Below are 57,671 nucleotides of genomic sequence, written 5' to 3' on the forward strand. Positions count from 1 at the left end.
ATTCGCCACCCTCGGCCGCCCATTGGCTCGGCACCGACGAGTTCGGACGCGACCTGCTCTCCCGCATCATCCAGGGCGCGCGCACCTCGCTCAGCGTCAGCGTGCTGTCGATCTCGCTCTCGGTCGCCGTCGGCGCATCGCTCGGCGCAGCCGCCGGTTATTTCGGCGGCGTCTTCGACCGGATCGTCACCGTCATCGTCGATCTGACCTGGTCGTTCCCGGAAATCCTGCTGGCGCTGATCCTGATCGCCATTCTCGGTCCGGGTCTGCACAGCACGGCCATCGCGATCGGCATCGCCTATCTCGCCCAGTTCACGCGCCTGACGCGGGCGCAGGTGATGACCCTGAAGAACGAAGTCTTCATCGAGGCATCGATCAATATCGGCGCCAGCCCGGCCCGCATCCTGTTCTGTCATCTGCTGCCGAATGCGATCACGCCGGTGATCGTGGCGGGAATGCTGGCGACGGGCGATGCCATCGTTCTCGAGGCTACGCTCGGCTTCTTCGGCCTGGGCGCTCAGCCGCCCCTGCCGAGCTGGGGGGCGATGATGAGCTCCGGTACGGCGCAGATCTTCATCGCACCCTGGATCATCATATTTCCCGGCCTCGTCATCGCGGCGACGGTCATCGCCATCAACCTGTTCGGCGATGCCCTGATCGAGGCGCTCGATATTCGCCGGCCGCTGCGGGACGGCTGAGACCCTGCCGTCCGCCGCTTACTGTCCGTTCCGATCCGCCAGAAGAAACGTATGAGGAAGCGCCATGTCCTTCACTGTCCTGACCGCCGAATTCTCGCATGAGAGCAATACGTTCAGCCGCAAGCCGGCCGATTACGCCGCCTTCGCGTCCCGCAATATCCAGCTTGGCGACGAGGCCGTTGCGGCCCGCAGCGAGGCGAACACGCCGATCGCCGGCTTCCTCGATATCGGCCGCCCCAATGGCTGGACGGTGATCCACACGATCAGCGCCTCGGCGCAGCCCTGCGGGCCGGTGACGCGCGATGCCTATGAGCGGATCGCCAGCGTCATCATCGAGGCCGCAAAGCAGAACAAGGACCGGCTGGACGGCATCCTGCTCGGCCTGCACGGCGCCATGGTCACCGAGTTCGACCAGGATGGCGAGGGCGAACTGCTGGAGCGTCTGCGCGCCGTGGTCGGGCCGGACCTGCCGATCGGCATCACGCTCGATCCGCATGCGAATGTCACCTCCAAGATGGCCGCGCTCGCCAACATCATCGTCGCCTACAAGACCTATCCGCATGTCGATGTGCGCGACTGCGCCAGGCAGGCCGCCGGCATTCTGCAGCGCGCCATGACCGGCGAAATCAGGCCGGTCACCATTCGCGCCCATCGCCCGATGCTGGAAGAGATCAATGGCGGGCGCACCGATATCGGGCCGATGGTCGAGCGCATCGCGCGGGCACGTGCCTATGAGCAGAAGCCCGATGTCTTCGCCGTCAGCGTCAACGGCGCCTTCGGCAATGCCGATATCGAGGAGGTCGGCCCGACCGTCCTGGTGACGGGGCAGGGGGATCTGTCCGCCCACCACGCCTTCGCCGAGGAGCTTGTCCATGACATGTGGACGCGGCGCTTCGAGAGCGTGAACACCTATCTCACGGTCGAGGAGGCGGCCCGGCAGGCCAATGCCTTCGACTCCAAGGACGGCCCGCTGGTCATTGCCGATTACGCGGATAATCCGGGCGGCGGCGGCTATGGCGACTCCACCGAATTGCTGCGCGCGATGATCGCGGCCGACGTCCAGGATGCCTGCTTCGGCCCGATCATCGATCCGGAAGCCGCCGAGGAGCTGCATCGCCACGCGGTCGGTGACCGCGTCTCGATCCGGCTCGGCGGCAAGACCGATCCGCGCGTCGGGGGCGCACCGCTTGCGCTCGAAGGCACGCTTCTCTTGTTGAGCGATGGCGACTTCGTCGGTGACGGGCCGATGCTCGGCGGGCTGAAGGGAAGCTGGGGCACGACTGCCGTGCTGCGTGTCGGCGGCATCGACATCCTCGTTGCTACCTTCCCGGCCCAGATGCTCGACCTGCAGCAGTTCCGCGCCTTCGGGATCGACCCGGTTGCGAAACGGGTGGTCGGGCTGAAATCCATGCAGCATTTCCGTGCCGCCTTCGAGCCGATCGCCGGCAAGGTCGTGGTCTGCGACAGCGGTGCACTCTGCACGCCCGACCTGACCAAGCTGCCCTACAAGCATGTCCGCCGGCCGATCTTCCCGCTCGACCGCGACATGCAGCTCGCCGGCTGACCTGAGATAAGGGCGCGGCGCCTCACTGTCCCTCGGAGCGGCGACACGCAACTCCGGGGCCAGCTGGCGGCCCGCCAGCGGCATCCCTGCGTGCCATCCCGCCACCGGGTCGCTAGGTCCGGCTGTATCGGTCTTCATGTCACGCGCATCGGTTGCTTGCCGGTTGCGCTCGCATGGTCGATGGGTGACCAAGGCGGATGAGGGCTGGCCCAACGTGAATCTGAAATTCCTGGAAACCTTCGTCTGGGTTGCAAGGCTGCGCAGCTTTTCCGTCGCTGCGGACAAGCTCTGCACCACGCAGGCGTCGGTCTCCAACCGCATCGCCACCCTGGAGCGTGATCTCGGCGTCCGCCTGTTCGAGCGCGACCTGCGCAATGTCAGCCTGACACCGCACGGCCAGCGCGCCCTGGCGCAGGCGGAAGCGATCGTGCGCATGGTCAATGACTTCCAGCGCACGATCGGCGACGCCAGCAATGAGCGCGGGACGGTGCTGATCGGCGCGATCGATTCTGTCGTGTATGCTTGGCTGCCGCGGCTGATCGAGCGCGTGAAGGAAGCCTATCCGAACGTCACGATCGACCTGAACGTCGACACCAGCCTGAACCTGGCGCGCCAGATCCAGGACGGTCAGATCGATCTCGGCCTGGTCATGGGGCCGGTCGTCGCTCCCCATATCCGCAATATCGAGCTCTGCACCTTCGAATGCCTCTGGATCGCCTCGCCGAAGCTGCCCCTCAAGCCCGGCAGGCTCGCGATCGCCGATCTCGTCGACTATCCGATCTTTGCCTATTCAAAGGGCTCCCAACCGCATCAGGCCGTGCTGCGGGTGATCGAAACGGCGGGAGTTGACCCCAGCGCGATCCGCATCTTCAACTCCAACTCGCTCGCCACCATCACGCGGCTGATCCGCGACGGCGTCGGCATCGCCGTGCTGCCGCGCGTCGTCGTGCAGGAGTTCCTGGAGACGGGTGATCTACGCGTTCTCGATGTCGATGCGCGCTTGCCGCCGCTGAATTTCCACGCGGTTTTCGCCGATGATCCGGGCAACACATTACCGGCGCTGATCGCGGACATGGCCGTCGAGATCGCGGCCTCCAACTGACCATACGGCGGATGCCCAAGGAAACGGCAGGGCATGGCGCTGGCGTTCTCATAAGCAATTCTTGTCGAGGCGAACAAGAATTTCGCGTTTGCCGGGCCGGCTCGCGTTTGTTCTGCTGCGGCAACACCTGCAGGGAGAACGCCGTTGAAAGTCTCGCTCATCCAGATGAACTCGCAGGACGACAAGTCCGCGAACCTCAAGACGGCCCGGGCCATGATCGAGAAGGTCGTCGCCGAGGACCATCCCGATCTCATCGTACTGCCGGAATACTACGCCTTCCTGGACGGCAGTCCGGCGGCGATGCGCGAGAGCGCCGAGACCTTTCCGAACGGCGAGAGCTATCGCCTGATGTCGGGCCTGGCCGAGAAGCACGGCGTCACCATCCATGCCGGCAGCGTCTGCGAGCGCGACGGTGACGACTATTTCAATGCGACCCTCGTCTTCGGTCCCGATGGCAAGCAGATCGCGCATTACCGCAAGATCCACCTGTTCGATGTCGATGCTCCCGGCGGCTCGAGCTACCGTGAGTCCAACATGGTCTCGCGTGGGAAGGAGGTCGTGACCTATAAGGTCGGGGACGCCACGGTCGGCTGCGCCATCTGCTACGACATCCGGTTCCCGGAGCTCTTCCGCAAGCTGCGCGACGCCGGTTCCGATCTGATCGTGCTGCCCGCCGCCTTCACCCTGATGACCGGCAAGGACCATTGGGAACTGCTGGCCCGGGCCCGCGCGGCCGAGACGCAGACCTGGTTCCTGGCGACCGGACAGACCGGCACCCATGCGCAGGGCAAGAACGCCTGCTACGGCCATTCCATGGTCATCAACCCCTGGGGCCATATCGCCGCCCAGGCTTCCGACGGTATCGGCACGACGAGCGCCAGGCTCGATTTCGACTACACCGCCAAGGTCCGCGCTGCGGTCCCCGTCGCCAATCATCACGTCATCGGCTGACCGGAGCGCAGCATGTTCATCGTCAATCCCATGCCGGCGCAGATTCCGGCCAGCCTCGTTGCGCTGCTCGAGAAATGCGAAGTCGCGACCATCGGTCATGTCCTGCATTCAGGCTTCGTCGACCGCGAGATCCGCGCGGTGCTGCCGACCAAGCGCATCGCCGGCACGGCGGTCACCATCCGCATCCCACACGCGGATTCGACCGCGTTGCACTACCTGACCAAGCTCGTCCGTCCGGGCGATGTGGTCGTGATCGACCGCTGCGGCGACACCAAGCATGCCTGCTGGGGCGGCGTCGTCACCCACGCCATGAAGAATGCCGGAGTGGCTGCCGGTGTCATCGACGGCCCGGCCACGGATTTCTCCGAGATCGTCAAGACCGACATGCCGATGTGGTGCCGCGGTCCGTCGCCGATCACGACCAAGATCCTCGGCACCGAGGGCGCGATCAACGTTCCGGTCAGCGTCGGCGGCCAGACGATCGAGCCGGGGGATGCCGTGCTCTGCGACGAGAGCGGCATTGTCGTCCTCAAGGCCGCGACGGCCGAAGCCTATGCCCGCCGCGCCATCGAAATGCAGGAGCAGGAACTCGTCCTGCTCGAGCGCCTGCGCAAGGGCGAGAAGCTGCCCGATATCTCCGGCGCTACCGCCATGGTCGAGGGCAAGCTCGCCAGGGTCTGAATGTCCGACATGTCGAAGCGGGCGGCACAAAGCCGCTCGCGCAACCATAAACAGAGGGGAAGTCGCATGAAGACATATGCCAAGATCGCGATCGGAGCCGGGCTCGCGACCGCACTCCTGTCAAGCACCGCCATGGCCCAGCAGACCGTGACGGTGATGGCCTATTCCGGTCTCTTCCAGGAGCGCTACACCAAGGCGGTGGTCGAGCCCTTCATGAAGGCCAATCCCGGCATCAAGGTCGAATATTTCCCGATGCCGAACTCGGCCCAGATGCTGGGCAACCTGCGCGCCCAGAAGGCCGCGCCGCAGGCCGATGTCGTGATCATGGACGTCTCGGTCTCGAAGGCTGCGACCGACGAGAAGCTGCTCACCAAGATCGACGAGAAGAACACCCCGAACGTCGCCGATCTCTACCCCAGCGCGCGCATTGCCGATGTCGACGGCGTCGCCGTGACCTTCGACAACCTCGTGCTGCTCTACAACACCGATACGGTGAAGGAGACGCCGAAGTCCTGGATGGACCTCGCCGACAAGAAGTTCGCCGGCAAGGTCGCAATCCCCGGCATGCCTGACATCCAGGGCCTCTCGCTCGTGCTGATCACCGACAAGGCGCGCGGTGGCACCGACTATCTCAAGAATGTCGACAAGGGCATCGCCGCGCTCGGCGAGATCGCGCCCAACGTGCAGACCTGGGAGCCGAAGCCCGAGGTCTATGTCACGATCATCTCCGGCCAGGCGACGGTGGGCGCCGGTTGGAACGCCCGTGCGCAGGTGAACATCGACACCTCGAACGGCAAGCTCGGTGCGACCCTGCCGAAGGAAGGCAGCGTCTTCCAGATCAACACCGTCAACCAGGTCGCCGGCGGCCCCGGCAAGGATGCCGGCGCGAAGTTCATCAACTACGCGCTCAGCCCCGAGGCGCAGAAGGCTTTCACGGAAGCGATGTTCTACGCGCCGACCAATGCCAAGGCGCAGATCTCGGACGCCGCGATCGCGCGCACGGCGGTGAAGTCGATGGACAAGGTCATCCCGGTGGATTGGATCGCACTCGCCAAGGTCCGCGAGCCGATCATGGACCAGTGGCGCCGCAAGGTGATCCCGCTGAGCCGCTGAGCCAAAGGAGGATGTCGACCATGACCAGCCGAACCGATGCACCAGAGGGCTTCCTTTCGATCCGGAGCCTGACCAAGCGCTATGGCGACTTCGTCGCGGTCGACAATCTCGATCTCGAGGTGCCGAAGGGCGAGCTTGTCGCCTTCCTCGGCCCCTCGGGCTGCGGCAAGACGACTTCGCTGAGAATGATCGCGGGCCTCGTGCCCGCGACCTCCGGACGGATCGTCGTCGGCGGCAGCGACCTGACCGAGGTCGCGACGCATCGGCGCGACATGGGTCTGGTCTTCCAGAGCTATGCGCTGTTCCCGCACATGAGCGTGGCGCGCAACGTCGCTTTCGGCCTCGAGATGCGCAAAGTCGACAAGGGCGAGATCGCCAAGCGGGTGAAGGAGGCGATCGCGCTCGTCCACCTCACCGGCAAGGAGGAGCACCGGCCGGCCCAGCTCTCCGGCGGCCAGCAGCAGCGCGTGGCGCTGGCGCGTGCGCTCGTCATCCGTCCMTCGATCCTGCTCCTCGACGAGCCGCTCTCCAATCTCGATGCCAAGCTGCGCGACGAGATGCGCAACGAGATCCGCGACATCCAGAAGCGCCTCGGCATCACTGCGATCTTCGTGACGCATGATCAGGTCGAGGCGCTGACCATGTGCGACAAGGTCGTGGTGATGAATCAGGGCCGGCTCGAACAACTCGGAACCCCGGTCGAACTCTATGAGACGCCGAATACGGCCTTCGTCGCGAGCTTCGTCGGCCGCAGCAATCGCCTGACGGCTGTCGCCCGCAATGGCGCGGCCGAGTTCGCAGGCCAGCGCATAGCCGCTCCCGCCGGCCTCGAGGGACCGGTGCAGGTGATGATCCGCCCGCATCGCCTCGGGCTTTCGCCGGACTCTGCTGCAGCCGCGGATTCCGCGCGCCAGCACGTTTCGGGCACCGTCGCCCGCGCGATCTTCGCCGGCGACATCCTGCAATATGACGTCGATGTCGGTGGCCAGATCGTCTCGGTCGAGCTCGCGACCCGCGGCGGCGAGAGCGTGATCGAGCCGGGCCGCCCGGTGACCCTGTCCTGGCGGCCGCAGGACATCTTCGTCTACGGAGCGGCAGCATGAGCGCCGTCGCGCCAGCCGCAGCGATGGCGGCCCCGATGCCGGCCGCGGAGCGGAGCAGCGGCCTGCCGCTGGTCGTGCTGCTGCTCCTGCCGATCGCGCTCGTGAACGCCTTCGGCTTCCTCGCACCCGTCTTCAACCTCCTGCGCATGTCGTTCTACGAGTCGCAGGCGACGGGCGCGATGGTCGAGGTCTATACGCTCGCGACCTGGGCCTCGGTGCTGCGTGACAGCTTCTACGCCGAGCTCATTCTCAACAGCATCCTGGTCAGCCTCGGAATCACGCTGATGACGCTGGTCTGCTCCTATCCGATCGCGCTCTATCTTCATCGCTCCAGCGGCACATGGCGCACGATCCTGCTCGTGCTGGTGATCTCGCCGCTGCTGACTTCGGCGGTGGTGCGGACCTATGGCTGGGTCGCGATCCTCTCGGAAAACGGACTCGTCAACAATGCGCTCGGTGCCATCGGCATCGCGCCGCTCAAGCTGATGTTCAACAAGACCGGCGTGGTGATCGGGCTGACCGAGATCCTGATGCCCTACATGATCCTCGCGCTGCTTGCCGGCTTCGGCCGGCTCGATCCGCGTGTCGAGGAGGCTGCGTCCACGCTCGGCGCGCCGCCGTGGAAGGTGTTTCGCCATATCGTCGTGCCGCTGACCCTGCCGGGCATCGCGCTTGGGTCGCTGCTCTGCTTCGTGCTGGCTGTCTCATCCTTCATCACGCCGAAGCTGCTCGGTGGCGGCCGTGTCTTCCTGCTTGCGACCGAAATCTACGACCAGGCCATCGTGACGCTGAACTGGCCGCTCGCCGCGACGCTCTCGATCCTCGTGCTCGTCATCTTCGGCGGTGCTCTCGTGCTCTACACCCGCGCCCTGCGCGCAATCATGTGAGGGGAGGACATCATGGACGAACGCCCGATTTCTCCCGCCCTGAAGATCCTCGCCGGTGCGATGTTCATCTTCCTGCTGGCGCCGTTGATCGTCGTCGTACCGATCTCGTTCTCCGGCGACAGCTACATGATGTTCCCGCCTTCGAGCTGGAGCACCAAATGGTACCCGGCGATCTTCGCGGACGGGAAGATGGTCTCCGCTTTCTGGACGAGCCTGTTGCTCGCCTTCCTGGTGACCGTGCTCAGCCTGCTGATCGGCCTGCCGGCGGCCTATGCCCTGGTCAGGCTCAAGCCGCGCGGCGCGGAATTCCTGTCGAGCCTGTTCACCGCGCCGCTGCTGCTGCCGACGATCGTGCTCGGCCTGGCGATCCTGATCGTGTTTTCCGGATATGGCCTACTCGCGACCTTCCAGGGTCTCGTTGCAGCGCATCTGGTCGTGACCTTGCCCTACGCCATCCGGGTGCTCTCGACCGCTCTCGCCACCCTGCCGATCCCGGTCGAGGAAGCGGCCGCGACGCTGGGCGCCTCGCCGCTGACGGTGTTTCGGCGCGTCACCCTGCCGATGATGCGCTCGGGCATTGTCGGCACCACGGCGCTCTGCTTCCTCGTCTCCTTCGACGAGGTCGTGCTCTCGCTCTTCATGACCGGCCCCCGCATCTCGACGCTGCCGGTTGCGATGTATCACCGCGTCGAACAGCAGGCCGATCCGCTGGTCGCGGCCTTGTCCGTGCTGCTCGTCGTGCTCACGCTCGTCGTCGTTCTGGTTGTCGACCGGACCTCCGGCCTCGCCAAGACCTTCGTCAAATGAACACCTTGGTCGCATCAGGACGGCCGGACAAAGGGAGCCGCATGGTCTCGAGCTGTCATGAAGCAGGCCGCTAGCCCGGCCGAACACTGAAGGCGGTCGGGCAGGGCCCGCCGCCGCGCCGAAACGCCCACTCTTCGAACCTGGCCTGCTCGCGGCGCGAGCGGGAACCCTGGAGTTTTGCCTGATGGAACAGGATATCCGCATCGCCGTCGATATCGGCGGCACCTTCACCGATATCGAGATCCTCGATGCCGGTACCGGCGCGATCCACCAGATCAAGACCCCGAGTACACCGAAGGATCCGTCCGTCGGCCTCCTCACCGGCATCCGCCAAGCGTCGGAGCGCTTCGGTTTCCCGCTGGAAGCAGTGCAATATCTGCTGCACGGTACCACGATCGCGACGAACGCGGTGCTGGAACGCAAGCTGCCACTCGGGGCAGTGGTCACCACGACGGGCTTCGAAGACGTGATGCAGATCGGCCGGCACGGCCGCAAGGACGTCTACGCGATCACCCTGGAGCAGCCGGAGCCGCTCGTCGCCCGCCGCTTCTGCTTCGGCGTCGAGGAGCGCGTCGGTGCAGACGGGCGGATCATTACTCCGCTGCATGAGGACGGCGTTCGCAGGATCGCGTCCGAAATCGCCAGGGCCGGCGTCAGGTCGGTCGCGGTCTGCCTGCTGCACGCCTATGCCAATCCGGCCCATGAGCGGCGCGTTGGCGAGATTCTGTCTGACTTGCTGCCGGGCGTCGCCATCTCACTCGCCAGCGACATCTCGCCCGAGATCCGCGAATATGAACGCATGTCGACCACGGCGCTGAACGCGCTGCTGGTGCCGATCGTCCAGAGCTATACCGACCGTCTCGCCGGGCGCCTCGCCGAGGAGGTGCCGCAGACTCAGGTCTACCTCGTCCAGTCCAATGGTGGTGTGTCCGGCCTGGCCAAGGCCGGGCGTGAGCCCGCCCGCCTGCTGCTCTCCGGCCCTAGCGGCGGTGCCGCGGCGGCCAGGCGCCTGTCGGCCGAGCTCGGCGAGCCCAATCTCGTCGCGGTTGACATGGGTGGGACCTCGTTCGACGTCTCCGTGGTCCATGACGGCGTGGTCTCGATGGTCAATGAGGGGGAGGTCGATGGCCTGCCCGTGCGGCTGCCGATGATCGAGATGCGCACCATCGGCGCCGGTGGCGGCTCGATCGCCTGGGTCGATGACGGCAATCGCCTGCGCATCGGCCCGCACAGCGCCGGAGCCGATCCCGGCCCGGCCTGTTACGGCAAGGGTGGTATCGCGCTCACCGTGACCGACGCCAATCTCCTGCTCGGTCGGCTCGACGGCAAGAGCTTCATGGGCGGGGCGATGCCGCTCGACCGTGAGGCCGCGCGGCGCGCTGCCGAAACCGTGGCGGCGCCGCTAGGGCTCTCCGTCGACAGGACCGCGGCCGGCGTCATCGACGTCGCGAATTCGGCGCTGGCCATGGCGATCCGGCTCTCGCTCTTCGAGAAGGGGCTCGACCCCGAGGATTTCGCCATGCTGTCCTTCGGCGGTGCCGGTGGTGTCCATGCCTGCGAGGTGGCGGAGGAACTCGGCATCCGCCGTGTCATCTTCCCCGCCCATGCCTCGACGCTCTCGGCCTGGGGCATCCTCTGGTCCGATATCGCCCATGATCTCGGCGCCACGCAGATCGGCCTCTTCGATGAACTCGCGCCGGGCCTGGAAGCGACCGCGTCCCGCCTCGTCACGGAGGCGGAAGCGCTGCTCGCCGAGGACGGTGTCGCGCCCGCGGCACGCCGTTTCGAATGGGCCGTCGACCTGCGCTATGCCGGTCAGGCCTTCGACCTGCGTGTGCCGCTGGACGAGGCTGATTTCTCGGCCGCTGGTGTCGCCAAGGCGAGTGCCTCCTTCCACGCCCTGCACAAGCAGCGCTTTTCCTATGACGAGCCCGAGGTCCTGGTCGAAATCGTCGCCCTGCGCCTAAAGGCAGTGGGAGCGCTGGCCAAGCCCGTGCCGGCGCGCCAGGCCGCCGGCTCCGCGAAACCGGCCGCACAGTCGCGCCCGGTCCATGGCCGGGGAGCGGCAGTCGACACCCCGGTCTGGGAGCGCGATGCAATCGGCACCACCGATCCCGTCAGCGGCCCGGCCGTCGTCGAAGAGCCCTACACCTCGATCTACCTGCCGGCCGGCTGGAACATCGTCACCCATTCCGCCGGCGCCCTGATCGCCGACCGCATCACCGCGCAGTGAGGCCCGACACCATGAGCGACATTTTCAAGGGCATCGACCCCGTCCGCCTCGAAGTCATCCGCAATGCGCTGGTCGCTGCGGCCGAGGAAATGAGCATCACGATCTGGCGCACCAGCCGCTCGACCGTGGTTCGCGAAATCCTGGATTTCTCGACCGCCGTCTTCGATGCGCAAGGCCGCAACATCGCCCAGTCCGCGCGCATCCCGGTTCACCTGAACTCGATGTCGGACTGCCTGCGCACGATCCTCGATCGCTTCATTCCACTCGACCAGTGGAACGACGGCGATGTCATCGTCACCAATGATCCCTATTCCGGCGGCCAGCATCTGCCTGATATCCAGACCTTCCGGCCGGTTTTCGTTGATGGCGAACGGGTCGGCATCGTCGGTACGCTCTGCCACCATGTCGATGTCGGCGGCGGTGCGGCCGGCAGCTACTATGCCAATGCGACGGAGGTCTTCCAGGAAGGCATCCGCATCCCGCCGCTGCGCCTCGTCGACAGAGGCGTGCTCAACACCGGCGTCTTCGAGATGCTGCTGCACAATGTGCGCCAGCCCGACGAGACGCGCGGCGACCTCAACGCGCAGATCGCCGCACTCGGCATCGGCGAGCGGGCCGTGGCGCGCATGGCCCGCAAATACGGCTCCGCCTCGCTCGCAGCCGCAATGTCGGCCATCCTCGACGGCTCCGAGCGCATGGTGCGCGCCGCGCTGAAGGCGCTTCCCGACAGCGAATCCTCCTTCGTCGAACTGGTCGATGATGATGGCCAGTCGGAAGAGCCGATCCGCCTTGCGGTGAAGATCATCAAGCGCGGCGAGACCATCACGCTCGATTTTGAGGGGTCGAGCCCGCAGGTGAAGGGGCCGGTCAACAACACCCCCGCCATGACCTGCTCGGCCGTCTACTACGCGCTGCTGGCGGCACTCGGCGGCGAGATCCCGGCCAATTCCGGCTGCTATCGCGCCGTCACCGTGAAGCTGCCGGAAGGCAGCGTGGTCAACGCGGTCTTCCCGGCGCCCGTCGCCGGCCGCATGGTCGTCAACCATCGCATCGCGACCGCCGTCTTCGGCGCGCTGGCGCAGATCATGCCGGAGCGCATCCCGGCTGCCTATTACGCGATCTCCTATGTCTACGCGCTGCAGACGACGAACCCGAAGGGCAAGCGCCAGGTCTATTTCGACATTGAGGTTGGCGGTTGGGGCGGACATGCCAGAGGCGACGGCGCGAGCGCGCTCTCCTGCGGCCTGCACAACAATACCAATGCCCCGATCGAGATGGTCGAGGCCAAGTACCCGGTGACCTTCACCAGATACGGGCTCATTCCCGACTCCGGCGGCGCCGGTGAATTCCGTGGCGGGCTGGGCCTCGTGCGGGAATGGCGATTGGACGCGGCCGAGGGCTCGCTCTCGACCAATTTCGAGCGTTTCCGGCATGCGCCCTATGGCATTGGCGGCGGAGAGCCCGGTTCGCTCAGCCGCACCACCGTGACGCGCGCGGACGGCTCGAAACTTTCTCTCCAATCCAAGGTCTCGGGCATCCCGTTGAAGGCCGGCGACACCGTCACCATCGAGACATCCGGCGGCGGCGGCTTCGGCGATCCGGCGCGGCGCGATCCGAAGCGCCTCGCCAAGGACCTCTCCGACGGGCTGGTGACGCCGAAGGCCGCGTCCCGGTTCTACGGCGCCGAACAGGACAAGGAGGAGGCGGCATGAACACGCAGAGTTCCGCCGACGGCGTTCAGATGACGCTCGCCCAGGTCGAGGCGCTGACGCGGCGCGTGCTGCTCGCCTGCGGGGTCGATCCGCGCAACGAAGCGCCGATCACGGCTTCCGTCGTCGCGGCGGAGGCCGAAGGCGTGCATAGCCACGGCCTCGCGCGCCTGCCGACCTATTGCGAACACGCCCGCGTCGGCAAGATCGACGGGAAGGCGCGCCCCGTGCTCGATAGCCCGAAGCCGGGCCTGGTCCGCATCGATGCCAAGGGCGGCTTTGCCCATCCGGCGATCGATTTCGGCCTGCCGGCTTTGTGCGAGGCGGCAAAGGCCCAGGGCATCGCCGCCCTCGCCGTCACCAACTCCTATAATTGCGGCGTGGTCGGCTATCATGTCGAACGCATCGCGCAGAATGGCTTGCTGGCCCTGGCCTTCGTCAACGCTCCGGCCTCGATCGCGCCGGCGGGCGGTGCCACGCCGGTCTTCGGCACCAATCCGATCGCCTTTGCGGTGCCACGTGCGGGGCGCGAGCCGTTGGTGCTCGACCAATCCTCCAGCGTCGTCGCCAAGAGCGAAATCGTCGTCCAACAGCAGCGCGGCGAGGCGATCCCGCTCGGCTGGGCGTTGGACAGGGACGGCAATCCGACGACCGATCCCAAGGCCGCGCTGGCCGGTGGTTCGATGGTCCCGTCCGGCGGCTACAAGGGCGCCGGCCTTGCCTTGATCGTCGAGGTCTTCGCAGCCTGGCTGACCGGCGCCAGTCTCTCGATCGATGCGTCCTCCTTCGCCGACAATCTCGGCGGCTCGCCCCGCACCGGCCAGTTTTTCATCGCGATCGACCCTGGCGAACTGGTGGGCGAGGGCGCTTCGTCCCGCCTCGAGCGCCTGTTCGATGCGGTGGCCGGTCAGCCCGGCGCCCGCCTGCCGGGCGAGCGTCGCGCCGGCGCCCGCACACGCACGGCGACCGACGGCATCATCATTTCGCGCAAGCTCTTCGACACGATCGAGGCCTACGCCAGACCGGCATAGGCTCTGCATGGGGTGGCGCGGCTTGCGCTCCGGCACGGCCGCTCCCACACTCGTACGGGCAGGATCCGGGGGACAGCTTGATGACATACCGCGTCACGGTCGGAGGGCATGTCCACGTCTTTGCCGATCTGAAGCAGTTGATGGCGAAGGCGACGCCACTGCGTTCCGGCGACATGCTGGCCGGCATCGCCGCCGCCAGCATGGAAGAGAACATGGCGGCGAAGATCGCGCTCGCCGACCTGCCCCTGCGAACCTTTCTCAATGAGGCGCTGGTGCCTTACGAGGACGACGAGGTCACCCGCCTGATTCTCGATACCCATGATGCGGCCGCCTTCGCGCCGATCGCGTCGCAGACGGTCGGCGAGTTCCGAGACTGGCTCTGCTCGGAGAAGGCGACGCCGGAGGTCCTGGCCGCTATCGCACCCGGCGTGACGCCCGAAATGGCAGCCGCCGTTTCCAAGCTGATGCGGAACCAGGATCTCATCCTGGTTGCCCGCAAATGCCGGGTCGTCACGCGCTTTCGCGACACGATCGGCCTGCCCGGCACGATGGCCGTGCGCCTCCAGCCGAACCATCCGACCGACGATGCCGCCGGCATCCTCGCCTCGACGATCGACGGGCTGCTCTATGGCTGTGGCGATGCCGTGATCGGCATCAACCCGGCGTCCGATTCCCTGCCGGTGCTCGGTGATCTCGTCCGCCTGCTCGACGAGTTGATCCACCGCTTCGACATTCCCACGCAAAGCTGCGTGCTGACCCATGTCACCAGTGCGATCGCGCTGATCGGGCAGGGCGCGCCGGTCGATCTCGTCTTCCAATCCGTCGCCGGCACGCAGAAGGCCAATGAATCCTTCGGTATTTCGCTGTCTGTGCTCCAGGAAGGCCTGGAGGCCGGGCGTTCGCTGAAGCGCGGCACAATCGGCGACAACGTGATGTATTTCGAGACCGGACAGGGCTCCGCGCTCTCGGCCGACGCCCATCACGGCGTCGACCAGCAGACGCTGGAAGCGCGGGCCTATGCCGTCTGCCGGCCCTTCGAGCCGCTGCTGGTGAACACGGTCGTCGGCTTCATCGGCCCGGAATATCTCTATGACGGCAAGCAGATCATCCGTGCCGGGCTGGAGGATCATTTCTGCGGCAAGCTGATGGGCGTGCCGCTCGGATGCGACGTCTGCTACACCAACCATGCCGAGGCCGATCAGGACGACATGGACACGCTTCTGACCCTGCTCGGCACGGCCGGGGTCAATTTCGTCATGGGCGTGCCCGGCGCCGACGACGTCATGCTGAATTACCAGTCCACCTCCTTCCACGACCAACTCTATGTCCGCGAGGTGCTCGGGCTGCGACGCGCACCCGAGTTCGAGGCCTGGCTGCGACGCATGGACATCACGGATGAGGCCGGGCGGTTGAGCAGCGGGCGGGGTGGGCAGGCCTTGCTGGCGGCCATGCAGGGGCAGGCGGCGTGAGCGGCGACGACATGCTCCCGGCCGACGAGCGCTGGGCGGCGCTGACGCGGCTGACGCCGGCCCGCATTGCGCTCGGCCGCGCGGGTGCTTCCTTGCCGACGCGCGAGGTCCTGCGCTTCGGCCTCGCCCATGCGCAGGCACGCGACGCGGTTCATATCCCGTTCCGCCCCGAAGAGGTCGCGGCCGAACTCGCAGCGCTATCGCTGGAGACGGTGCAGGTTGAGAGCGCCGCCCCCTCGCGCGATCTCTATCTGCGGCGACCCGATCTCGGGCGGCGTCTCTCTCCCGAGGCGCAGGCGATGCTGCAGGCCCGACGCGGTGCGTTCGATTTCGCCTTCGTCGTCGCCGATGGCCTGTCCTCGACGGCAGTCCAGCAGAATGCGGCGCCGCTCATCGCCGCGATGCTGCCGTTACTGCAGCGCCAGGGGCTGACACTCGCGCCGGTCGTGATTGCGAGCCAGGCACGCGTCGCGCTGGGCGACGAGGCGGCCGAGGCACTGGGCGCCCGCCTCGTCGCGGTGCTGATCGGCGAGCGACCCGGCCTGTCCTCACCGGACTCGCTTGGCGTCTATCTCACCTTCGCGCCGCGGCGCGGCCTGAGCGATGCCACGCGCAATTGCGTCTCGAACATCCGCCCGGGCGGGCTCTCCTTCGAACACGCGGCCGTCAAGCTCGCCTGGCTTACACGGGAAGCGCTCAGGCGTTCGCTGACAGGCGTCGAACTCAAGGACGAGAGCGAGCCTGCATTGGAGGCGGGTCAGGCAGCGACCAGGCCTTCAATCACGACGGGATGAATCCGTCTTGATGTCGACCTCATCGCGACTCTGCCGCAACCTCGAGCCGGCCCCCTGCATGCCCCAGCCAGGCTGACCGCAGGTTCCTGCGCCGCGGGGTCGTCAACGTCGTCGGGCATCGTCCCGGATCATCTGGGCACCCTTTTCAGCAATCATCATCGTCGGGGCGGCCGTATTGCCCGAGGTGATGCGCGGCATCGCGGAAGCGTCGATGACGCGCAGGCCCTCGACACCGCGCAGGCGCAGGCGTTCGTCGAGCACGGCGCCGGCATCGTCGTCTCGTCCCATCCTGGCGGTTCCGGCCGGGTGGAAGATCGTCGTGCCGAGCCGGCCTGCCGCCTCCAGAAGCTCCGCATCCGACGTCACCGAGGGACCAGGCACATGTTCCTGGGGCTTGAATCGTGCGAGCGGCTGCTGCGCGACGATCCGGCGCGCGAGCTTCAGCGCATCGACCGCGACCTGCCTGTCCTCATCCGTTGCGAGATAGTTCGGCGAGATAGCGGGAGCGTCGCTCGCGTCGGGGCTCTTCAGATGCACGCTGCCACGGCTCGAAGGTCTCAGGTTGCAGACACTGGCGGTGAAGGCGCCGAACGGGTGCAGCCCGTCGCCCCATTTGTCGAGCGAAAGCGGCTGGAAATGGAATTCGAGATTGGCCGTGGCGTAATCCGGCGAGGATTTGGCGAAGGCTCCGACCTGCGAGGGCGCCATGGTCAGCGGCCCGGTGCGCAGCGCCGCATATTCCAGCGCCATCAGCGGCCTGCGCCAGAGTTTCGCATAGTCGCTGTTGAGGGTGCGCACGCCCTCCACCTTGTAGACGGGCCTGATCTGCAAATGGTCCTGAAGGTTCTCGCCGACGCCCGGCAGATGGCGCCGCGTCTCGATGCCCAGAGCCTGGAGCCGTTCGCCGTCGCCGATGCCTGATCGCTCGAGAATGGCAGGTGAGCCGACTGCGCCGGCGCTCAGCACGACCTCGCCACTCACGTCCACCCGCAGATTCTCACCCTGATGGATGAATTCGACCGCGCGAGCGCGGCCCTCCTCGATGATGATGCGCTCGACCAGCACATGGGTTTCCAGCCGGATATTGGAGCGGCCAAGCGCCGGAACCAGGAAGGCGCGATAGGAACTCACCCGCCGGCCGCGCTTCTGGTTGACCTGAAAATAGGCCGACCCTTCATTGTCGCCGGTGTTGAAGTCGTCGATCTTGGCGATTCCCGCCGCTTGTGCCGCATCCCGGACGGCATCGAGAATCGCCCAGCGCACGCGCGGGTTCTCGACGCGCCATTCGCCGCCGGAGCGATGCAATCCGCCGGGCGGCGGCGCGATATGGTCTTCGTGCTTCAGGAAATAGGGCAGTACGTCGTCCCAGCTCCAGCCCTGCAGGCCGAGTTGCCGCCAGCCGTCATAATCGGCCGCCTGGCCGCGCATGTAGATCATCGCATTGATCGCCGAACAGCCGCCGACGACCTTGCCGCGCGGATAGGCGAGCGCCCGGCCGCCCAGCCCCGCCTGCGGCTCGGTCTGGAACCGCCAATCGGCACGCGGATTGCCGATCGCGTAGAGATAGCCGACCGGGACGTGGAACCAGATCCAGTCGTCCATGCCACCGGCTTCCAGCACGAGCACGCGCTTGGATGGATCGGCCGAGAGCCGGTTCGCGAGCAGGCAGCCCGCCGACCCCGCACCGATCACGACATAGTCGAAGGTGCCGATATTCCTGCGATCAGACATGGCATCCTGCTGGCAAAGGAGAGGCGTGGGCTTTGCCACCTTTCGGGAGCGGCGCCCGAACCATCAGGAAGACCGAAGGAAAAGCCAAGCCCCGGGGCAAGGGCGCGCATGCGTCTTTAGTTCTGATTGCGCCAGTCCTGTGCTGCCTGGCTCAGATGGGCCGAGAGCAGGGCGACGGCACGCGGCCGATCCCCCGCGGCCAAAGCGTCGAGGATGGCGAGATGGTCCTCGCAGGACTGTTTGATCTGGTCAGGCGTCAATTGCGGGAAGTCGACGAACTGATGCATGCGCCGCAGGGCATTCTGGCGCTTGACCGCCTGCAGGAAGAAGCGGTTGCGTGACCATGAGGCGAGCGTCTCATGGAATTCCGCATTCACCTGGAACCACATGTCCGGCGCGATCTCGGAGGCGGGCTTGCGCATCAGCGCCTCATGCGCGTTGCGCATCTTTTCCAGAGCGGCGCCATCGATGCGGTAGTCGGGTTGGCTGAGCGCCGCGGTCTCGACCGCCTCGCGGAAGGCATAGCTCTCGAGGATAGCCTGCGGGTTATCGAGGCTTTCCGAGAACTGCCAGCCATGGCCGCGCTGGCGCTGGACGATTCCTTCCGCGGAGAGGCGCAACAAAGCGCGCCGCATTTCGCCGCGCGACGCGCCGAAATGCACAAGCAACGCGTTCTCCGTCACCGATAGCGGGATCAGGCCCGAGGCGCGGTCGTTCAGGATCTTCCGGTAGAGCTCCGCGCCGCCGTCAGCGTCATTGCTGCATTCCGCGATGACCGCGGCATCGATCGGGCGGTTGAGCTTGAAGCCCGAGCCGAGCTCCCGCCGCAGAATGCCGCGTTCGCTGAGATCGATCAGGGCGCGGCGCACAGGCGTTCGTGAAACACCGAGGCGCGCGGCCAGTGGCTTTTCTCCGACCGCGGCATCGACCGCCCATCCTTCGTCCCGACCGAGCCGCAGGATGTCACCAATGATTTCGCGATGCAGTCCGCTCGACACGTGGGCGTCTCCGAAGCTTCCCTTTCTTGCCATTGACAATAAGGTTTGGCGATGGTCCAGTGTATATAACTGCAATAAAAAACACAGAGCCTGTGGATGATTGCACCATTTCCCTTCGTCTCGGTATCTGGGTCGCCTTACGAGCGAGGGCGGCAACATGGTGCGGCGGTGACAGATCGCGTGCATCGCAGCGCACGGTTCTACGCAGGCCAGCTCGACAGGCTCGGATCGAAGCCAGGTGAACGTGAAGCGTTGATCGCCGAGTTCAGCCGGGGAATTGCTGCCTTCGACGAGGCCTATCTCGAGGAAATGCGCGGCATTGCCGATGGGGCCGGCCTCGACCTCTCGGCGATCATCATGATCAATGCACGGACCGAGATCGTCGCCAAGGCGCGCCTCCTTGCCTCCCGCCCCATCGATGAGGACGATGAGGAGGAGGAGGAGGAGAAGATGGCCGATGGCTGCACCGGCGCCATCATCCTGCCGGAGCGAAGCTGGAGCGGGAGCATCATCCAGGGGCAGAACTGGGACTGGCAGCCGGAATGCGCGGAAACCGCGATCGTGTTGCGCGTGCACCGGCAGGATGGGCCCGATCTGCTCACTTTCGTCGAGGCGGGCGGCCTTGGCCGTCACGGCATGAACGAAGCCGGCATCTGCGTGACCGGCAATTATCTGCGCAGTGATCGCGACTACCGCCAGGAAGGCGTTCCGCTCGCCTTGGTGCGCCGCAAGGCACTGGAGCAGGAGCACCTGGCACTGGCGATGAAGGTGATGGCGACCACGCCGAAGGCCTGTTCGACCAATATGATGCTGAGCCAGGACCGGGGCTTTGCCATCGACCTCGAATGCGCCCCGGACGAGGCCTTTCCGGTCTACCCGGAAGATGGGCTCATCGTGCACGCGAATCACTGGATCAGTCCGGTCGCGCTTGCCAAGCTACGCGATACCGGCTTCGGCTCACCCGACAGTCACTACCGCGACTGGCGTGTCAGGCGATTGCTGACCGAGCCGCAGCGTTTCCTGACGCGGGAGGACCTGAAGGCCGCGCTCTTCGACGATTTCCTGTCGCCCTATGCCGTCTGTCGCCCGCCACGAGCCGGAGCGACCGGTGATTTGACGGCGAGCGTCGCGATGATCGTGATGGAGCCCGGGCTCGGCATCATGGAGGTGGCGCCGCTGCCCGCGCTCAACCGACACTTCACCCGCTACAGCCTTTCCGGCGATCCGGTCGCCGTCGCGGCTGCGGCCTGACACGGGGATTGGGAGGTCCTTGCTCATGAGACGTGCTTCACGAACGCGCATTGCGGCGATGGCGCTGCTCGCGGCACTGTCGAGTGCTCCGGTGGCAGCGCAAACCCTGACCATCGCTCTCAGGGCCGATATTCGCGGCACGAATCCGGGCGTCAATCGCGACGACGACAGCGACGCGGTGACCCTCCACATGGTCGAAGGGCTGGTCGCCTATCGCGAAGGCGGCACCGTCGGGCCCATGCTGGCGGAGAAGGTCGAGACCTCACCGGATGGGTTGAGCTACACCTTCGAACTGCGCAAGGGACTGACCTTCCACAACGGTGCGCCGCTGACCGCCGCGGACGTCGTCTGGAGTTGGCAGCGATATATGGACCCGAAAACGGAATGGCGTTGCCTTGCCGATTTCGACGGCCGCAGCGGGCTCAAGGTCGAAGCGGTCGAAGCCGTGTCGCCAACCACCGTGCGAATGCGCATCAACCAGCCCAACGCGCTCTTTCTGTTCTCGCTGGCGCGCACCGATTGCGGCAGCGCCGCAGTAATCCATAAGGATTCGTTGAATCCTGACGGGTCGTGGAAAGCACCGGTCGGGACCGGCCCGTTCAAGTTCGGCGAGTGGCGGCGGGGCCAGCAGATCAGCCTGATGCGCTTCGCTGGCTACCAGTCGCTGCCCGGCGGCCTCGACGGCTTTGCCGGCAGCAAGCGGCCGCTCGTTCCGGAGGTCAGGTTCCTGGTCGTCCCGGATGCAGCCTCGGTGAAGGCCGGCCTGATCGCAGGCCAGATCGACATCGCCGAAGTGCTGGGCTCTGATGTCTCCGAGCTGAAGAAGGCTCCCGGTATAACGGTCCAGACCGCGACCACGGCAGCGCGCCATGCACTGCTCTTCCAGACCAATGACCCGATCTTCAGGACGCCGGCGATGCGCCAGGCGCTTGCGGCGGCCATCGATTTCAGCCAGCTCGTCGCGATCGTCTCCGATCTCGGCGTGCAGCCGAACAACTCCACGATCCACGCCAAGTCGGCCTATCACAGCGACGTGCAGAACCTCTCGCACGGCTACGATCCGGCGCGTGCGAAGAAGCTTCTCACCGAGGCCGGCTACAAGGGCGAGCGGCTGAAGATCACCACCAATAACCGTAAATCGGCGCCAAGCTTCAACATCGCAGTCGTGCTGCAGTCGATGTTCCAGGCCGTCGGCGTCAACTCGGACATCGATGTCGTGGAGTGGGCGACCCATATGGATCGCTTCCTCAAGGGCAATTACCAGCTGATGGTGCATTCCTACTCGGCGCGGCTCGACCCGGCGCTGAGCTTCGAGCATTTCACCGGGCCGAAGGCGGACCAGCCCCGCAAGGTCTGGGATGACCCCGCTGTGATTGCGCTGCTCGACAAGGCCTCGAAGATCGAGAGCCCGGCCGAGCGTCAGAAGATCTTCGACGAACTGCACAAGCGGATGATCGACGACGTGCCGCTGGTGATGCTGTTCAACTCGATCGAAGCCTGGGCCTCGACGGCGCGCGTCTCCGGCTTCGTGCCGTGGGAGTCGCGCGTGCGGGCCTGGGAGGTTGCTATCAAGTCCTGAAGAGCCGATGCATCAATCGATGCTGCGCAGGGCAGTTGCGATGGTCGCGAAAACCAGGTCGATCTCGCCTTCCGAGACGATGAGCGGCGGCGACAGCACGATCGTGTCGCCCGACCCGCGCACCAGCACACCTGCCTCATAGCAGGCCTTGGCGCAGGCCGCTCCGCGCGCGCCGGGCTGCCCTGGCCGCGGTGTCAGCTCCACGGCGCCGAGCAGGCCGATGCTGCGGATGTCGGCAACATGCGGGGAGCCTTTGAGCGCCAGCGCACGCTCCTGCCAATGCGTGCTTGCCGCCTTTGCGCGCGCCACGATGCCCTGTTCGGCAAAGACATCGAGCGTGGCGAGCCCAGCGGCACAAGCGAGCGGGTGAGCCGAATAGGTATAGCCGTGGAACAGCTCGATCACCTCGGGCGGGCCGGCCATGAAGGCATCATAGACCGTATTCGAGACGATGACGCCGCCCATCGGCACCGCCCCATTGGTCATGCCCTTGGCGCAGGTGATGAGATCGGGCGTCACGCCGAATGCCTGCGCCGCGAATGGGGTGCCGAGGCGTCCAAAGCCCGTGATGACCTCGTCGAAGATCAGGAGCACGCCATGCTTGTCGCAGATCGCGCGCAGGCGCTCGAGATAACCCTTCGGCGGCGCGTAGACGCCGCCCGAGCCGGTCACCGGCTCGACGATGACGGCCGCGACGCTGGCCGGGTCGTTCATCTCGAGCACGCGCTCGAGTTCCTCGGCATAGGCCGCGCCGGTGTCCGGCTGGCCGCGCGAGAACGCCATGCCGGCATCATAGGGTAGGGCGAGATGGGCGACTTCCGGCAGCAGCGGGCCAAAGCCGCGCTTGTGCCGGCCGAGGCCTGCCACGGAAAGCCCGCCAAAACCCATGCCGTGATAGCCCTTGGCCCGGCCGATCAGCTTGGTGCGGCGCGCGTCGCCGCGCGCATGGTGATAGGCGCGTGCGATCTTGAGCGCGGTATCGACCGCCTCGGAGCCGGAATTGACGAAGAAGACGTGATCGAGCCCCTCGGGCGCGAAATCGCACAGCCGTGCCGCATAGGTCTGCGCGGCAGGATGGCTCATCTTGAACGAAGAGACGAAATCGAGGCGCCCAGCCGCCTCACGGATCGCCTCGACGATGCGCTGCTGGCCGTGGCCGGCATTGACGCACCAGAGGCCTGCCATCGCGTCGAGGACCTGGCGCCCTTCGGGAGTGAAGTAGTGCATGCCCTCGGCGCGCTCGAACAGCATCGGCTCCTGCTTGAAGCCGCGCATCGGCGTGAACGGCATCCAGAAGGCGTCCGGAGCGTTGCTGCGGTCGGTTTCGCTGCGAAGGGCGGTGGCTGGCATGAAGCGATCCTCGGGCGGGGCGATCCCATCACGGGCGCGCCATTGGCGAGAGGCGATACTGTCTTTATTCCGTACGAAAGACAATATCACTTCACATGCCTTGCTAGCCGGGCGTGGGCGGCGGTTGCCGGACTCTCCGCTTGAGTTCGCTGGCGCGCTGCAAATGCCGGCGCATCAGGACCGAGGCGATTTCCCGGTCTCCGGCTTGCAGGCGTTCGAGGATCTCGATGTGCTCGGTGCAGCTGACCTGGACCCGTTCGGTGCCGGAGCCCCAATCATAGTTGGAGAGCCGTCGCATCTGGTTTTCCCGGCGGATGGCGGAGTGGATGAAGCGATTGCCCGATGCGGCCGCGAGACCTTCGTGAAAGGCCGCGTTCATCTCGTAGAAGGCGACGCTGGAGGACTCGCGCCAGGGCTGGGTCAGGGTGTGGCGGTGCCGCCTCAGCATCTCCGCCGCCCAGTGCTCGTCGAGGCGAAAGCCAGGTTCGAGAAAACCCATGGGTTCGAGCAGCATGCGGAAGCGATAGCGCTCCATTCGCAGCGACGAATCCGAGGATTCATGCAGGAAGCGCCAGCCATAGCCCGGCTTGCGCTCCACCATCTCCAGCTCGGCCAGGCGTTTCAGGGTGCGCTGGATTTCCGGTCGCGCCATCTCGTATCGGCGCATCAGCTCCAGCTCGGAAACGTCATCGCCAAGCGCGCCGCTCTCGCGGTCGCGTGCGATCCTGACCAGAGCGAGGTCGGTCTCGTCGGGCGAGCCGCCACTGTCTGCCGGAAGCGGAAGCGCGCTGACCAGCTCGACGCCCTTGTTGGGGTGACGAAGCACGATTCCCTGGCCTTCGAGGTGGCTGAGCGCCGCCCGCACCGGGGTCCGCGAGACATTCAGGCGCTTGGCCAGATTGTTCTCGTTGAGCCATGCGCCCGCCGCGAGGCCATCCTCGCGCGCCAGTTGGATGATGCGCTCGGCCAGATCCTGCTGGAGCCGCGTCGGTTCGGCCATGAATTTCCTCTTGATTGTCTTACTGCGTGATGAAATACATTAACTGTTAGCCGGGCGCCAGAGCCGGCGCGGAGATTTGGTCCATGGTTGAGCCCTTTCCATTCATCGATGTTTCGGGATCGCCCTATGAGCGCGGCCGGCAGCATGGCGCAGCGGTCCCCACGCGCGTCAAGCGCAGCATCGAGCTCTATGGCGGCCAGCTCACCGATCTCGGCTACGATGCCGTTGCCAAGTCGCGATTGATCGCCGAATTCGCCCGCGAGATCGAGGCTTTCGGCGCCCACTATGTCGAGGAGATGCGCGGCATAGCCGACGGTGCCGGCGTCACGCTCGAAGATATCGTGATGGTCAATGCCCGCACCGAAGTCATGGCCAAGGCACGGCTCGAGAAGGCCAAGCCGGTCGAGGCCGGCGAGGAGCTCGACGATGGTTGCACGGGCGCGGTCATTCTGCCCGAGCGCAGCGTGACGGGCGAACTCATCCACGGCCAGAACTGGGACTGGAAGGCGGAATGCGCCGAGACCGCCATCGTGCTGCGCGTGCGCCGCGATGACGGCCCGGACTTCCTGACCTTTGTCGAGGCGGGCGGTCTTGCTCGCTGTGGCATGAACGCCGCCGGCGTTTCGATCACCGCCAACTATCTGGAATCCGAGCGCGACTTCACCCAGGCTGGCGTGCCGCTGGCGCTGATCCGGCGCAAGGTGCTGGAGCAGGAGCATTTCGCCATGGCGATGAAGGCCGTGGCGACGACGCCGAAGGCCTGCTCGAACAACATGATGCTCTCGACGGTCGCAGGCTTCGCCATCGACTTCGAATGCGCCCCTGATGAGGCCTTCCCGATCTACCCGGCCGATGGCCTGATCGTTCATGCCAACCATTGGGTCGGCTCGATCGCGCTCACCAAGATCAAGGACACCGGCATTCCGCGGGTGCCGGAGAGTTTCTATCGCGACTGGCGCGTCCGCAAGCTGCTCGACGATGCCGGCCGCAAGCTCAGCGTCGCCGATCTCAAGAATGCGTTCTTCGACGACTTCCTGTCGCCCTATGCCGTCTGCCGCCCGCCGCGTCCCAACGAGACCGGCAATCTCTCGGCCACGGTGTCGATGGTGATCATGCAGCCGGCGAAGGGCATCATGGAAGTGGCCCCGCTGCCGGCCCTGAACCGGCAGTTCACGCGCTACAGCCTGACTGACGATCCGGTGACGCTGGCCGAAGCCGCCGAGTGAGTTCTTTGCATGCGTCGGAGCCGTAGAGGGCGGCCCGACGCCATTCGCTAACAAAAAATCAGGAGGGGATCGAACATGGCTTTCAAACCGATTGCGGCAGCAGCGCTTGCCAGTGCGGCAATGACCTCGCTGCTGGCAGGTCTCGGCCCGTCGCTCGCGGCGCCAACGAGCATTCGCGCGCATCTCAATGCCGATATCCGCAGCATCAATCCGGGCGTGAACCGGGACGACAATACCGACGCCGTCGTGCTGCATATGGTCGAGGGCCTCGTCGCCTATGGCGATGATGCCGAGGTCAAGCCGCTCCTTGCCGAGAAGGTCGCGCTGTCCGAGGACGGGCTGAGCTACACCTTCACACTGCGCAAGGGGGTGAAGTTCCACAATGGCGCGCCGCTGACGGCTGCCGACGTCGTCTGGAGCTGGAACCGCTACATGGACCCGAAGACCGAATGGCGCTGCCTTTCGGAATTCGACGGGCGAGGGCGGGTCAAGGTCGAATCCGTAACGGCGCCGGATGCTTCGACGGTGGTGTTCAAGCTCGACAAGCCGAGCTCTCTCTTCCTTGCCAGCATCGCCCGCACCGATTGCGCCATGACCGGGATCATGCACAAGGATTCGGTGAAGGCGGATGGCAGTTTCGACAAGCCGATCGGCACGGGGCCATTCAGCTTCGGCGAATGGCGCCGCGGCGAATATATCCGGCTCGTGCGCAATGCCGACTACGCCAGCCTTCCCGGCAAGATCGATGGCTATACCGGCAGCAAGCGTCCGCTGGTGGATGAAGTCCGCTTCCTGATCGTGCCTGACAGCTCCACCGCCAAGGCCGCATTGCTGCGTGGCGACATCGACGTCATCCCCGACGTCGCCAACGCTGAAGTCGGCGAGCTGCGCAAGAACCCCAAGGTCGAGGTCTCGCTCGTCTCGAACATGGGATTGGTCGGCCTCCTGCTGCAGACCCGCGATCCGTTGCTGCAGAACCAGAAGCTGCGCCAGGCGATTGCCGCGGCGCTCGACGTCAACGAGATCGTCTCCGCCGTCACGGACGGCCTGGGCAAGCCGAACAATTCGATCGTCCCTGCGATGTCGTCCTATTACGGGCCGGTGCAGAAGCAGGGCTACAAGCACGATGTCGCGGCTGCCAAGAAGCTGCTTCAGGAAGCCGGCTACAAGGGCGAGCCGATCGTGATGCTCGCCAACAAGCGCTATCCGCAGAGCTTCGATTCCGCGGTGATCGCGCAGCAGATGCTGCAGGGCGCCGGCATCAATGTCTCGATCGAAGTGCTGGAATGGGCGACGCAGCTCGACCGCTACAGCAAGGGCAACTACCAGATGCAGGCTTTCCCCTATTCGGCCCGCCTCGACCCCGCACTGAGCTTCGAGTCGATCGCCGGTCCGAAAGCGACCCAGCCGCGCAAGGTCTGGGACGATCCGGACTCGCTCGCGCTGCTCGACAAGTCGATGGTGGTTTCGGACAAGGCCGAGCGCCAGAAGCTGTTCGACGAACTGCACACGCGCTTCATCGCCCAGGTGCCAATGGTCATGCTCTATAATGGGCTCGATGCCGGCGTCTATGCGAAGCGCGTGAAGGGCTACCAGTCCTCGATCCTGTCCAAGCCCAGGCTCTGGGAAGTCAGCGTCACCGACTAAAGGTCCCCCGGCTCTCTCTCGGGTGCATCCTTGAGAATATGAGCTGCAATCAACTGCGAGAGGCGCGCAATGTCGCGCTTCTCGATGGCTTCGATCATGGCGTGATGGTCACGGTCGCTGCGCAGCAGCGAGTCGTGGGAGGCCCATACCGTGACGTTCGACCCGCGCCCGCGATCACGCAGGTTCCAGATCAGCTCCTCCAGCACGGGGTTGCCGCTGAGATGATACATCACTTCGTGAAATTCCGCGTTGACCCGGCTCTGGTCGGCGCGCGTGCCCTCGCGCACCGCCACGCCGAACTCCTCGGCGAGGCCACGAAGCGTCGAGAGGGTTGCCGGCGTCATCCGGCCAACGATCGCGGTCGCGACGGAGGTCTCGATCACGATCCTGACGGACCGGATATGGCGCAGGGTCTCTCGATCGATCTCGGCCACGCGGTAGCCCCGGTTGGGGACATGTTCGATCGCCTTGCGCACGACGAGTTCGTCGAGCGCGGTGCGAACATCAAAGCGCGTCGCGGCGAATTTCTGCTCGATGTCGATCTGGCGGAGCCATTCGCCGGACCGGAAGTGGCCGAGCTTGATCGCCTCGGCGATCTCTCCAGCCAGGGCGTGTTTCGATTTCGGCTTACGCTTCACGGTCGTCATCGTCATCCCCTAGCTCATCTCGCCGCGATTTCGCTACCGGGCGAAGCGACCGATCCAAGCTTGCCAGCCTGAATGCAACGTGCAACATAATTGGCGCCAATTTAAAAGCCAATAAAGGATATCCGATGGCTGCGATGACTGCGACGCGTGAAGCGCCCGAAGCCGGGAAGGCCGACAAGGCTGCCGCGCTCTACGACATGGACCGGACCACGGTCTTCGCCAGCCGACACGATCCCCGCTTTGCCTATTGCCTCTACGTGCCGCCGTCAGTGGGGCAGGGCGGCGAGCCGCCGGCGCTGGTCGTCGCCATGCATGGCACCGGCCGCAGTTTCATCACCTATCGCGATGCCTTCACCGAGTTCGCGCGCTGGAACAACTGCATCGTGCTCGCGCCGCTCTTCCCGGTCGGGGTGCGGGGCGACGGCTATCGTGACGGCTTCAAGTACATGCGCGAAGCCGACATCCGCTACGATCACGAACTGCTTGCCATCGTCGATGAGGTCGGCGAGCGCTACAATCTCGACTTCAAGCGCTTTGCCCTGTTCGGGTATTCCGGCGGCGGGCACTTCGCACATCGCTTCATGCTTCTGCATCCCGACCGCCTCTGGGCTGCCTGCATCGGAGCACCGGGTTCGGTCACGCTGCTCGATCCGACGCGCGACTGGTGGGTCGGCACGCGGAATTTCGCGGCGCTGTTCGGGCAGGAGATCGACTTGGCCGCCCTCGCCAAAGTGCCGGTCCAGATGATCGTCGGGGCTGCCGATCTGGAAACCTGGGAAATCACCCACAAGGAAGGCGGCCGCAACTGGATGCCGGATGCCAACCATGCCGGCAAGACCCGCCCTGAGCGGCTCGCCAGCCTGCAGCGCTCCTTCGAAGCCGAAGGCGTGAAGGTGCGCTTCGATCTGGTGCCGAACATGCCGCATGACGGCGTCAAGGCTGTGCCGCGCGTCGAGGAATTCCTGGCGGAAACGCTGACCCGCCTGCGTGCAGATGCTGCGCCTCTCACCGTGCTGAAGGGGAAATGAAGTGAACCTGACGTCGTCCCTGGCTATTGCTTTGACCCTTGTTGCTGCGCCGGTTCTGGCCCAGCAATCGACGATCAATGTCGCGCTCAATGCGGACATCCGTTCGACCAACCCGGGCGTCAACCGGGACGACAATACCGATGCCGTCGTGCTGCACATGGTCGAGGGCCTGGTCGGCTACCGCGAGAACGGCGCGGTCGCGCCGTTGCTGGCGGAGTCGATCGCGGTCTCGCCCGACGGGCTCACTTACACCTTCACGCTGCGCAAGGGCGTGAAGTTCCACAATGGCGCGGTCATGACCTCGGCCGACGTGCTGTGGAACTGGAACCGCTACATGGACGCGAAGACCGACTGGCGCTGCCGGGCGGAATTCGACGGCCGGACCGGCATGAAGGTCACCAGTGTCGACGCACCTGATCCGTCGACCTTCGTCATGAAGCTGGAAAAGCCCAGTGCGATGTTCCTCGACACCATGGCGCGCACCGATTGCGCCATGGTCGCGATCATCCACAAGGACTCGGTGAAGGCCGACGGCAGCTGGGACCGGCCGATCGGCACCGGCCCCTTCACGCTCGGCGAATGGCGCCGCGGCGAATTCGTCTCGCTGAAGCGCTTCGACGGTTACGTCTCGCCCCCGGGCGAGCAGCGCGACGGCTATGTCGGCCGCAAGCGTGCCCTGGTGCCGGAGGTGAAATTCCTCTCCATCGCCGATGGCGCCACGATCAAGGCCGGCTTGATGTCGGGCGCATTGCATGTGGCAGACGTCCCTGATTCCGACGTGCCGGAAATGAAGAAGATCCCCAATCTCGAGGTGATGAGCGCCCCGAGCGCGACGAAGCACGCCTTCCTGTTCCAGACGCGCGACGCCCTGCTCGGCGATGTCCGGATGCGCCAGGCGATCGCGGCCGCGCTCGATCTCGACCAGATCGTCGCGCACACCTCGAACGAGCTCGGCAAGACCAACAACTCGGCGATCTATGTCACGTCGCCCTATTACAGCGAGGTGCAGCGCCAGCGTTACACCCAGGACCTCGCCAAGGTGAAGAAGCTGCTCGCCGAGGCCGGCTACAAGGGCCAGCCGATCAAGCTGATCGCCAATAAGCGCTCGACGGTGCCGAGCTTCCCGGCCGCGGTCGTGGCCCAGGCCATGCTGCAGGCCGCCGGCATCAACAGCGAGATCGAGGTGCTGGAATGGGCGACCCAGCTCGACCGCTATTCCAAGGGCAACTTCCAGATGATGTCCTTCAGCTATTCCGCCCGCATCGATCCTGCCCAGAGCTACAACCAGTTCAGCGGACCCAAGGACGCATTCCCGTCCAAGGCCTGGGACAGCCGGCGTGCCGACGAGCTGATCGAGAAGGCGACTCTCGTCGGCGATCCGGCCGAGCGCCAGAAGCTGTTCGACGAGCTCCACAAGCTGATGCTCGCCGAAGCTCCGCTGATCTTCCTCTACAATCAGGTCGACACGGCCGGTGTCTCCAGGAAGCTGCGCGGCTTTGCCCCCTGGGTCGCTGGGAAGCCGCGGCTCTGGGAGGTCAGCTTCGCCAATTGAGGCGTTGCTCCTGGCCCGCGCCGGACCCGGGCCAGCTCATCTCAAAACCAAGAAGAACGACGACAACAGGAACATCGACATGAACCGCATCTATGCCTCGGCCTTCGCACTGGCGACCTCAGCGCTCGTCGCTGGTCCGGCCGCCGCCCAGTCCGTCACGGTCGCGGTCGCTGCCGATATCCGCAGCTCCAATCCCGGCGTGAACCGCGACGACAACACGGATGATTTCGTCCTGCAGCTCGTCGAGGGCCTGGTCGGTTATGCCGAGGATGGCACGGTCGGGCCGCTTCTCGCCGAGAAGGTCGAGATGTCGGCCGACGGCAAGGCCTACACTTTCACGCTGCGCAAGGGCGTGAAGTTCCACAATGGCGCGGAGCTGACCTCGGCCGACGTCGTCTGGAGCTGGAACCGCTACATGGATCCGAAGACGGAGTGGCGTTGCCTGTCCGAATTCGACGGTCGCAATGGCCTGAAGGTCGAGGCGATCGAGGCTCCCGACGCCAACACCGTCGTGATGCGCATCAACTCGCCCAGCGCGCTCTTCCTCGACGCGCTGGCACGCACCGACTGCGCCATGGCCGCCGTCATCCACAAGGACTCGCTGAAGGCGGACGGTTCCTGGGACAAGCCGGTCGGCACCGGGCCGTTCAAGATCGGCGATTGGAAGCGCGGCGAGTATTTCACCATGACCGCCTTCGACGGCTATGTGTCGCCGAAGAGCGACAAGCGCGACGGCTATATCGGCCTGAAGAAGCCGCTCATCAAGGACGTGAAGTTCCTTGTCGTGCGCGATCCCGCGACGGTGAAGGCCGGCCTGATCTCAGGCGCCATCGACATGGCCGAAATCCTGCCGAGCGATGTCGAGGAACTGCGCAAGAATCCCAAGCTCGACGTGAAGGTCGCCCCGAACGCCGTGCGCCACACCTTCCTGTTCCAGACGAACGACGCGCTGATCAAGAACGTCAAGCTGCGCCAGGCCATCGCCGCCTCGCTCGACATGACCGAGCTGGTCGCAGCCGCCTCCAGCAATCTCGGCACGCCGAACAATTCGGCGATCTATCCGAGCTCGGCCTATTTCGGACCGGTCGAGAAGCAGGGCTTCAGCTATGACCCGGCCAAGGTGAAGAAGCTGCTCCAGGAGGCCGGCTACAAGGGCGAGAAGATCTCGATCATCGCCAACAAGCGCCCGACCGTGCCGAGTTTCCCGGCCGCCGTCGTGGCTCAGGCGATGATGCAGGCCGCCGGCATCAATGCCGAGATCGAGGTCCTGGACTGGGCAACCCAGCTCGATCGCTACAACAAGGGCAATTACCAGATGCAGTCCTTCTCCTATTCGGCACGCTTCGACCCCGCACTCGGGTTCGAGCAGTTCGCCGGGCCGAAGGACAAGCAGCCGCGCAAGGTCTGGGACAATGCCGAGGCGCAGGCACTGATCGACAAGTCGATGGTCGTTTCGGACAAGGCCGAGCGCCAGAAGCTCTTCGACGACCTGCACAAGCGCATGATCGAAGAGGTGCCGCTGATCATCTACTTCAACGGCCTCGACGTGATCGCGCATTCCAAGCGCGTGCGCGATTTCCAGCCGTGGCAGTCGAAGATGCGGATGTGGGGCGTCAACCTCGCCAATTGAGGCGCAGGTCTGACGGGGAGGGGAAGCACCAATGCTGCGTTTCGCGCTCACGCGCATCCTGATGGCGTTGCCGACACTGTTCATCGTGGCAGTCTCGGTTTTCGTCCTGATCCGGTTGATCCCGGGTGATCCGGCCCAGCTCATGCTGGGCGACCTCGCCGATCCGGCGAGCCTGGCCGATCTCCGGGCACGCCTGGGCCTCGATCGCAGCCTGCCGATGCAGTTCGCGATCTGGTTCGGCAATCTGCTGCAAGGCGATCTCGGCCAGTCGATCAATTCGCAACAGGCGGTCCTGCCGCTCATCGCCCAGCGCTTCTTCATCAGCGCGCAGGTGGTGCTGGTTGCGGTGCTGTTCGCCTGCCTGGTCGCCGTACCGGCCGGCGTGATTGCCGCCTGGCGCCAGAACAGCTCGCTCGATCTCACCCTGGTGGGGCTGGCGACGCTGCTGCTCTCGATCCCGACCTTCTGGCTCGGCCTGCTCCTGCTGCTGTTCTTCGGGCTGAAGCTCGAATGGCTTCCGGTCGTCGGCTATGTCTCGATCGGCGAGGACACGACACGCGGCATCCTCTACCTCGTCATGCCGATCCTGACGCTGTTCCTGCACGAGATCGGCGTGATCCTGCGCATGGCGCGCGCCTCGACGCTGGAGGTGCTGCGGCTCGACTACATCACCCATGCCCGCGCCAAGGGCCTCTCGGAAGGCGCCGTGCTCTGGCGCCACGCCTTCAAGAACGCCTTCGGGCCGACCTGGACGCTGATCGGGCTCGTGCTCGGCAACCTGCTCGGCGGCATCGCCGTGGTCGAGACCGTCTTCACCATTCCCGGCCTCGGCCGTCTGCTGGTCGATTCGATCTTCGCGCGCGATTACCCGGTGATCCAGGGCTGCCTGCTCTTCGTCGCCTTCACCTATGTCCTCGTCAATCTGGTGATCGACCTGTGCTATCCCATCTTCGACCCGCGGGTGACAGCCGAATGAAGCTCCCCGCACCCAACGCCCTGCTGGGCGGTCTGCTCATCGGTGTCCTGCTCGTCGTCGCCCTGACCGGCGCGGTCTGGACCCCCTACGATCCCCTGCAGCTCTCGTTCCGCGCCAAGCTCGCGGCGCCGAGCGCCATGCACTGGCTCGGCACCGATGAGTTCGGCCGCGACGTGCTCTCCCGCCTGATGGCGGGCGCTGCGACCAGCGTCTGGATCAGCCTGCTGACCGTCACGCTCGCCGTGACGCTGGGCACCGTGATCGGCGTCTTCAGTGGCTATCTCCGCGGCTGGTTCGACCGCATCGTCATGGCCTTCAACGATGCGCTGCTCGCCTTTCCCGGAATCCTGCTGGCGCTCGGCCTGCTCGCGGTGGTGGGTGCCAACAAATACGGCATCATCGTCGCGCTCGGCATCGCCTATGCGCCCTCGGTCGCCCGCATCGTGCGCGGCACGGTGCTTTCGCTGCGCGAGCGCGAATACATCGCCGCCTCCCGCGTGATGGGCAATTCCGAGGGCTTCACCATGGCCCGCCACATCCTGCCGAACTGCATCGCGCCGCTGACCGTGCTGGCGACCTCGATGTTCGGCTATGTGCTGCTGGCGGAGAGCGCGCTCTCCTTCCTCGGCCTCGGCGTGCCGCCACCGGCCCCGACCTGGGGCAACATGCTCGCCGGTTCGCGGCCCTATATCGGCCAGGCCGTCTGGCTCGGCATCTTCCCCGGCCTGTGCATTTCGCTGACGCTGCTCGGGATCAATCTTCTCGGCGATGCGGTGCGCGACAAGCTCGACCCGCGCATGAGGGGAATGTGATGGCCTCGTCCGAAACACTTCTGCGCGTCGACGACCTCACGCTCGAGATCGGCAGCACCGGCAAGCGCGTCGTCAACGGCGTCAGCTTTTCCGTCTCGCCAGGCGAGATCGTCGGCATCGTCGGCGAGTCCGGCTCCGGCAAGACCCTGGCTGCGCGCGCCCTGATGGGCTTCATCCCGCCCGCAGTCAGGCGCGTCGCCGGGTCGATCAAGTTCGAGGGCCAGGAGGTCACGACCATGGAACCGAAGCAGCTGCGCGCCATGCGCGGTTCGCGTGTCGGCATGGTCTTCCAGGAGCCGATGACCTCGCTGAACCCGTCGATGCTGATCGGCCGGCAGCTCGACGAGGGCCTGGCGCTGCATCGCAAGCTCAGCACCAGCGAGCGCAAGGAGTTGATCCTCGACATGCTCCGGCGTGTCGGCATCCGCGATCCCGAGGGCGCGTTGACCTCCTATCCGCATCAGTTCTCCGGCGGCATGCGCCAGCGCATCATGCTGGCCTCGGTGATGTTGCTGAAGCCGGCGCTGCTGATCGCCGACGAGCCGACGACGGCACTCGACGCTGTCGTGCAGCGCGACGTGCTGGAGCTGATGGTCGACCTGACCAAGGCCAACAACACCGCCGTGCTGATGATCAGCCACGACCTCGGCATGATCGCGCGCTATTCCGACCGCGCCATCGTGATGTGCCAGGGCGATGTCGTCGAGCAGGGCCGGACCGAGGAGCTGCTGGCGCGGCCGAAGCACCCCTATACGCGCAAGCTGCTGGCCGCGATGCCGCATCGCGGTCCGGCGCGCGCGCTGCCGGAAGCCGGAACGCCGATCGTCTCGGTGCGTGATCTCGTGATCGACTATGGCGGACGCCAGGGCTTCTTCCGCAAGGAGGCGCCGAAGCGCGCACTGCATGGCATCAGCCTGGATGTCGCGCCGGGCCAAGTCGTCGCCGTCGTCGGCGGCTCGGGCTCGGGCAAGACCACGCTCGGCCATGCGATCGCCGGCCTGATCAAGCCGACCAGCGGCGAGATCCGCTTCGAGGGCAAGCCGATCGACAAGAGCGAGACGGCCTATTGGGATTACCGGCTGAACTGCCAGATGGTCTTCCAGGATCCCTATTCCTCGCTCGATCCGCGCATGACCATCGGCGATCTCGTGGCCGAGCCGCTCCGGCTGGTGCCCGGCATGACGGCGGCCCTGAAGGCGGCGCGGCTGCAGGAGGTGCTGGCGGAGGTCGGCCTCGCCGACGGCTTCGCGTCACGCTATCCGCACGAGCTCTCGGGCGGCCAGCGCCAGCGCATCGCGATCGCACGCGCCGTGGTGCGCCGTCCGAAATTCGTGATCGCCGACGAGCCGGTCTCGGCCCTCGACGTGACGGTGCGGGCGCAGGTGCTGGAGCTCTTCGCCGAGCTGCAGCGCAAGCACGGCTTCTCCTGCCTGTTCATCAGCCATGATCTCGGCGTGGTCGAGCAGGTCGCCGACCGTGTCGTGGTGATGAACGAGGGCCGGATCGTCGAGGACGGGACCCGCGACGAGATCTTCGACCGGCCGCAGCATGCCTATACCCGCAAGCTGCTCTCTGCCGTGCCCGGCCTCGAAACCGCGCCGGACGGAGGCGTGCGCCTGTTCTGGCGGCTGGTCGACGAAACCGAAGCCGCGCTCGCCTGATCCCCAGCTTCCGGCGGCGGGCGCTACGCGCCCRCTCGCTCTCCTGCTATGAGGCAGGCCCCTGGCAGGGAGCGACGGATCAAGGCGATGCAGGTGAGGGTGATGTCCGGCAGGCGTAGCGGCGACGGGAGTATTCGCCGGTGAGCATGGTTCTCGCCTGCGATCTCGGCGGCACCAGTTTTCGCGCAGCTCTCGTCGACGAGGCGGGGCAGCTTCGGGCCCGCCATAGCATCGTCATGCGGGTGCCGATCGAGCAGGGCGGCGCCGCCGAGATCGATCCCGACCACTGGTGGAGCGCGCTCCGCGAGAGCGCAGCCGTGCTCCAGGCTTCCCATCCCACGCTCTTCGGGCAGATCGAGGCATTGGCGATCTCGGCGCTGACGCGCACGCAGGTCTTCGTCGATCGCGACGGCCAGGTGCTCCGTCCCGCCATGCTATGGCGCGATACGCGCGCCGACACGACGCTGCCCTCGCTTCTGGCCACGTGCCCGAAGGAGCATCCGGAGACAGCGGGCCTCAATGCCTTCCACCCGCTCGCGCGGCTTTGGTGGCTGAAACAGTCCGAGCCGGGCATCCTCGCGGCCACGGCGCATGTTCTCGATCCCAAGGACTATCTGAATCTGCGCCTGACCGGGGTCGTGGCGAGCGATACCGTTTCGCTCGCGCGGCTGGAGGCGGCCGCAGCGGCCGCGCCCGCCGGCGGTTCGCTGTTCGACGCTGCCGCCCTGCCGGTGACGCTTCTTCCGCCGCTGCGCCAGCCGGTTTCGATCATGGGCCATGTCCAGCCGGGGCTGGAAGGCGCACTTGGCCATCTTGCCGGCCGGCCCGTGATCGCCATGGCGAACGACACCTGGGCGAGCGTGGTCGGATTGGGCGCCATGCGTCCGGGTTTTGGCTACAACCTGTCCGGGACGACGGAGGTGCTGGGTCTCGTCAATGCACGGGCTGCCTGGGCCGAAGGGCTGATGACGGTAGACTGGGGCGCCGGCCTCACCCAGCTCGGCGGCCCCAGCCAGACAGGGGCCGACACGCTGGTCTGGCTGCTCGAGCTGCTCGGTCGCTTCCAGGGCGAACCGGCGCAAGCCGGTCGCGAGCTTGGCCGCGTCCTTGCGGAACCGCGCGATGCCGCCCCGGTGATCTTCCTGCCCTATCTCCAGGGCGAACGCGTGCCGTACTGGGACCCGTCACTGCGCGGGGCTCTCGTCGGGCTCAATCGCCGCCACCGCGCGGTTGACCTCGCCTGGGCGGTGATGGAGGGCGTCGGTTTCCTCAATCGTGTCGTGCTGGAGCGTGCCGAGGCAGCGTCAGGCCGGCCGATCGCGGAACTTCGCTTCGGCGGAGGCGGCGCTGCCAATCGCCATTGGTGTCAGATCAAGGCGGATATCCTCGGCCGTCCGGTCGGCGTCGTCGAAGGCGAGGAGCATGGTCTGCTCGGTGCTGCCATCGTCGCCTGGACCGCTCTCGGACGCTTTCCGGATCTCGCCGCAGCGCAGGAAGCGCTTGTCAGACTGGCGCGGGTCTACCAGCCGAACCCGGCCTCACGCGAACCCTATGATCGGCTGTTTGGCCTCTTCCGACAGGCAGAGCAGGCTCTGGCTCCAATCGGGCGTCAGCTCGCCGGTTGGCGCGAGTGAGGGGCCGCACGTGCAGCATGGGCCTGACGTTGCGCAATTGGACGTGGAGAATTCGCTCTCAACCCGTTGCGCCGGCTCGCATTCGCGTTGGCCCCGCACTAGGGTTGAGTTGTTCCATTCGGTACGGCTTCGGCCGGTTCGGATGGAATGCCCGCTCGCCCGCTGTCATGACATGATGCCCCGACACTCGATCCCGTCTCCCCATCAGCCCTTTGCGACGCCCGGAGGCCGCATGGCGCTTCCGTTGCGGGGAACGCACTGAATGCGCACGCTTGTCGAACGGCATGGCACTGCATTGGCGGGGCTCGCCCTGATCGGGTTCTTCGTCGCGTTTGCGCCGAATTTCGCAAGCCCGGGCAATCTCCTGAACATCGCCAAGGACACGAGCTTCCTCGCCATCCTTGCACTCGGCTTTGCGCTCGCCCTGACCATCGCCGAGCTCGATCTGTCGATCGCCGAGGTCGCGAGCCTGGCTGCAGTCGCCGCTGGCTGGTTCATCCAGGCGGGCTATGACCCCGCGATCGCGGTCCTGGCCGCTCTTGCGGTGGGCGCCGGGCTGGGGGCCTTCAACGGTTTCGGCGTCACGGTGCTGAAGGTTCCTTCGCTGATCGTGACGCTCGGCACGGCCGCCATCGCCAAGGGGCTCGCCTTCATGATCACGCAGGGCGTCGCCTTCGTCGGGCGCTGGCCGGCCGGATTCACCGGCCTGGCACGCGGCACGACGCTCGGCCTGCCCAATCTGATCTGGTTCCTGCTTGCGGCGACCGGCATCTCCTATGTGCTGCTGAAATGGACCCGGACCGGCGCCCATATGGCGGCAACCGGCGAGGCTGATGAGGCGGCGCGGCTCGCAGGCATCGCGACCATGCGGATGAAGCGGCTTGGCCTGCTGCTGGCCGGCGTTTTCGCCTCGATCACCGCCGTGCTGCTCGCCGCGAGCCTCTCCTCCGCCGCTCCGAACATGGCCGGCGACTATTTTCTCTACGCCATTGCCGCCGTGCTGCTCGGCATGACGATGTTCGAGCCCGGCAAGCCCAATGTGGCCGGGACGGTCTTTGCCGCGCTTGTGCTCAAGGTTCTTGGCAACGGGCTCGTGCTGATGGGCGCAGCCTATTACGTGCAGGATATCGTGCTTGGCATCATCATCATCGGCTCGGTCGCATTCTCGGCCAGCGTGGTGCGGAAGGCAGCCTTCAAGGTTTGAACGCAACAACGCCGCGCAGCCATCCGCGCGGTCCGGAGGGGGTAGTCATGAAGTTCGTGAAGATGGTTGCAGCCAGCTGTCTGGCGCTGGCCTGGGGCGTCGGCAGCGCCTCCGCATTCGAGCTCGGCGTCATCGGCTTCCAGTTCACCTCGGAGACGCATGCGCGCGTTGCAAATGCGGCTGCGGCTGCGGCCAAGGCCAAGGGCTGGAACGTCACCCTGCTGAATTCCGAAGGCGCGCTGCCGAAGCACGCCGAGCAGTTCGAGGCGCTGATCGCCAAGAAGGTCGACGCCATCATCGTCGCCATGGGCAAGCCGGTCGAGGCGGAAGCCCAGTTCAAGGCCGCGAAGGACAAGGGCATCCCGGTCATCACAGTCCAGTCCGGCGCCGGGCCGTACTCGCTGTTCGACATCCAGACCAATGAATACAAGGTCGGTGCGGACGCAACCCTCTATCTGCTCGGGCAGATGGGCTACACCGGCAACCTGATGTCGGTGCGTTTCGACGGCAATATCGCCTCACGCATTCGCGGCAAGGTGCTCGACGTCGTCCTGTCCGAGAACACCGCGGTCAAGGAAGTCGGAAAGCACGGCATGGCGCGCACCCAAAGCTGGCGCGACGATGTTCGCAGCGGCGTGCAGGCGCTGCTCCTGCGCAATCAGGGCAAGATCAACGGTATCTGGGCCTCCTTTGACGGTCAGGCCTACATCATCGACGATCTGCTCAAGGCCCAGGGCGTCAAGAAGGGCGAAATTCCGCTCGTTTCCGTCGATGGCGGCGCCGAAACCTATCGTCGCATTGCCGACCCGGACAGCACCTTCCTCGCGACCGTCACCGTTCCCTTCGAGGAAATGGGCGTGAAGGCTGTCGAGGCTGTCGAGGCCATCGCCGTGAAGAAGCAGCCGGTGAGCGCCATCACGACCGGCCCCTATCTCTTCATGGACGCGGTCGTCGTCGACAAGAACAACGTCAAGGACTTCCTGAAATAGGGCGCCCCTCGTCCGGGCCGGCCTTTGCAGCCGGCCCGTTTGCGCGCCCTCCGGAGAGCATGCGGATGACAGAAAAGGCGGCCTCGGAGCCCATCTTCGCGATGCGCTCGGTCGGCAAGAATTACGGCGCCGTCCAGGCACTGAGCGGCATCGATCTCGACGTCCATGCCGGCGAGGTCCTGGCGATCTGCGGCGACAACGGCGCCGGCAAATCGACGCTGATCAAGATCATGTCGGGCGCCGAGGCGCCGACCGCCGGCACCATTCGCCTGCGTGGCCGCGAGGTGCATTTCCGCTCGCCGCATGACGCGCTCGAGCAGGGCGTGGCGACGATCTACCAGGAGCTTGCCCTCGCGCCGCGCCTGTCGATCGCCGCAAATGTCTTCATGGGGGCCGAGCTGACGCGCCCGCTCGTGCTGCCCTTCCTGCGCGTGCTCGACAAGGCGCGGATGGCGGACGAGGCGAGAGGCTACCTGCGCCGGCTGTCGGTGCAGATCGAGGACATGACGCGCCCGGTCGAGCGGCTCTCCGGCGGACAGCGTCAGGCCGTGGCGATCTCGCGGGCGCTTCGCTGGAACGCCGAGGTCATCATCATGGATGAGCCGACGGCTGCGCTCGGCGTCAAAGAAACCGCGCAAGTGCTTGATCTTGTACGCCATCTCAAGGCGGAGGGGCGCACTGTCCTGCTGATCAGCCACAACATGCGCGACGTGGTCGCGCTGGCGAGCCGGGTCGTGATCCTGCGCAGCGGCCGCAAGCTGCATGACCTGCCGATCGGCGATCTCACCCCCGACGATCTCAGCCATCTGATCATGTCCGCCCCGGCGCTGGCGGCCTGAGATGGCACGGCCGATCATCATCGACACCGATCCCGGGCAGGATGACGCTGTTGCCCTGCTGCTCGCCTTTGCGCAGCCTGACGAACTCGACATTCGGCTGGTCAGCACGGTCGCGGGCAATGTCGGGATCGACCTGACCACCGCCAACGCGCTGCGCGTCCGCGATCTGGCGGCGCGCCCCGATGTGCCCGTACAAGCGGGCATGGCGCGGCCGATGCTGGAGCCGCTCGAGACGGCGGAATTCGTCTCCGGACCCGACGGCCTGAGCGGCGCCGGGCTGCCGGCCGCCGCCTCGTCGGCGGCTCCCGGCCATGCCGTCCAGGGGATCGTCGAGGTCCTGCGCGCAGCCACAGACGGCAGCATCACGATCTGCGCGCTCGGGCCGCTGACCAATGTCGCGATGGCCTTGCGGCTTGCCCCGGAACTTGCGCCCAAACTGCGCGAGATCGTGGTGATGGGCGGGGCCATGGGCCTCGGCAACATGACGCCGGCAGCCGAGTTCAATTTCTATGTCGATCCGCATGCCGCGGCGGTCGTCCTCGGGGCGGGCGTTCCTGTCACGCTGTTTGGCCTGCATGCGACGCATCAGGCCATCGCCTCGTCGGCGGCCATGGCGCGGTTGGACGGGCTCGGCACCCGCACCGGGCGAGCGGTCCACGGCATGCTGACGCGTCCGCGCCCAGGGGGCCTGGGCACGGCGGCCCACCCCATGCACGACCCCTGCGTCATCGCCTGGCTGCTCTGGCCCGAGCTGTTCAAGGGCCGTGATTGCCATGTCGAGATCGAGCTCGCCGGCAATGTCCGGGGCCGCTCGACCATCGACTGGAACGGCCGGACGAAGCGCCCGGCAAACGCCTTCGTCGTCAACGAGGTCGATGCCGACCGCCTGTTCGAGCGCATGATCGATGCGCTCGCCCGCCTGCCTTGAGGATTGCTGGATCATGACCCATCCGGTCGACGAGTGTCTCGCCGAGGCCGAGGCCGCGATTGCGCGCATGAAGGAGGCCGCGATCGCCGCGCGTCACCAGCACGCGCGTGCCGAGCTGATGCGCCATATGCGGACCACGGCCCGCAAGGTCGTCTCGCGCCCGCTCGATGAGGCGGTCGCACTCGTCTCGCATGAATGGATGAAAGCCTGGAGCCTCGATGCAAGCGCCTATCCCGAACTGGCCCATGACATCACTGCCTTCACCGCTGCCTTCTGCGCCGATGCGCGCGAGAGCACGGAGCAGACGCAGGCTGCGATCCGGGATGCCGTTGCCGCGCTGGAAACAGGCTTCCGGGCCATCGGCACGAGCCTGAGCGACCAGATGGCGTTCCGCTCCGAATGCGCCCATGGCTGGTGGCAAAGCGTCGTGGCGCTGCCGGCCGAATTGCGGGCCACTGAGCGCCGCAGCATTCCGCGCGCCGGCGAGGATGCGCCCTTCTGGAGCGCCGGCGCCCAGCCGCATTGCGGCTGAGGCCTCACTCTCCCCGCGTCGGGGACGGCAGTCGCGCCCGGCTGCCTGCCTCGGCGAAAGGTTCTTCTCTTCATTTTGTGAAATAAGAAAAACCACACTACCTCAAGTGAATTGCCCCGGTGGGCGTTCGGGTATAGCTGAATTGTTCGATTTACAGAACAATACAGGCGGCCAAGACCATGGCCAGAGACCCCATCGATACGGGCCTTTCCGCCCAACAAGGCGCACCGGCTGAGGCAATTGACTTGCCCGAGCGCGCTGCTGACCTCGTTCGCGCGTTCGGCAAGTCGGATGCGCGCGACCGTCTCATCGGACTGCGTCAGGCGGTTTCGGGACGGATCGTCTTTACCACCAGCTTCGGCCTTGAGGATCAGGTCCTCATCCATCTGATCGCTCGTGCCGGGCTTCCCATCGAGATCGTCACCCTCGACACCGGCAGGCTCTTTCCGGAGGTCTACAGCCTCTGGCAGGAGACTGAGCGTCACTATGGCGTGGTGATCCGCCCCTTCTACCCGCGCCATGACGCGATCGAACTTTTTGTCCGCCAAAACGGCATCAACGGCTTTTATGCTTCCCGCGACGCCCGCAAATCCTGCTGCGACATCCGCAAGGTCGAGCCACTGGGCCGGGCCCTGGACGGGGCGGAGATCTGGATCACCGGCTTGCGCTCCGACCAGTCGGCCGCGCGCGGCGGCGTCGCGCTCGCGGAGGCCGAAACGGAGCGCGGCCTGATCAAGTTCAACCCCTTGCTCGACTGGTCGCGCGAGGTCGCGCTGAGTTTCTCCAAGGCTGAAGGAATCCCGCTCAATCCTTTGCATGACAAAGGCTTTATCTCGATCGGCTGCCAGCCCTGCACCCGTGCGATCGCACCGGGCGAGCCGGAGCGGGCCGGGCGCTGGTGGTGGGAAGACGACGCGGCCAAGGAATGCGGCCTGCATGTCGGGCCGGACGGGAATCTGGTCCGGGCCAAGGCTGCCACTGCGGCGGAGGCGCGACCATGATCCAGCTCAGCCATCTGCAGAAGCTCGAAGCCGAGGCGATCTTCATCATTCGCGAGGTTGTGGCGACCTGCGACAAGCCGGTGCTGCTCTATTCGATCGGCAAGGATTCCGCCGTTCTGCTGCATCTCGCCCTGAAGGCGTTCTATCCGGCGAAGCCGCCATTCCCGTTGCTCCATGTCGATACGACCTGGAAGTTCCGTGAGATGATCTCCTTCCGGAACGAGACGGCGGAGCGGCTCGGGCTCGATCTGATCGTCCATGTCAACCAGGACGGGGTCAGGGCCGGCATCGGGCCCTTCGCCTCAGGCTCGCGCGTCCATACCGACGTGATGAAGACGCAAGGGCTGAAGCAGGCACTCGACCTGCACAAGTTCGATGTCGCCTTCGGCGGCGCGCGGCGCGACGAGGAGAAGAGCCGCGCCAAGGAGAGGATCTTCTCGCTGCGCAGCGCCGAGCATCGCTGGGATCCGAAGAACCAGCGCCCGGAGCCCTGGCAGCTCTTCAACACCCGCAAGCACAAGGGCGAGAGCTTTCGCGTCTTCCCGCTCTCCAATTGGACCGAGCGCGATGTCTGGGACTACATCGCACTCGAGAACATTCCGGTCGTACCGCTCTACTTCGCTGCCCCGCGTCCGGTCGTGCACCGCGACGGAGCCTGGATCATGCGCGACGACGACCGCATGGAGCTCGCGCTCGGAGAGGTCGTCGAGACCCGCATGGTCCGCTTCCGGACGCTCGGCTGCTACCCGCTGACCGGCGCAGTCGAGAGCGAAGCCGCAAGCCTCACCGACATCATCGCCGAGATGCGCTCATCGCGCGCCTCCGAGCGCCAGGGCCGTGTCATCGACCATGACGGCGCCGGCTCGATGGAACAGAAGAAGCAGGAAGGGTACTTCTGATGGCTGTCGCCGCCGAGAAGAAGCGCCCGGGCGCCACGGCTCCACTCCCTGCGAACGATTCCTCCGGACTGAGCGAAACCGCCCAGCATTCGCTGCTGCGCTTCATCACCTGCGGCTCGGTCGATGACGGCAAGTCGACGCTGATCGGACGCGTGCTCTATGAGGCCGGCGCGGTCTTCGACGACCAGCTCAGCGCCCTCGACGCCGATTCCCGCAAATTCGGCACGCAAGGTGCGGAGCCCGACTTCGCGCTGCTGGTCGATGGGCTCTCGGCCGAGCGCGAGCAGGGCATCACCATCGATGTCGCATATCGCTATTTCGCGACGGAGAAGCGCAGCTTCATCGTCGCCGATACGCCGGGCCACGAGCAATATACCCGCAACATGGCGACCGGCGCCTCGACCGCCGATCTCGCCATCATCCTGATCGACGCCCGCAAAGGCCTGCTGCCGCAGACGCGGCGCCACTCCTTCATCGTCTCGCTGGTCGGCGTCCGCCACGTCGTGGTTGCGATCAACAAGATGGACCTCGTCGGTTACGACGAGGCAATCTTCGACCGGATCGCTGCGGATTATCGCGCGGCCGTGAAGAACCTCGGCTTCAGGTCGATCGACATCATCCCGGTTTCGGCGCGGGACGGCGAGAATGTGATGCGCCCCTCAACCACGATGCCCTGGCATAAGGGACCGGCGCTGCTGCCTCTGCTGGAGGCCATCGTCGTCGAACAGGAGACGCGCGACGAGGCCGGCTTCGTCCTGCCCGTGCAATGGGTGAACCGGCCCGATCTGGATTTCCGTGGCTATGCCGGCACAGCGGCCCGCGGCCGTGCCCGCGTCGGCGATGCCGTCACGGTGCTGCCGTCCGGGCGCAGCAGCACGATCGCGCGGCTGATTACCCCGTCAGGCGAAGCCAGCAACGCGGCGGCGGGGCAGGCCGTCACCCTGACCCTGGCTGACGAGGTCGACATTTCGCGCGGCGACGTCATCGCTTCCGCGGCGAGCTCGGTTCCCGTCCGGCGCGAGCTCCGGGCGCGGCTGCTCTGGACTGGCGAGCGCGCCATGCTGGAGGGCGGTCAGTTCGTGCTGAAGCTCGCGACCCAGGCCGTGAACGCCACGATCGGCGCGCTGGATCACAGCATCGACATCGAGGGCTTCAAGCCGGTGCCGGCGCAGGTCCTGCGCATGAACGGGATCGGCCTGGTGACGCTGCGGCTCGACCGGCCGCTGGCCACCTTGCCCTATCAGGAGAGCCGGGATCTCGGCGGCTTTATCCTGATCGATCGGATCAGCAACGAAACGGTCGCCTTTGGTTTCGTGGTCGCCGAGCCGGGCGCGGGACGAAGCCTGAACCCGGCGGAGGCGCTCTGTACGGCCGACCGCCTGCGACAGGCGCGCAACCGCCTGATCGGCGCTCCCGGCACGCCGGATCGGCGGCTCTGGTGGAGCGCCGTGAGTTGGCGCCTGCTCAGCACGGCAGGACTGTTCGGAGCAGCCCTTGCACTGACCGGCCGGCCCGGCGTCTCGGGTGTCCTCGCGCTCGGCGACTTCGCCCTGCGCCCGACCTTGCGCGGCCTTCACGCCCGGCTGTGGCAGAGGCACCCATCAGCCGCGCTTCAGGACGGCGCCGGCATCTGATCGATCGAGATCGTTTCGCCGGATGCACGATGGCGTGGGTCGCGGCGTCCTCAGCCCGCGACCACCGCCGTCGCCTCGATCTCGATCAGCGCCTGCGGCTCGACCAGCGCGACGACCTGAACGACCGCCATCGCCGGAAAATGCCGGCCCAGGGTCTCGCGATAGATCGGCCCCATATCCTTCAGGCTGGCGCGATAGGCCTCGATGTCCGTGACATACCAGGTCAGCCGCACGATATCCTCGATGCGACCGCCGCCGGCCTCGACCACAGCCTTGATATTGGCGAGGGTCTGACGGAGCTGCGGCAGAAACCCCTCGGCGAAGACGCCGTGCTCGTTCCAGCCGACGAGGCCACCGGTCACGATCACACGGCCTTCGGCGACCATGCCGTTGGCATAGCCGCGCGGCACCGGCCAGCCCTCGGGCAGGATTGCGCGTGATGCTGGAAGGTTCGACATGGCGGAGCCTCGGTCTTCGGCCGTTTCGGCCTGTTCTTGGGGGAATCAGGTCTCGGTGAGCGCCAACTGACGCAGTGCGAAACGCTGGAGCTTGCCGGTCGGCGTCTTCGGCAGAGCCGGAACGAACGCGATGGCGCGCGGGTATTTATAGGGCGCGATACCCGCCTTCACATGCTCCTGCAATGCCTTGGCCAGGGCCGTATCGCCGCGAATGCCCTCGCGCAGCACGACATAGGCCTTGACGATCTGGCCGCGGTCCGGACAGGGCGCGCCCACCACGCCGCACTCGGCGACATCGGGATGGGCGAGCAGGCAGGCTTCGACCTCCGGCCCGGCAATGTTGTAGCCGGCAGAGATGATCATGTCGTCCGAACGGGCCTGGTACCAGAAATAGCCGTCCGCATCGCGCAGATAGGTATCGCCGGTGATGTTCCAGCCGTCCTGCGCATATTTCGCCTGCCTGGGATCGGCGAGATAGCGGCAGCCGGTCGGTCCGCGCACGGCGAGGCGTCCGGGCGTGCCATCGGGCAGGGGATTGCCGGCCTCGTCGACGATCCGCGCCTCGTAGCCTGGCACGGGCAGGCCGGTGGCGCCCGGCCTTATCGCCTCGCGCGGCGCGGAAATGAAGATATGCAGCATCTCGGTGGCGCCGATGCCGTCCATCAGCGGCAGCCCCGTCCGCTTCAGCCAGGCTTCGAAGGTCGCCTTGGGCAGGGATTCCCCGGCCGAGACGCAGATGCGCAGGGAAGAGATATCGCGGCCGTCGAGCTTGTCGAGCATGGCGCGATAGGCCGTCGGCGCCGTGAAGCAGACGCTCGCCTTGTGGCGCTCGATTGCTGTGACGAGATCGGCGGGGGCGGCCTTGTCGGGCAGCACCATCGCGGCACCGATCCGCATCGGGAACAGCACGAGTCCGCCGAGCCCGAAGGTGAAGGCGAGCGGCGGCGAGCCGATGAAGCGGTCTTCCGGTGCCGCCTTCAGCACGCGCGCTCCATAGGTGTCGCAAATGGCGAGCAGATCCTGGTGGAAATGCATGGTGCCCTTCGGCTCGCCAGTGGTGCCCGACGTGAAGCCGATCAGGCAGACATCATCGCGGGCGGTATCGGCGGCGGTGGCGTTCTCATAGCCCGCGCGCGCCATTAGCGCTTCGAGATCGGTCGGCGTGCCTCCGCCCCAGGTCACGATGCGCGGGAGTTCGGGTGTCTGTGTCTGGGCGGTCCGGAGATCATCGATCAGGCGGTGATCGCACAGGGCCAATGTGATCTTCGCCTTGCGGATGGGGTAGGCGAGTTCGCCGGCGCGCAGCATCGGCATGGTCGCGACCGCGACGCCGCCCGCCTTCAGCACGGCGAGATAGGCCGCGACCATCATCGGCGTATTGGCGGCCCGCAGCAGCACACGGTTGCCCGGCCGCATCCCGAGATCGCGGGTCAGCACATTGGCGATGCGGTTCACGCGCTGGGCGAGTTCGGCGTAGGTCCAGACCTCGCGGTCCGAGATGATGGCGATGCGTTCGCCATGCCCCTCGCTGACATGACGATCGAGCAGTTCGGTCGCGACATTGAGCCGCTCGGGATAGGCGAGGCCGGCATCTGTGACCTTGAGGTCGGGCCAGCTGTCGCGCGGTGGCAGATTGTCCCGCGCGAAACTGTCCAGATGTCCTGACCGCACGAACTCCGCCTGCGCCATCTCAGCCTCCGCTCATGGCATGCGCCTTCAGGAGATCGCGCGCGATGACGACCTTCTGAACCTCGCTGGCGCCCTCATAGATTCTGAGCGCCCTGATCTCGCGATAGAGCTCCTCGACCTTGACGCCCCTGGTCACGCCGAGCCCGCCATGGATCTGGACGGCGCGGTCGATCACGCGCTGGGCGTTCTCGGTTGCGACGAGCTTGGCGAGCGCAGCTTCGCGCGTGACGCGCGGCGCACCCTTGTCCTTCGTCCAGGCCGCCCGATAGACCAGCAGGGCTGCGGCATCGACCTCGGCCGCGCTGTCCGCGATCGCGGCCTGCGAGAGCTGGAGATCGCCGAGCGTTCCGCCAAAGAGCTTCCTGCCATTGGCGTGCGACACGGTCTCGTGCAGCGCGCGCCGGGCGAAGCCGAGCGCCGCGGCACCAACCGTCGAGCGAAAGATGTCGAGCGTCGCCATCGCGACCTTGAATCCGTCGCCGGGCCCTCCGATCCGGTTGCCGACCGGGACACGGCAGGAATCGAAGCGGAGCGTGGCGAGCGGGTGCGGCGCAATCACATCGATGCGCTCTGCGATGCTCAGGCCGGGCGTATCGGCCTCGACCAGGAAGGCCGAGAGACCGCGCGCGCCGGGCGCCTCGCCCGTCCGTACGAAGACGACATAGTGGTCCGCGATGCCGCCATTCGAGATCCAGGTCTTCTCGCCGTCGATGCGGACATGGCCGTTGCCGTCGGGCGCGGCCGTCGTCGCCATGGCGGCGACATCCGAGCCTGCTTCCTTCTCGGAGAGGGCAAAGGCTGCAATGCGCCTGCCGTCGCGGATGCCTGGCAGGATGCGGGCTTTCATAACCTCCGAACCGGCAAGGGAGATCGAACCGGTGCCAAGCCCCTGCATGGCGAAGGCGAAATCCGCGAGTCCGTCACGTGCAGCAAGAATCTCGCGGGCGAGGCAAAGCGTGCGAACATCCAGCGCCTCGCCGAGCCCGCCATACGCTGCCGGCACGACCGCTCTCAGAAAGCCGGCCTCGCCAAGCGCCTTCACCCGCGCCCGGCAGGCGGCATCGACATCGTCATGGGGCAGGCCGGGCAGAGTGGCATCGGCCCACTCTGCGAGATCCCTGGCAAAGGCGCGATGACGATCCTCGAAGAACGGCCAGTCGAGCGTATCGCCGAGAATGCCGGTCCCGATCATCTCAGTTCCCCTCGAAGACCGGCTTCTGCTTGGCGGCGAAGGCGTGATAGGCGCGGGCGAAATCCTCGGTCTGCATGCAGAGCGCCTGCGCCACGGCTTCGGCCTCGATCGCCGCCTCGACCGACATCGCCCACTCCATCTCGAGCATGCGCTTGGTCATCGCGTTGGCGAAGGTCGGCCCGTCCGCCAATTCGCCGGCGAGCGCCTGCGCCTCGCCGAGCATCGCTTCCTTGCCGACGAGCCGGTTGAGGAAGCCCCAGCGCTCGGCTTCCTCGCCCTTGAGCACACGGCCGGTATAGAGCAGCTCAGCCGCGCGGCCCTGGCCGATGATGCGCGGCAGCATCGCGCAGGCGCCCATGTCGCAGCCGGCAAGGCCGACGCGGTTGAACAGGAAGGCGATCTTGGTCTCGGGCGTGCCGAAGCGGATATCCGAGGCCATCGCCATGATCGCACCCGCGCCGGCGCAGATGCCGTCGATTGCCGCGATCACCGGCTGCGGGCAGCCGCGTATCGCCTTGACCAGATCTCCGGTCATGCGGGTGAACTTGAGCAGATCCTTGGTGTCCATCGCGACCAGCGGTCCGATGATCTCGAAGACGTCGCCGCCGGAGGAGAAATTACCGCCGGCTCCGGTGATCACGATCGCCTTGACCTCTTCCTCCTTCTGCGCGGCGAGGAAGAAATCGGTGAGCTCGCGGTAGCTCTCGAAGGTAAGCGGGTTCTTCTTGTCCGGCCGGTTCAGCGTCACTGTCGCGACCTTGCCGGCAACGCCTAAACCGAAATGCGCCGGCTTGAAACCGGCGAGCGGCAAGATGGTGGCGTTGGCGATGCTCATGCGTTCTCTCCCCGGCCCGCCGCTTCATCGGCGCGGCGCTTGATGGCCTGGTGCAGAGAGGCCTTGGTCTGTCCGAGCAGGCGGAAGAGCTGGACGATCTCGGGCTGGTCGAGGCCGGCGAAGAGCTCGGCGATCCAGCCTTCATGCCGCTCCGCCATGGCGCGAAAACTCTTGCGGCCCTGCGCCGTCAGCGTCAGCACCTGGACGCGCCGATCCTGAGCGGCCGGGCGCTTGTCGACCAACCCGTCGGCCAGCAGGCCGGCGACGACGGCGGTGACATTGCCGTTCGACACCATCAGTCGCTGCGAGACCTCGCCGACCGTCATGCCCGTCGTCGATTTGTCGAGCTGCGCCATCAGGTCGAAGCGCGGCAGCGTCGTCTTGAATTCCTCGCGCAGGCGATTGCGGATCTCGGTCTCGATCAGGGTCGAGCAGGTCAGCATCCTGAGCCAGAGCCTGAGCTCGTCCTTGTGATCGCCGGGACGCTCGCTTGCCTTGGTCTCACGGTCGAGAATGAGGCCGGGGGAGGGTGTTTCCATCGCTCTAGAACTCCCCGCCATTGATCAGGATCGACTGGCCGGTAATCCCGGCACTGGAGGGACCGCAGAGGTAGAGCACGGCTGCCGCGACCTCTTCCGGAGCGATCAGCCGGCCCTGGGGGTTGCCCTTGACCAGCTCCGCCAGCGCCTGCTCGCCCGGCTTTCCGGTTTTGGCTGTGATCGCCTCGATGCTGTCTGCCACCATGCCGGTATCGGTATAGCCGGGGCAGATCGCATTCACCGTGACGCCGGATCGGGCGGCCTCCAGCGCCAGCGAGCGTGTCAGCCCGATGACCGCATGCTTGGCCGCGACATAGGCCGAGACATAGGGATAGCCCCGGTGCCCGGCGGTAGAGGCGATCGCGATCAGCCGCCCCTCGCGGCGCTCGGTCATGCCGGGCAGGGCCGCCCGGAAGGCATTGACCGTGCCGATCAGGTTCAACTCGAACATCCGCCGGAAACGCTCGGCGTCGCTTTTCAGGAACGGCCCGGTCTCGACGCCGCCTGCATTGGCAACGACGATATCCAGCGGCCGTTCTCTGGAGAGAGTCCCGATCGCCGCCGCGACGGCTGCCTCATTGGTGACATCGGCGAGCGCGAAGCTGTCGGCATCGCCCTCGGCAATGGCGCTCTGCAGGGTCGCCGCGCTGCGGCCGATGATCGAGACATGCGCACCGGCCGCCTTGAGAGCGCCGGCAACAGCCCGGCCGATGCCACGCCCGCCGCCCGTCACCAGAGCATGTCGTCCCGCCAGGTCCATGACGCCGAGCCTCCTCATGCCGAGCAATATATTTTAGGTCTGAAGCAATTTGCAAGCGAGGCTTGGAACGAGCGCATGATTGTGAATTGCGCGCCGCAATCGCCGGATACGTATAGGATTGGACATGCTCCCGCCTTCCGCGCGGAAGCCACGGCGATCCCCCTTGAGGAAAAAATATTTCAGGCTTAAAATAATATCCGTCACAGCCGGGGAGGATGGGTGATGCGCATTGCGGTCGTCGGGGGCGGTCCTGCCGGACTCTATTTCGCGCTGCTGATGAAACGTGACTGGCCGGCGCTGGACGTCACGGTCTTCGAGCGCAACCAGCCTGACGACACGTTCGGATTCGGCGTCGTCTTTTCCGACCAGACGCTCGATACCTTCAAGGCGGCCGACCCCGAAAGCTACGGCGCGATCGTCGACAATTTCGCCTACTGGGACGATATCGAGATCCGCTTCAAGGACACGCTCCATCGTGTCTCCGGCAACGGCTTTTGCGGCTGCTCGCGCCGCTCGCTGCTGATGCTGGTGCAGGAGCGCTGCCGAGAACTCGGCGTCACGCTGAAATTCGGAACGGAAGCCGATGATATCGAAGCGCTGAAGCGCAATTTCGATCTCGTGGTCGCGGCCGACGGCATCAACAGCCGCATCCGCGAAGGCTGGCGGGAACGCTTCCGGCCACAGGTCGATCTCAGGCCGAACAAGTTCACCTGGATGGGCTCGACCCGGCCCTTCGACGCCTTCACCTTCTTCTTCAAGGAAACCGAGCACGGGCTCTTCATTGCCCATTGCTACCAGTACGAGGCCGGGCGCTCGACATGGGTGCTGGAGACGGACCCCGAGACCTTTGCGAAGGCTGGCCTGGAGGGCATGGACGAAGCCGCCTCGGCCGCCTTCCTCGAAGGCGTCTTCGCGGAGGAGCTGCAAGGTCACCGGCTGATCACCAATCGCTCGCTCTGGCGCAATTTCCCGATGATCCGCTGCGAGAACTGGGTCTCGGACAATGTCGTGCTGATCGGAGACGCCAAGGCGACGGCGCATTTCTCGATCGGCTCCGGCACCAAGCTGGCAATGGAGGACGCGATTGCGCTGCATCGTGCCTTCGGCAAGGCGAAGCTCGACGTCTCCACCGCCCTGTCGCTCTACGAACGGACCCGGCGCGAAGAGGTCGAGAAGACGCAGCACGCGGCGGATGTCTCGCTGGTCTGGTTCGAGCAACTGCGTCGCTTCTGGGATTTCGATCCGTTGCGCTTTGCCTTCGGTCTGATGACGCGCTCGAAGGCGATCACCTATGACAATCTCGCTCTGCGCGCGCCCGCCTTCGCCGCTGCCATCGACACGCTGGTGGCTGACGAAGTCGGCCCTGCAGCGCGGCGCAAGCGCGACGGCTCCCCCGTGGCACCCGCATTCCAGCCATTCCGGCTCCGCGAGATGCAGGTCGAGAATCGCATGGTGCTCTCGCCCATGTGCCAGTATTCTGCGCTAGAGGGCCTGCCGACGGACTGGCACCTGATGCATTACGGCTCGCGGGCCATCGGCGGTCCGGGCTTGATCGTTAGCGAGATGACCTGCGTCGCCCCCGACGCCCGCATCACGCCCGGTTGCACCGGTCTCTACAGCGACGAGCAGGAGGCGGCCTGGACACGCATCGTCGACTTCGTTCACGCGAACTCGGCCGCGAAGTTTTGCCTTCAGCTCGGGCATGCCGGCCGCAAGGGCGCGACCAGGCTGATGTGGGAAGGGATGGACCGGCCGCTTCCCGCAGGGGCCTGGCCGATCATCTCGGCCTCGCCTCTGCCCTATTATCCCGAGAGCCAGGTGCCGCGCGAGATGACGCGCGCCGACATGGATCGCGTGCGCTCCGAGTTCGTCGCCGCGGCCGAGCGCGGCGAGCGGGCAGGCTTCGACATGTTGGAGCTGCACTGCGCCCATGGCTATCTGCTGGCGAGCTTCCTCTCGCCGCTGACGAACCACAGGACGGACGCCTATGGCGGCTCGCTCGAGAACCGCCTGCGCTACCCGCTCGAGGTGTTTCGGGCGCTGCGCGAGGCCTGGCCGCGGGAGAAGCCGATGTCCGTTCGTATTTCGGCGACGGACTGGAAGGAAGGCGGCCTGTCGCCTGAGGATTCCGTCGCCATTGCGGCCGCCTTTGCCGGGGAAGGCTGTGACCTCGTCGATGTTTCCACCGGGCAGACCGTCAATGACAGCCGGCCGATTTATGGCCGCATGTTCCAGACGCCGTATTCCGACCGCATCCGCAACGAGGCGCGCATCGCCACCATGTGCGTCGGCAACATCACGACGGCCGATCAGGTGAACACGATCATTGCCTCCGGTCGCGCCGATCTCGTGGCGCTCGGGCGCCCGCATCTGGCGGACCCGTCCTTCGTGCTGCGCGCTGCGGCCTGGTATGGCGTCGATACCCCGCAACCCGTGCAGTACCAGCCCGGCAAGGACCAGCTCATGCGCAACACGCCGCGCGAGCGCGAGGATCTGACCGAGCTCAAGCTCAAGGCCAAGCCGGGGCGGCACGCGGACGCACATTAGCCATTCGCCCTTGCCGCGCGCGAAACGACGGGCGACAAGGCCCGGCGATCAGATACCGCCGGAGCCAAGCCCATGGATGCCGCCAACCCGCCGCTCGCCGGCCGCCAGCCGGCAATACCTGACGGCCTGCGCATCTATGCGGTGGGCGACGTCCATGGCCGCCTCGATCTGCTGCGCGAGATCGAGGCCCAGATCGAAGCGGATGCCCGTTCAGCCTCAGGCAAGCGCGTCATCCAGGTCATGCTTGGCGACTATATCGACCGCGGTCCCGACTCCTCTGGCGTGATCGCTCATCTCATCGACAAGCGGCGTGAACGTGAGCTCGTCACGCTGCGCGGCAATCATGAGGACTACACGCTCGGCATTCGCCATGCGCCCGATCTCGTGTTGCGCTGGTGCCGGTTTGGCGGCGTCGAGACGCTGGCATCCTACGGCATCGACGTGGCCGAGTTCGACGAGGTCGAGGAAGATCTGGCGTGCCGTCAGATCGTGCAGCGTTTCTTCGCAGCGCAACCGGCCGACCACGCCGCATTCATCGCGCAGGCGCCCCTGAACTGGCGCTGCGGTGACTATCTCTTCGTGCATGCCGGCATCCGCCCGGGCATTCCGCTCGGCGAGCAATCCGAGCAAGACATGCTCTGGATCCGGCACGAATTTCTCGACAGCGAAGAGGATTTCGGTTTCGTCGTGGTTCACGGGCATACGCCGACGACTGCGCCCGTCATCCGCCCGAACCGGATCGGTATCGACACACGCGCCTATGAAACGGGGCAGCTAACCTGCGTGGTGCTCGAAGGCACCGGCCGGCGAATCCTGACGACGGGCTGAGCCGGATCGCAACCCGGAACCTCGCCGGCCACCATTCGTTCGAGAACCAATGGCCCCGGCTCGTGCCGGACCTGTATCGTGGGAATGACGGGGCAACCCGCCTGACCCACTCACAGGGACAGGCAGAGTCCAGATCATTGCATTTTCGCAACGTCGTCGTGGCAACACGTGATCTGTTGTTGCATTCGAAAGCGGTTATCTCTGCTGCGAACACTGGCCAACGGGCCAAGGAAGCGATCAGGAGGTCACCTATGAAGCTCACGGGCATCCATCACGTCACCGCAATCTCGGCCAACGCGCCGCAGAACCGGCGCTTCTATGTCGAGACGCTCGGCATGCGCATGGTCAAGAAAACGGTCAATCAGGACGACACCTCGGCCTATCATCTGTTCTACGCCGACGGCGCCGGCTCGCCCGGCACCGATCTGACCTTTTTCGACTGGCCGGCTCCTCCGGCCAAGCGCGGCACCCATTCGATTACCCGCACCGCCCTGCGCGTCGGTGACGAGACGTCGCTGGACTGGTGGCGCGAGCGGCTGACGGCGGCTGGCGTCGCGGTTTCGGATATCCGCGCCATCAATGGCCGCGCCGCGATTGATTTCGAGGATCCGGAAGGCCAGCGCCTGACGCTGATCGCCGATGGCGGTGCGATTCCCTTCGTGGCCTGGGACAGGAGTTCCGTGCCGACAGAACATCAGATCCGTGGCCTCGGCCCGGTGACGATTTCCGTGCCGAAGCTGGAGCGGACCGAGCTCGTGCTGGGCAAGCTGCTCGGCCTCGAGCGCATTGCGGACTATCGCGACGCGGCTCATGCGACCGGCGACATCCACGTCTTCAAGGTCGGCGATGGCGGGCCGGCGGCGGAGCTGCATGTCGCGGTCGAGCCCGACCTGCCGCAGGCACGCGAAGGGGCGGGCGGTGTCCACCATCTCGCGCTGCGGACGCCGACCTTCGGCGAGTACGATGAGTGGGCGGAGCGCCTGCGCGCGACCGGCTATCCCAATAGCGGACCGGTCGATCGCTTCTATTTCCGTTCGCTCTATCTGCGTGAGCCAAATGGAATCCTGATCGAGATCGCCAGCGATGGTCCCGGCTTCGCAACCGATGAGCCGGCCGAAACGATGGGCGAAAAGCTCGCGCTGCCGCCGTTCCTGGAACCGAAGCGCCGGCAGATCGAGGCCAATCTGAAGCCGCTCTAAAGCATCGGCCCGAAAAGTGGATTGCGGTTTTCGGGGCAAAGCCGATGCAAAGACAACGGGTTAGATCATCGGACTGGATACGATATCCGGTCCGATGAACTGGAGGCATCGGCCCGAGACTGGATTGTGGTTCTCGGGCAAGCGGTGCCCACACGAAAGGCGAGATCATCGGATCGGTATCCGGTCCGATGATCCAACGCACCGAGCGGCTCAGCCGAGCCGCTCGGCTCTGATGCGGATCCCGGCGGCGTCACGGTCGAATGTATCGGCCGTGACGCCTTTGCTGCGCAGAACATGCTTCTGCAGCTTGCCACTCGCCGTCTTTGGAAGTTCGTCTACGATGCGGATGAAGCGCGGCACCATGTAATGCGCGATGCGCTCCGCCAGGAAGCTCACAAGCTCGGTCTGGTCGAGTGCGCCGCCTGCAATCGGGGTGACGACGGCCAGGACCTCATCCTCGCCATGCTCGCTCGGCACCGCGACGGCAACCGCCTCGCGAACCCCGGGATGGGCCAGGATCTCGCTCTCCAGTTCAAAGGAGGAAATGTTCTCGCCACGCCGGCGGATCACGTCCTTGAGCCGGTCGACGAAGAAGAAGCGCCCATCCGGCATCTGGCGAAAGGCGTCGCCAGTGTGGAACCAGCCATTGCGCATCGCCGCGACCGTCGCCTCGGCATTCCCATAGTAGCCTTTCATCAGCGCCCACGGCCGGTGCGAGCGAACCAGCAATTCGCCGACCTCGCCCCTTGGCATTTCGCAGTCATGAGCATCAGCGACCCGCAATTCGAACCAGGGTCGCGGCAAGCCTGCCAGGCCTTGCTCTGAAATGCCGGGGCCGGCACTGAGCGGACTGGCTATCTCCGTCATGTTGTAGACGGTGTGCAGATCGACGCCGAAGCGCTCGCGGAACGAGACGGCGTCCTCGCCGAAGGGCACGATGAAGGCCTTCTTCAGGGGGTGTTCCCGGTCGGACGCACTGGCCGGCTGCTTCAGCAGGAACGTCGCCATGACGCCGAGCAGCAAGACCAGAGTGCTGCCGGTACCGCGAACGGCATCCCAGAAATCAGCGGTGCGGAACTCGCGGACCATGCCGATCGATCCGCCGCAGGCGAGCATCGCATAGACATAGAGCGTCGAGCCGCAATGGAAGATCGGGCCGCAGACCAGGCAGCAATCCTCGGGGCCGATGCAGTCGAATGCGTCAGGCCCCATCGTGTAGAGCTGGACATAGGACGACACCACGCCCTTGGCATTGCCGGTCGTGCCGGAGGTGTACATGATCGCCTGGGTGTCCCAGGGCTCGATCGCACGCTCCAGCGCCAGGGTATCGTCCGCAACCACGGCGGGGAGCTCGAACGGGGCGACGGTGACGCCTGCGAGCTGCGGCTCCCGTTGCTCGCTCTCGCCGACCAGCAGAACCTGCCGCAGCTTGCCGGGATTGACCTCCGCCAACCTTGGCACCAGCGCCCGATGGCCGACCATCAACGCCGCGTCGGCATCGTCGAGCACATATTCGAGCGGGCGGCCGCGCGCGGCGGTGTTCAGCGGGACATAGACGGCGCCGAGATAGTTGATCGCGAACCAGGTCGCCAGCAGGTCGGGGCCATTGCCCATCCAGCACAGCACATGGTCGCCCTGCTTCACGCCGGCCGCGGCAAGGGCGGCAGCGTGCAAACGCACCTGTCGCAGCGTTTCGCCATAGCTCCAGGTCGCGCCGGGCCAGAACTGGACGAAGCGCCGATCCGGATTTGTCCTGGCCTGGCGCTCGAGCATGTGGCGCAGCACGCACGCGTCGCTCCCGGGCACGTTCGCGGCATCTGCCAAATCCTTGCCAACCGTCATCAGCCGCGCTCCTCCAAGGCATCGCTCTGATCCGGCCCAGGGGCAGGGCGGCGATTTCTGGCGAAAGCCTGCGGCAGATCCGGCGGTATCGTCAATTGCGAGCGGCGCTCTGCGGCGTTGCCGCTGCTTCACGCCAGAGCGGAGGCTTCAACCCGGCGCCTGTTCACGGATTGCCCTGGCGGTCTCCTTCTGTATGTCGAAGGCGGCCCGTCGCTGCCGGATCTCATCGGGCGAAAGACGTTCGATATTGCAATAGTCCAACTTCCAGTCCGGGGTGGAACTCCAGATCAAGGGGGACTGCACCGTGGTCCGTGGCGCCGGTGCCCGCTCCAGGGTGGCCAGAGCCAGATCGAGCGTGACGTCCTGGGAGCTGCGGTCGTTCGGTCGCCCCGCGGAATTGCCGAGCGGAAAATCCGAAAACAGGAAGCGCGGCACACCGACATATTCGACGATGTCCTTGGCGCAACCCATGACAACGGTCGCGATGCCATTCTCCTCCAGCGCCCTGGCGGCGAGACTGACGCTCTGATGGCAGACGGGGCAATTCGGCACCAGAATCGCTGCATCGACCGCATCCGCCCTGCAGCGGGCGACGATCTCCGGGCAATCGACCTCGAGCGTCACGCGGTGGCTGCGATTGGTCGGCAAGCCATGGAAGCGCGGTGCAATCGAGCCGAGCCGCCCTGAGATCGCCGCCTGGCGCAATGCGGCCAGCGGGAAATAGCTCCCGAGATCTTCGGCGGTCGTATGCGTGCGGTCGATCGCGACATGGGCGATGCGCAGGTCGTGCTCCTCGCCGCTATCGGCGGAATAGACGGAATAGAACTTGGCTGCAGCGTTGTAGGGCGCTCCCGGCCCCTGATCGCCCTTGTCCGGTTGGTAGGGGGCAGCC

Annotated in this window: 49 protein-coding genes (2 of these 49 running past the window's edge); 36 read left to right on the plus strand and 13 right to left on the minus strand. The window is 65.9% G+C overall.

Annotation, left to right across the window (positions count from 1 at the left end):
• From AC1DW9_RS20755 to eutC, 14 genes are all read left to right on the plus strand, one after another.
• Window positions 1–698, plus strand: partial view of an ABC transporter permease gene (locus tag AC1DW9_RS20755; RefSeq protein WP_069880984.1) — the 3' portion only. Its footprint begins 148 nt before the window's first position; 698 of the gene's 846 nt are visible here — the last part of the coding sequence; the start codon falls outside the window, past its left edge; it ends in the stop codon at window positions 696–698.
• 64 nt (window positions 699–762) lie between these two features.
• A complete protein-coding gene (locus AC1DW9_RS20760; protein WP_441507085.1) occupies window positions 763–2,262 on the plus strand; it encodes a M81 family metallopeptidase in 1,500 nt (499 codons plus the stop codon).
• A gap of 214 nt (window positions 2,263–2,476) precedes the next feature.
• Complete coding sequence (locus AC1DW9_RS20765) at window positions 2,477–3,364, plus strand: LysR family transcriptional regulator (protein ID WP_441490861.1); 888 nt, start codon at window positions 2,477–2,479, stop codon at window positions 3,362–3,364.
• A gap of 144 nt (window positions 3,365–3,508) precedes the next feature.
• Window positions 3,509–4,315: a carbon-nitrogen hydrolase family protein gene (locus tag AC1DW9_RS20770; RefSeq protein ID WP_441490860.1), complete on the plus strand. Its 807-nt coding sequence runs from the start codon at window positions 3,509–3,511 to the stop codon at window positions 4,313–4,315.
• 12 nt (window positions 4,316–4,327) lie between these two features.
• Complete coding sequence (locus tag AC1DW9_RS20775) at window positions 4,328–4,996, plus strand: RraA family protein (RefSeq protein WP_441490859.1); 669 nt, start codon at window positions 4,328–4,330, stop codon at window positions 4,994–4,996.
• Between the two features lie 132 nt (window positions 4,997–5,128).
• On the plus strand, window positions 5,129–6,109 hold the full coding sequence (locus AC1DW9_RS20780) for an ABC transporter substrate-binding protein (RefSeq protein WP_441507124.1): 981 nt from the start codon (window positions 5,129–5,131) through the stop codon (window positions 6,107–6,109).
• A 20-nt stretch (window positions 6,110–6,129) separates the two neighbouring features.
• Window positions 6,130–7,212, plus strand: coding sequence for an ABC transporter ATP-binding protein (locus AC1DW9_RS20785; RefSeq protein ID WP_476776378.1), 1,083 nt, complete (start codon window positions 6,130–6,132; stop codon window positions 7,210–7,212).
• Complete coding sequence (locus AC1DW9_RS20790; RefSeq protein ID WP_441490857.1) at window positions 7,209–8,099, plus strand: ABC transporter permease; 891 nt, start codon at window positions 7,209–7,211, stop codon at window positions 8,097–8,099. The genes AC1DW9_RS20785 and AC1DW9_RS20790 overlap by 4 nt, the downstream gene beginning before the upstream one ends.
• Before the next feature lie 12 nt (window positions 8,100–8,111).
• Complete coding sequence (locus AC1DW9_RS20795) at window positions 8,112–8,906, plus strand: ABC transporter permease (RefSeq protein ID WP_441507087.1); 795 nt, start codon at window positions 8,112–8,114, stop codon at window positions 8,904–8,906.
• Between the two features lie 184 nt (window positions 8,907–9,090).
• A complete protein-coding gene (locus AC1DW9_RS20800) occupies window positions 9,091–11,139 on the plus strand; it encodes a hydantoinase/oxoprolinase family protein (protein WP_441507088.1) in 2,049 nt (682 codons plus the stop codon).
• 11 nt (window positions 11,140–11,150) lie between these two features.
• Entirely contained in the window at window positions 11,151–12,851 is a 1,701-nt protein-coding gene (locus AC1DW9_RS20805) for a hydantoinase B/oxoprolinase family protein (RefSeq protein WP_441507089.1), read from the plus strand.
• A complete protein-coding gene (locus tag AC1DW9_RS20810) occupies window positions 12,848–13,879 on the plus strand; it encodes an Ldh family oxidoreductase (protein WP_476776379.1) in 1,032 nt (343 codons plus the stop codon). Before AC1DW9_RS20805 ends, AC1DW9_RS20810 begins: the two co-directional genes overlap by 4 nt.
• A gap of 80 nt (window positions 13,880–13,959) precedes the next feature.
• The gene (locus AC1DW9_RS20815) at window positions 13,960–15,348 is read left to right on the plus strand and encodes an ethanolamine ammonia-lyase subunit EutB (protein ID WP_441507091.1); all 1,389 of its coding nucleotides are present in this window, start codon (window positions 13,960–13,962) and stop codon (window positions 15,346–15,348) included.
• 11 nt (window positions 15,349–15,359) lie between these two features.
• The gene (gene eutC / locus AC1DW9_RS20820) at window positions 15,360–16,142 is read left to right on the plus strand and encodes an ethanolamine ammonia-lyase subunit EutC (RefSeq protein ID WP_441507125.1); all 783 of its coding nucleotides are present in this window, start codon (window positions 15,360–15,362) and stop codon (window positions 16,140–16,142) included.
• A gap of 102 nt (window positions 16,143–16,244) precedes the next feature.
• Here eutC and AC1DW9_RS20825 read toward each other — a convergent pair whose 3' ends face one another.
• Both AC1DW9_RS20825 and AC1DW9_RS20830 read right to left on the minus strand, forming a co-directional pair.
• Entirely contained in the window at window positions 16,245–17,873 is a 1,629-nt protein-coding gene (locus AC1DW9_RS20825; RefSeq protein ID WP_441507092.1) for a GMC family oxidoreductase, read from the minus strand.
• A gap of 116 nt (window positions 17,874–17,989) precedes the next feature.
• Window positions 17,990–19,057: an FCD domain-containing protein gene (locus AC1DW9_RS20830; protein WP_476832515.1), complete on the minus strand. Its 1,068-nt coding sequence runs from the start codon at window positions 19,055–19,057 to the stop codon at window positions 17,990–17,992.
• Here AC1DW9_RS20830 and AC1DW9_RS20835 point away from each other — a divergent pair.
• Together AC1DW9_RS20835 and AC1DW9_RS20840 are read left to right on the plus strand one after the other, a co-directional pair.
• Window positions 19,052–20,122 carry a C45 family autoproteolytic acyltransferase/hydolase gene (locus tag AC1DW9_RS20835; protein ID WP_441507094.1) on the plus strand — a complete coding sequence of 357 codons (1,071 nt, stop codon included), beginning with the start codon at window positions 19,052–19,054 and terminating at the stop codon, window positions 20,120–20,122. The two genes, AC1DW9_RS20830 and AC1DW9_RS20835, sit on opposite strands and share 6 nt — an antisense overlap.
• A 25-nt stretch (window positions 20,123–20,147) precedes the next feature.
• Window positions 20,148–21,701 carry an ABC transporter substrate-binding protein gene (locus AC1DW9_RS20840; protein WP_476776381.1) on the plus strand — a complete coding sequence of 518 codons (1,554 nt, stop codon included), beginning with the start codon at window positions 20,148–20,150 and terminating at the stop codon, window positions 21,699–21,701.
• Window positions 21,702–21,713: 12 nt separating this feature from the next.
• Here AC1DW9_RS20840 and aptA read toward each other — a convergent pair whose 3' ends face one another.
• Complete coding sequence (gene aptA, locus AC1DW9_RS20845) at window positions 21,714–23,051, minus strand: omega-aminotransferase AptA (protein WP_441507096.1); 1,338 nt, start codon at window positions 23,049–23,051, stop codon at window positions 21,714–21,716.
• Between the two features lie 103 nt (window positions 23,052–23,154).
• Window positions 23,155–24,051 carry a GntR family transcriptional regulator gene (locus AC1DW9_RS20850; RefSeq protein ID WP_441507097.1) on the minus strand — a complete coding sequence of 299 codons (897 nt, stop codon included), beginning with the start codon at window positions 24,049–24,051 and terminating at the stop codon, window positions 23,155–23,157.
• An 83-nt stretch (window positions 24,052–24,134) separates the two neighbouring features.
• Here AC1DW9_RS20850 and AC1DW9_RS20855 point away from each other — a divergent pair, with 83 nt between their 5' ends.
• The gene (locus tag AC1DW9_RS20855) at window positions 24,135–25,277 is read left to right on the plus strand and encodes a C45 family autoproteolytic acyltransferase/hydolase (RefSeq protein WP_441507098.1); all 1,143 of its coding nucleotides are present in this window, start codon (window positions 24,135–24,137) and stop codon (window positions 25,275–25,277) included.
• A 75-nt stretch (window positions 25,278–25,352) separates the two neighbouring features.
• Entirely contained in the window at window positions 25,353–26,924 is a 1,572-nt protein-coding gene (locus tag AC1DW9_RS20860; RefSeq protein WP_441507099.1) for an ABC transporter substrate-binding protein, read from the plus strand.
• Here AC1DW9_RS20860 and AC1DW9_RS20865 read toward each other — a convergent pair.
• Entirely contained in the window at window positions 26,921–27,577 is a 657-nt protein-coding gene (locus AC1DW9_RS20865) for a GntR family transcriptional regulator (RefSeq protein ID WP_441507100.1), read from the minus strand. The genes AC1DW9_RS20860 and AC1DW9_RS20865 overlap by 4 nt on opposite strands.
• 128 nt (window positions 27,578–27,705) lie before the next feature.
• On the opposite strand from AC1DW9_RS20865, the gene AC1DW9_RS20870 reads away from it, so the two are divergent.
• The 15 genes from AC1DW9_RS20870 to cysN all read left to right on the plus strand — a co-directional run bounded on the left by AC1DW9_RS20870 (window position 27,706) and on the right by cysN (window position 44,890).
• The gene (locus AC1DW9_RS20870; RefSeq protein ID WP_441507126.1) at window positions 27,706–28,599 is read left to right on the plus strand and encodes an alpha/beta hydrolase family protein; all 894 of its coding nucleotides are present in this window, start codon (window positions 27,706–27,708) and stop codon (window positions 28,597–28,599) included.
• Between the two features lies 1 nt (window position 28,600).
• Window positions 28,601–30,151: an ABC transporter substrate-binding protein gene (locus AC1DW9_RS20875; RefSeq protein ID WP_441490843.1), complete on the plus strand. Its 1,551-nt coding sequence runs from the start codon at window positions 28,601–28,603 to the stop codon at window positions 30,149–30,151.
• A gap of 79 nt (window positions 30,152–30,230) precedes the next feature.
• Complete coding sequence (locus AC1DW9_RS20880) at window positions 30,231–31,781, plus strand: ABC transporter substrate-binding protein (protein ID WP_441507101.1); 1,551 nt, start codon at window positions 30,231–30,233, stop codon at window positions 31,779–31,781.
• Between the two features lie 31 nt (window positions 31,782–31,812).
• Entirely contained in the window at window positions 31,813–32,757 is a 945-nt protein-coding gene (locus AC1DW9_RS20885; RefSeq protein ID WP_069880964.1) for an ABC transporter permease, read from the plus strand.
• Complete coding sequence (locus AC1DW9_RS20890; RefSeq protein ID WP_069880963.1) at window positions 32,754–33,569, plus strand: ABC transporter permease; 816 nt, start codon at window positions 32,754–32,756, stop codon at window positions 33,567–33,569. The genes AC1DW9_RS20885 and AC1DW9_RS20890 overlap by 4 nt, the downstream gene beginning before the upstream one ends.
• Complete coding sequence (locus tag AC1DW9_RS20895) at window positions 33,569–35,230, plus strand: ABC transporter ATP-binding protein (RefSeq protein WP_441507102.1); 1,662 nt, start codon at window positions 33,569–33,571, stop codon at window positions 35,228–35,230. The genes AC1DW9_RS20890 and AC1DW9_RS20895 overlap by 1 nt, the downstream gene beginning before the upstream one ends.
• 146 nt (window positions 35,231–35,376) lie before the next feature.
• Window positions 35,377–36,864: a xylulokinase gene (locus tag AC1DW9_RS20900; protein ID WP_476776388.1), complete on the plus strand. Its 1,488-nt coding sequence runs from the start codon at window positions 35,377–35,379 to the stop codon at window positions 36,862–36,864.
• Between the two features lie 262 nt (window positions 36,865–37,126).
• Complete coding sequence (locus AC1DW9_RS20905; RefSeq protein ID WP_441478038.1) at window positions 37,127–38,068, plus strand: ABC transporter permease; 942 nt, start codon at window positions 37,127–37,129, stop codon at window positions 38,066–38,068.
• Between the two features lie 47 nt (window positions 38,069–38,115).
• On the plus strand, window positions 38,116–39,057 hold the full coding sequence (locus AC1DW9_RS20910) for a sugar ABC transporter substrate-binding protein (RefSeq protein ID WP_476776383.1): 942 nt from the start codon (window positions 38,116–38,118) through the stop codon (window positions 39,055–39,057).
• Window positions 39,058–39,122: 65 nt separating this feature from the next.
• Window positions 39,123–39,896 carry an ATP-binding cassette domain-containing protein gene (locus AC1DW9_RS20915; RefSeq protein ID WP_441507104.1) on the plus strand — a complete coding sequence of 258 codons (774 nt, stop codon included), beginning with the start codon at window positions 39,123–39,125 and terminating at the stop codon, window positions 39,894–39,896.
• A 1-nt stretch (window position 39,897) separates the two neighbouring features.
• Window positions 39,898–40,824: a nucleoside hydrolase gene (locus AC1DW9_RS20920; protein WP_441507105.1), complete on the plus strand. Its 927-nt coding sequence runs from the start codon at window positions 39,898–39,900 to the stop codon at window positions 40,822–40,824.
• 13 nt (window positions 40,825–40,837) lie between these two features.
• Window positions 40,838–41,356 carry a hypothetical protein gene (locus tag AC1DW9_RS20925; protein WP_441490838.1) on the plus strand — a complete coding sequence of 173 codons (519 nt, stop codon included), beginning with the start codon at window positions 40,838–40,840 and terminating at the stop codon, window positions 41,354–41,356.
• Between the two features lie 179 nt (window positions 41,357–41,535).
• Window positions 41,536–42,357 (plus strand): phosphoadenylyl-sulfate reductase, encoded by an 822-nt coding sequence (locus AC1DW9_RS20930; RefSeq protein WP_441507106.1) that lies wholly within the window; start codon window positions 41,536–41,538, stop codon window positions 42,355–42,357.
• Window positions 42,354–43,256, plus strand: coding sequence for a sulfate adenylyltransferase subunit CysD (gene cysD / locus AC1DW9_RS20935; protein WP_441507107.1), 903 nt, complete (start codon window positions 42,354–42,356; stop codon window positions 43,254–43,256). Before AC1DW9_RS20930 ends, cysD begins: the two co-directional genes overlap by 4 nt.
• Window positions 43,256–44,890 carry a sulfate adenylyltransferase subunit CysN gene (gene cysN, locus AC1DW9_RS20940; protein ID WP_441507108.1) on the plus strand — a complete coding sequence of 545 codons (1,635 nt, stop codon included), beginning with the start codon at window positions 43,256–43,258 and terminating at the stop codon, window positions 44,888–44,890. Before cysD ends, cysN begins: the two co-directional genes overlap by 1 nt.
• Window positions 44,891–44,940: 50 nt before the next feature.
• Here the strand turns inward: cysN and AC1DW9_RS20945 are convergent, their stop codons facing one another.
• From AC1DW9_RS20945 to AC1DW9_RS20970, 6 genes are read right to left on the minus strand one after another with little or no spacing between them, the layout of a single operon-like run.
• The gene (locus AC1DW9_RS20945) at window positions 44,941–45,348 is read right to left on the minus strand and encodes a RidA family protein (RefSeq protein ID WP_441490834.1); all 408 of its coding nucleotides are present in this window, start codon (window positions 45,346–45,348) and stop codon (window positions 44,941–44,943) included.
• Between the two features lie 45 nt (window positions 45,349–45,393).
• The gene (locus AC1DW9_RS20950; protein WP_441507110.1) at window positions 45,394–47,037 is read right to left on the minus strand and encodes a benzoate-CoA ligase family protein; all 1,644 of its coding nucleotides are present in this window, start codon (window positions 47,035–47,037) and stop codon (window positions 45,394–45,396) included.
• Window position 47,038: 1 nt separating this feature from the next.
• The gene (locus tag AC1DW9_RS20955; RefSeq protein ID WP_441507111.1) at window positions 47,039–48,229 is read right to left on the minus strand and encodes an acyl-CoA dehydrogenase family protein; all 1,191 of its coding nucleotides are present in this window, start codon (window positions 48,227–48,229) and stop codon (window positions 47,039–47,041) included.
• A gap of 1 nt (window position 48,230) precedes the next feature.
• Entirely contained in the window at window positions 48,231–49,064 is an 834-nt protein-coding gene (locus AC1DW9_RS20960) for an enoyl-CoA hydratase family protein (RefSeq protein ID WP_441507112.1), read from the minus strand.
• On the minus strand, window positions 49,061–49,603 hold the full coding sequence (locus AC1DW9_RS20965) for a MarR family winged helix-turn-helix transcriptional regulator (RefSeq protein WP_441478049.1): 543 nt from the start codon (window positions 49,601–49,603) through the stop codon (window positions 49,061–49,063). Before AC1DW9_RS20965 ends, AC1DW9_RS20960 begins: the two co-directional genes overlap by 4 nt.
• 4 nt (window positions 49,604–49,607) lie before the next feature.
• A complete protein-coding gene (locus AC1DW9_RS20970) occupies window positions 49,608–50,363 on the minus strand; it encodes an SDR family NAD(P)-dependent oxidoreductase (RefSeq protein ID WP_441507113.1) in 756 nt (251 codons plus the stop codon).
• 222 nt (window positions 50,364–50,585) lie between these two features.
• Between AC1DW9_RS20970 and AC1DW9_RS20975 the strand changes: the two genes are divergently transcribed.
• The 3 genes from AC1DW9_RS20975 (at window position 50,586) to AC1DW9_RS20985 (ending at window position 54,937) form a co-directional block, all read left to right on the plus strand.
• Window positions 50,586–52,910 (plus strand): bifunctional salicylyl-CoA 5-hydroxylase/oxidoreductase, encoded by a 2,325-nt coding sequence (locus tag AC1DW9_RS20975; RefSeq protein ID WP_441507114.1) that lies wholly within the window; start codon window positions 50,586–50,588, stop codon window positions 52,908–52,910.
• Between the two features lie 72 nt (window positions 52,911–52,982).
• Window positions 52,983–53,738: a metallophosphoesterase family protein gene (locus AC1DW9_RS20980; RefSeq protein WP_441490828.1), complete on the plus strand. Its 756-nt coding sequence runs from the start codon at window positions 52,983–52,985 to the stop codon at window positions 53,736–53,738.
• Window positions 53,739–53,989: 251 nt separating this feature from the next.
• The gene (locus tag AC1DW9_RS20985) at window positions 53,990–54,937 is read left to right on the plus strand and encodes a ring-cleaving dioxygenase (RefSeq protein ID WP_441507116.1); all 948 of its coding nucleotides are present in this window, start codon (window positions 53,990–53,992) and stop codon (window positions 54,935–54,937) included.
• A gap of 210 nt (window positions 54,938–55,147) precedes the next feature.
• On the opposite strand, the gene AC1DW9_RS20990 is transcribed toward AC1DW9_RS20985, so the two are convergent.
• Both AC1DW9_RS20990 and AC1DW9_RS20995 read right to left on the minus strand, forming a co-directional pair.
• Window positions 55,148–56,779, minus strand: a complete 1,632-nt coding sequence (locus AC1DW9_RS20990; RefSeq protein WP_476776384.1) for an AMP-binding protein — start codon at window positions 56,777–56,779, stop codon at window positions 55,148–55,150.
• A 147-nt stretch (window positions 56,780–56,926) separates the two neighbouring features.
• Window positions 56,927–57,671, minus strand: partial view of a glycine reductase gene (locus AC1DW9_RS20995; RefSeq protein WP_476776385.1) — the 3' portion only. It continues 194 nt past the right edge of the window; only the last 745 of its 939 coding nucleotides appear in the window; its start codon lies beyond the right edge, outside the window; the stop codon is at window positions 56,927–56,929.

The sequence above is a fragment of the Allobosea sp. P4_E12 genome (assembly GCF_056401655.1).

Bases quoted from the DNA above. Each gene is read 5' to 3' on its own strand.
- AC1DW9_RS20760 (WP_441507085.1), top strand. From the start codon at position 763: ATGTCCTTCACTGTCCTGACCGCCGAATTCTCGCATGAGAGCAATACG.
- AC1DW9_RS20775 (WP_441490859.1), top strand. From the start codon at position 4,328: ATGTTCATCGTCAATCCCATGCCGGCGCAGATTCCGGCCAGCCTCGTT.
- AC1DW9_RS20780 (WP_441507124.1), top strand. From the start codon at position 5,129: ATGGCCCAGCAGACCGTGACGGTGATGGCCTATTCCGGTCTCTTCCAG.
- AC1DW9_RS20790 (WP_441490857.1), top strand. From the start codon at position 7,209: ATGAGCGCCGTCGCGCCAGCCGCAGCGATGGCGGCCCCGATGCCGGCC.
- AC1DW9_RS20795 (WP_441507087.1), top strand. From the start codon at position 8,112: ATGGACGAACGCCCGATTTCTCCCGCCCTGAAGATCCTCGCCGGTGCG.
- AC1DW9_RS20800 (WP_441507088.1), top strand. From the start codon at position 9,091: ATGGAACAGGATATCCGCATCGCCGTCGATATCGGCGGCACCTTCACC.
- AC1DW9_RS20805 (WP_441507089.1), top strand. From the start codon at position 11,151: ATGAGCGACATTTTCAAGGGCATCGACCCCGTCCGCCTCGAAGTCATC.
- AC1DW9_RS20810 (WP_476776379.1), top strand. From the start codon at position 12,848: ATGAACACGCAGAGTTCCGCCGACGGCGTTCAGATGACGCTCGCCCAG.
- AC1DW9_RS20815 (WP_441507091.1), top strand. From the start codon at position 13,960: ATGACATACCGCGTCACGGTCGGAGGGCATGTCCACGTCTTTGCCGAT.
- eutC (WP_441507125.1), top strand. From the start codon at position 15,360: ATGCTCCCGGCCGACGAGCGCTGGGCGGCGCTGACGCGGCTGACGCCG.
- AC1DW9_RS20825 (WP_441507092.1), bottom strand. From the start codon at position 17,873: ATGTCTGATCGCAGGAATATCGGCACCTTCGACTATGTCGTGATCGGT.
- AC1DW9_RS20830 (WP_476832515.1), bottom strand. From the start codon at position 19,057: ATGCACGCGATCTGTCACCGCCGCACCATGTTGCCGCCCTCGCTCGTA.
- AC1DW9_RS20840 (WP_476776381.1), top strand. From the start codon at position 20,148: ATGAGACGTGCTTCACGAACGCGCATTGCGGCGATGGCGCTGCTCGCG.
- aptA (WP_441507096.1), bottom strand. From the start codon at position 23,051: ATGCCAGCCACCGCCCTTCGCAGCGAAACCGACCGCAGCAACGCTCCG.
- AC1DW9_RS20850 (WP_441507097.1), bottom strand. From the start codon at position 24,051: ATGGCCGAACCGACGCGGCTCCAGCAGGATCTGGCCGAGCGCATCATC.
- AC1DW9_RS20855 (WP_441507098.1), top strand. From the start codon at position 24,135: ATGGTTGAGCCCTTTCCATTCATCGATGTTTCGGGATCGCCCTATGAG.
- AC1DW9_RS20860 (WP_441507099.1), top strand. From the start codon at position 25,353: ATGGCTTTCAAACCGATTGCGGCAGCAGCGCTTGCCAGTGCGGCAATG.
- AC1DW9_RS20865 (WP_441507100.1), bottom strand. From the start codon at position 27,577: ATGACGATGACGACCGTGAAGCGTAAGCCGAAATCGAAACACGCCCTG.
- AC1DW9_RS20870 (WP_441507126.1), top strand. From the start codon at position 27,706: ATGACTGCGACGCGTGAAGCGCCCGAAGCCGGGAAGGCCGACAAGGCT.
- AC1DW9_RS20880 (WP_441507101.1), top strand. From the start codon at position 30,231: ATGAACCGCATCTATGCCTCGGCCTTCGCACTGGCGACCTCAGCGCTC.
- AC1DW9_RS20885 (WP_069880964.1), top strand. From the start codon at position 31,813: ATGCTGCGTTTCGCGCTCACGCGCATCCTGATGGCGTTGCCGACACTG.
- AC1DW9_RS20890 (WP_069880963.1), top strand. From the start codon at position 32,754: ATGAAGCTCCCCGCACCCAACGCCCTGCTGGGCGGTCTGCTCATCGGT.
- AC1DW9_RS20895 (WP_441507102.1), top strand. From the start codon at position 33,569: ATGGCCTCGTCCGAAACACTTCTGCGCGTCGACGACCTCACGCTCGAG.
- AC1DW9_RS20900 (WP_476776388.1), top strand. From the start codon at position 35,377: ATGGTTCTCGCCTGCGATCTCGGCGGCACCAGTTTTCGCGCAGCTCTC.
- AC1DW9_RS20905 (WP_441478038.1), top strand. From the start codon at position 37,127: ATGCGCACGCTTGTCGAACGGCATGGCACTGCATTGGCGGGGCTCGCC.
- AC1DW9_RS20910 (WP_476776383.1), top strand. From the start codon at position 38,116: ATGAAGTTCGTGAAGATGGTTGCAGCCAGCTGTCTGGCGCTGGCCTGG.
- AC1DW9_RS20915 (WP_441507104.1), top strand. From the start codon at position 39,123: ATGACAGAAAAGGCGGCCTCGGAGCCCATCTTCGCGATGCGCTCGGTC.
- AC1DW9_RS20920 (WP_441507105.1), top strand. From the start codon at position 39,898: ATGGCACGGCCGATCATCATCGACACCGATCCCGGGCAGGATGACGCT.
- AC1DW9_RS20925 (WP_441490838.1), top strand. From the start codon at position 40,838: ATGACCCATCCGGTCGACGAGTGTCTCGCCGAGGCCGAGGCCGCGATT.
- AC1DW9_RS20930 (WP_441507106.1), top strand. From the start codon at position 41,536: ATGGCCAGAGACCCCATCGATACGGGCCTTTCCGCCCAACAAGGCGCA.
- cysD (WP_441507107.1), top strand. From the start codon at position 42,354: ATGATCCAGCTCAGCCATCTGCAGAAGCTCGAAGCCGAGGCGATCTTC.
- cysN (WP_441507108.1), top strand. From the start codon at position 43,256: ATGGCTGTCGCCGCCGAGAAGAAGCGCCCGGGCGCCACGGCTCCACTC.
- AC1DW9_RS20945 (WP_441490834.1), bottom strand. From the start codon at position 45,348: ATGTCGAACCTTCCAGCATCACGCGCAATCCTGCCCGAGGGCTGGCCG.
- AC1DW9_RS20950 (WP_441507110.1), bottom strand. From the start codon at position 47,037: ATGGCGCAGGCGGAGTTCGTGCGGTCAGGACATCTGGACAGTTTCGCG.
- AC1DW9_RS20955 (WP_441507111.1), bottom strand. From the start codon at position 48,229: ATGATCGGGACCGGCATTCTCGGCGATACGCTCGACTGGCCGTTCTTC.
- AC1DW9_RS20960 (WP_441507112.1), bottom strand. From the start codon at position 49,064: ATGAGCATCGCCAACGCCACCATCTTGCCGCTCGCCGGTTTCAAGCCG.
- AC1DW9_RS20965 (WP_441478049.1), bottom strand. From the start codon at position 49,603: ATGGAAACACCCTCCCCCGGCCTCATTCTCGACCGTGAGACCAAGGCA.
- AC1DW9_RS20970 (WP_441507113.1), bottom strand. From the start codon at position 50,363: ATGGACCTGGCGGGACGACATGCTCTGGTGACGGGCGGCGGGCGTGGC.
- AC1DW9_RS20975 (WP_441507114.1), top strand. From the start codon at position 50,586: ATGCGCATTGCGGTCGTCGGGGGCGGTCCTGCCGGACTCTATTTCGCG.
- AC1DW9_RS20980 (WP_441490828.1), top strand. From the start codon at position 52,983: ATGGATGCCGCCAACCCGCCGCTCGCCGGCCGCCAGCCGGCAATACCT.
- AC1DW9_RS20985 (WP_441507116.1), top strand. From the start codon at position 53,990: ATGAAGCTCACGGGCATCCATCACGTCACCGCAATCTCGGCCAACGCG.
- AC1DW9_RS20990 (WP_476776384.1), bottom strand. From the start codon at position 56,779: ATGACGGTTGGCAAGGATTTGGCAGATGCCGCGAACGTGCCCGGGAGC.